This is a genomic window from Solilutibacter silvestris (assembly GCF_002895945.1).
Classification (GTDB): Bacteria; Pseudomonadota; Gammaproteobacteria; order Xanthomonadales; family Xanthomonadaceae; genus Solilutibacter; species Solilutibacter silvestris.
Genome location: NZ_NPZB01000001.1, coordinates 879,835 through 935,064 on the forward strand (window position 1 = coordinate 879,835; position 55,230 = coordinate 935,064).

At 63.0% G+C, this 55,230-nt stretch carries 58 protein-coding genes, 2 tRNA genes and 1 pseudogene (2 of these 61 cut by a window edge); 45 read left to right on the forward strand and 16 right to left on the reverse strand.

Going from position 1 to position 55,230, the window contains the following annotated elements; all coding sequences use genetic code 11:
- The 5 genes in view from Lysil_RS03940 to dusA are tightly spaced (at most 59 nt apart) and all read left to right on the forward strand, a layout consistent with a single transcriptional unit that may run on beyond the window.
- A protein-coding gene (locus tag Lysil_RS03940; protein ID WP_103074234.1) for an efflux RND transporter permease subunit crosses the window boundary here: on the forward strand, positions 1-1,398 show its 3' portion. Its footprint begins 1,815 nt before the window's first position; 1,398 of the gene's 3,213 nt are visible here — the last part of the coding sequence; the start codon falls outside the window, past its left edge; its stop codon occupies positions 1,396-1,398.
- Positions 1,398-2,816 carry an efflux transporter outer membrane subunit gene (locus tag Lysil_RS03945; RefSeq protein WP_205756853.1) on the forward strand — a complete coding sequence of 473 codons (1,419 nt, stop codon included), beginning with the start codon at positions 1,398-1,400 and terminating at the stop codon, positions 2,814-2,816. The genes Lysil_RS03940 and Lysil_RS03945 overlap by 1 nt, the downstream gene beginning before the upstream one ends.
- 33 nt (positions 2,817-2,849) lie before the next feature.
- Positions 2,850-4,463 carry a phytoene desaturase family protein gene (locus Lysil_RS03950; RefSeq protein ID WP_103074236.1) on the forward strand — a complete coding sequence of 538 codons (1,614 nt, stop codon included), beginning with the start codon at positions 2,850-2,852 and terminating at the stop codon, positions 4,461-4,463.
- Positions 4,464-4,477: 14 nt separating this feature from the next.
- Positions 4,478-5,656: a M23 family metallopeptidase gene (locus tag Lysil_RS03955; RefSeq protein WP_165782375.1), complete on the forward strand. Its 1,179-nt coding sequence runs from the start codon at positions 4,478-4,480 to the stop codon at positions 5,654-5,656.
- A 59-nt stretch (positions 5,657-5,715) separates the two neighbouring features.
- Complete coding sequence (gene dusA / locus Lysil_RS03960; RefSeq protein WP_103074238.1) at positions 5,716-6,708, forward strand: tRNA dihydrouridine(20/20a) synthase DusA; 993 nt, start codon at positions 5,716-5,718, stop codon at positions 6,706-6,708.
- Positions 6,709-6,727: 19 nt separating this feature from the next.
- Here dusA and Lysil_RS03965 read toward each other — a convergent pair whose 3' ends face one another.
- Positions 6,728-7,195, reverse strand: coding sequence for a MarR family winged helix-turn-helix transcriptional regulator (locus Lysil_RS03965; RefSeq protein WP_103074239.1), 468 nt, complete (start codon positions 7,193-7,195; stop codon positions 6,728-6,730).
- Between the two features lie 116 nt (positions 7,196-7,311).
- Here Lysil_RS03965 and Lysil_RS03970 point away from each other — a divergent pair, with 116 nt between their 5' ends.
- The 4 genes from Lysil_RS03970 to Lysil_RS03985 all read left to right on the forward strand — a co-directional run bounded on the left by Lysil_RS03970 (position 7,312) and on the right by Lysil_RS03985 (position 10,618).
- Positions 7,312-7,866 (forward strand): NAD(P)H-dependent oxidoreductase, encoded by a 555-nt coding sequence (locus tag Lysil_RS03970; RefSeq protein WP_103074240.1) that lies wholly within the window; start codon positions 7,312-7,314, stop codon positions 7,864-7,866.
- 157 nt (positions 7,867-8,023) lie between these two features.
- On the forward strand, positions 8,024-8,407 hold the full coding sequence (locus Lysil_RS03975; protein WP_129588350.1) for a hypothetical protein: 384 nt from the start codon (positions 8,024-8,026) through the stop codon (positions 8,405-8,407).
- An 81-nt stretch (positions 8,408-8,488) separates the two neighbouring features.
- The gene (locus tag Lysil_RS03980; protein WP_103074242.1) at positions 8,489-9,175 is read left to right on the forward strand and encodes a response regulator transcription factor; all 687 of its coding nucleotides are present in this window, start codon (positions 8,489-8,491) and stop codon (positions 9,173-9,175) included.
- 36 nt (positions 9,176-9,211) lie between these two features.
- On the forward strand, positions 9,212-10,618 hold the full coding sequence (locus tag Lysil_RS03985; RefSeq protein ID WP_103074243.1) for an ATP-binding protein: 1,407 nt from the start codon (positions 9,212-9,214) through the stop codon (positions 10,616-10,618).
- Position 10,619: 1 nt separating this feature from the next.
- On the opposite strand, the gene Lysil_RS03990 is transcribed toward Lysil_RS03985, so the two are convergent.
- The gene (locus tag Lysil_RS03990) at positions 10,620-10,892 is read right to left on the reverse strand and encodes a hypothetical protein (RefSeq protein ID WP_103074244.1); all 273 of its coding nucleotides are present in this window, start codon (positions 10,890-10,892) and stop codon (positions 10,620-10,622) included.
- A gap of 99 nt (positions 10,893-10,991) precedes the next feature.
- On the opposite strand from Lysil_RS03990, the gene Lysil_RS03995 reads away from it, so the two are divergent.
- From Lysil_RS03995 to Lysil_RS04010, 4 genes are all read left to right on the forward strand, one after another.
- Positions 10,992-11,987, forward strand: a complete 996-nt coding sequence (locus Lysil_RS03995; RefSeq protein WP_103074975.1) for a biotin--[acetyl-CoA-carboxylase] ligase — start codon at positions 10,992-10,994, stop codon at positions 11,985-11,987.
- The gene (locus tag Lysil_RS04000) at positions 11,984-12,727 is read left to right on the forward strand and encodes a type III pantothenate kinase (protein ID WP_103074245.1); all 744 of its coding nucleotides are present in this window, start codon (positions 11,984-11,986) and stop codon (positions 12,725-12,727) included. The genes Lysil_RS03995 and Lysil_RS04000 overlap by 4 nt, the downstream gene beginning before the upstream one ends.
- 7 nt (positions 12,728-12,734) lie before the next feature.
- Positions 12,735-13,373, forward strand: a complete 639-nt coding sequence (locus Lysil_RS04005; RefSeq protein WP_103074246.1) for an SPOR domain-containing protein — start codon at positions 12,735-12,737, stop codon at positions 13,371-13,373.
- A gap of 13 nt (positions 13,374-13,386) precedes the next feature.
- A tRNA-Thr gene (locus tag Lysil_RS04010) sits at positions 13,387-13,462 on the forward strand.
- 22 nt (positions 13,463-13,484) lie between these two features.
- Here Lysil_RS04010 and Lysil_RS04015 read toward each other — a convergent pair.
- Together Lysil_RS04015 and Lysil_RS04020 are read right to left on the reverse strand one after the other, a co-directional pair.
- Positions 13,485-14,651 carry a glutathionylspermidine synthase family protein gene (locus Lysil_RS04015; RefSeq protein ID WP_103074247.1) on the reverse strand — a complete coding sequence of 389 codons (1,167 nt, stop codon included), beginning with the start codon at positions 14,649-14,651 and terminating at the stop codon, positions 13,485-13,487.
- Between the two features lie 3 nt (positions 14,652-14,654).
- Positions 14,655-15,233: a DUF1190 domain-containing protein gene (locus Lysil_RS04020; RefSeq protein ID WP_165782376.1), complete on the reverse strand. Its 579-nt coding sequence runs from the start codon at positions 15,231-15,233 to the stop codon at positions 14,655-14,657.
- Between the two features lie 139 nt (positions 15,234-15,372).
- Here Lysil_RS04020 and rocF point away from each other — a divergent pair, with 139 nt between their 5' ends.
- Together rocF and Lysil_RS04030 are read left to right on the forward strand one after the other, a co-directional pair.
- Positions 15,373-16,296, forward strand: coding sequence for an arginase (gene rocF / locus Lysil_RS04025; RefSeq protein WP_103074248.1), 924 nt, complete (start codon positions 15,373-15,375; stop codon positions 16,294-16,296).
- A 231-nt stretch (positions 16,297-16,527) separates the two neighbouring features.
- Positions 16,528-16,728 (forward strand): CsbD family protein, encoded by a 201-nt coding sequence (locus Lysil_RS04030; RefSeq protein WP_103074249.1) that lies wholly within the window; start codon positions 16,528-16,530, stop codon positions 16,726-16,728.
- 19 nt (positions 16,729-16,747) lie between these two features.
- On the opposite strand, the gene Lysil_RS04035 is transcribed toward Lysil_RS04030, so the two are convergent.
- A complete protein-coding gene (locus Lysil_RS04035) occupies positions 16,748-17,557 on the reverse strand; it encodes a hypothetical protein (RefSeq protein ID WP_103074977.1) in 810 nt (269 codons plus the stop codon).
- A 109-nt stretch (positions 17,558-17,666) separates the two neighbouring features.
- Between Lysil_RS04035 and Lysil_RS04040 the strand changes: the two genes are divergently transcribed.
- Positions 17,667-18,983, forward strand: coding sequence for a tryptophan--tRNA ligase (locus Lysil_RS04040; RefSeq protein ID WP_103074250.1), 1,317 nt, complete (start codon positions 17,667-17,669; stop codon positions 18,981-18,983).
- A gap of 3 nt (positions 18,984-18,986) precedes the next feature.
- On the opposite strand, the gene Lysil_RS04045 is transcribed toward Lysil_RS04040, so the two are convergent.
- From Lysil_RS04045 to pdhA, 3 genes are read right to left on the reverse strand one after another with little or no spacing between them, the layout of a single operon-like run.
- Positions 18,987-20,315 carry a dihydrolipoamide acetyltransferase family protein gene (locus Lysil_RS04045; RefSeq protein ID WP_103074251.1) on the reverse strand — a complete coding sequence of 443 codons (1,329 nt, stop codon included), beginning with the start codon at positions 20,313-20,315 and terminating at the stop codon, positions 18,987-18,989.
- A gap of 9 nt (positions 20,316-20,324) precedes the next feature.
- The gene (locus tag Lysil_RS04050; RefSeq protein WP_103074252.1) at positions 20,325-21,329 is read right to left on the reverse strand and encodes an alpha-ketoacid dehydrogenase subunit beta; all 1,005 of its coding nucleotides are present in this window, start codon (positions 21,327-21,329) and stop codon (positions 20,325-20,327) included.
- Entirely contained in the window at positions 21,326-22,399 is a 1,074-nt protein-coding gene (gene pdhA, locus Lysil_RS04055; protein ID WP_103074253.1) for a pyruvate dehydrogenase (acetyl-transferring) E1 component subunit alpha, read from the reverse strand. Before pdhA ends, Lysil_RS04050 begins: the two co-directional genes overlap by 4 nt.
- A gap of 143 nt (positions 22,400-22,542) precedes the next feature.
- Between pdhA and Lysil_RS04060 the strand changes: the two genes are divergently transcribed.
- Complete coding sequence (locus Lysil_RS04060) at positions 22,543-23,409, forward strand: tryptophan 2,3-dioxygenase (protein ID WP_103074254.1); 867 nt, start codon at positions 22,543-22,545, stop codon at positions 23,407-23,409.
- A 174-nt stretch (positions 23,410-23,583) separates the two neighbouring features.
- Positions 23,584-25,077 carry a peptide MFS transporter gene (locus Lysil_RS04065; protein WP_103074255.1) on the forward strand — a complete coding sequence of 498 codons (1,494 nt, stop codon included), beginning with the start codon at positions 23,584-23,586 and terminating at the stop codon, positions 25,075-25,077.
- Positions 25,078-25,147: 70 nt separating this feature from the next.
- Here the strand turns inward: Lysil_RS04065 and Lysil_RS04070 are convergent, their stop codons facing one another.
- Positions 25,148-25,645, reverse strand: coding sequence for a MarR family winged helix-turn-helix transcriptional regulator (locus tag Lysil_RS04070; RefSeq protein WP_103074256.1), 498 nt, complete (start codon positions 25,643-25,645; stop codon positions 25,148-25,150).
- A gap of 70 nt (positions 25,646-25,715) precedes the next feature.
- Here Lysil_RS04070 and hppD point away from each other — a divergent pair, with 70 nt between their 5' ends.
- Positions 25,716-26,804, forward strand: coding sequence for a 4-hydroxyphenylpyruvate dioxygenase (gene hppD / locus Lysil_RS04075; RefSeq protein ID WP_103074257.1), 1,089 nt, complete (start codon positions 25,716-25,718; stop codon positions 26,802-26,804).
- 26 nt (positions 26,805-26,830) lie between these two features.
- Positions 26,831-28,129, forward strand: a complete 1,299-nt coding sequence (gene hmgA, locus Lysil_RS04080; RefSeq protein ID WP_103074258.1) for a homogentisate 1,2-dioxygenase — start codon at positions 26,831-26,833, stop codon at positions 28,127-28,129.
- A gap of 3 nt (positions 28,130-28,132) precedes the next feature.
- Here hmgA and Lysil_RS04085 read toward each other — a convergent pair whose 3' ends face one another.
- Positions 28,133-28,831: a hypothetical protein gene (locus Lysil_RS04085; RefSeq protein WP_129588351.1), complete on the reverse strand. Its 699-nt coding sequence runs from the start codon at positions 28,829-28,831 to the stop codon at positions 28,133-28,135.
- 106 nt (positions 28,832-28,937) lie between these two features.
- Here Lysil_RS04085 and nhaA point away from each other — a divergent pair, with 106 nt between their 5' ends.
- Positions 28,938-30,164, forward strand: coding sequence for a Na+/H+ antiporter NhaA (gene nhaA / locus Lysil_RS04090; protein WP_165782378.1), 1,227 nt, complete (start codon positions 28,938-28,940; stop codon positions 30,162-30,164).
- Here the strand turns inward: nhaA and Lysil_RS04095 are convergent.
- Both Lysil_RS04095 and Lysil_RS04100 read right to left on the reverse strand, forming a co-directional pair.
- Complete coding sequence (locus Lysil_RS04095) at positions 30,158-30,637, reverse strand: Mpo1 family 2-hydroxy fatty acid dioxygenase (RefSeq protein ID WP_103074261.1); 480 nt, start codon at positions 30,635-30,637, stop codon at positions 30,158-30,160. The genes nhaA and Lysil_RS04095 overlap by 7 nt on opposite strands.
- A complete protein-coding gene (locus Lysil_RS04100; RefSeq protein ID WP_103074978.1) occupies positions 30,634-31,527 on the reverse strand; it encodes a phosphoribosylaminoimidazolesuccinocarboxamide synthase in 894 nt (297 codons plus the stop codon). The genes Lysil_RS04095 and Lysil_RS04100 overlap by 4 nt, the downstream gene beginning before the upstream one ends.
- A 99-nt stretch (positions 31,528-31,626) precedes the next feature.
- Here Lysil_RS04100 and rpe point away from each other — a divergent pair, with 99 nt between their 5' ends.
- The 6 genes from rpe to Lysil_RS04130 all read left to right on the forward strand — a co-directional run bounded on the left by rpe (position 31,627) and on the right by Lysil_RS04130 (position 35,994).
- Positions 31,627-32,298: a ribulose-phosphate 3-epimerase gene (rpe, locus tag Lysil_RS04105; RefSeq protein WP_103074262.1), complete on the forward strand. Its 672-nt coding sequence runs from the start codon at positions 31,627-31,629 to the stop codon at positions 32,296-32,298.
- Between the two features lie 246 nt (positions 32,299-32,544).
- On the forward strand, positions 32,545-32,781 hold the full coding sequence (locus Lysil_RS04110; RefSeq protein ID WP_103074263.1) for a hypothetical protein: 237 nt from the start codon (positions 32,545-32,547) through the stop codon (positions 32,779-32,781).
- A 108-nt stretch (positions 32,782-32,889) separates the two neighbouring features.
- On the forward strand, positions 32,890-33,177 hold the full coding sequence (locus tag Lysil_RS04115) for a hypothetical protein (RefSeq protein ID WP_129588352.1): 288 nt from the start codon (positions 32,890-32,892) through the stop codon (positions 33,175-33,177).
- A gap of 33 nt (positions 33,178-33,210) precedes the next feature.
- Positions 33,211-33,885, forward strand: coding sequence for a response regulator transcription factor (locus Lysil_RS04120; protein WP_103074265.1), 675 nt, complete (start codon positions 33,211-33,213; stop codon positions 33,883-33,885).
- A 1-nt stretch (position 33,886) separates the two neighbouring features.
- Positions 33,887-35,290 (forward strand): sensor histidine kinase, encoded by a 1,404-nt coding sequence (locus tag Lysil_RS04125; protein ID WP_129588353.1) that lies wholly within the window; start codon positions 33,887-33,889, stop codon positions 35,288-35,290.
- 5 nt (positions 35,291-35,295) lie between these two features.
- A complete protein-coding gene (locus tag Lysil_RS04130) occupies positions 35,296-35,994 on the forward strand; it encodes a haloacid dehalogenase-like hydrolase (protein ID WP_425477147.1) in 699 nt (232 codons plus the stop codon).
- Here the strand turns inward: Lysil_RS04130 and Lysil_RS04135 are convergent.
- Positions 35,991-36,458: a GNAT family N-acetyltransferase gene (locus tag Lysil_RS04135; protein WP_165782379.1), complete on the reverse strand. Its 468-nt coding sequence runs from the start codon at positions 36,456-36,458 to the stop codon at positions 35,991-35,993. The genes Lysil_RS04130 and Lysil_RS04135 overlap by 4 nt on opposite strands.
- A gap of 9 nt (positions 36,459-36,467) precedes the next feature.
- A complete protein-coding gene (crp, locus tag Lysil_RS04140) occupies positions 36,468-37,157 on the reverse strand; it encodes a cAMP-activated global transcriptional regulator CRP (RefSeq protein WP_103074268.1) in 690 nt (229 codons plus the stop codon).
- Between the two features lie 198 nt (positions 37,158-37,355).
- On the opposite strand from crp, the gene speD reads away from it, so the two are divergent.
- Positions 37,356-38,147, forward strand: a complete 792-nt coding sequence (gene speD / locus Lysil_RS04145; RefSeq protein ID WP_103074269.1) for an adenosylmethionine decarboxylase — start codon at positions 37,356-37,358, stop codon at positions 38,145-38,147.
- 16 nt (positions 38,148-38,163) lie between these two features.
- Here speD and coq7 read toward each other — a convergent pair whose 3' ends face one another.
- Positions 38,164-38,802: a 2-polyprenyl-3-methyl-6-methoxy-1,4-benzoquinone monooxygenase gene (gene coq7, locus Lysil_RS04150; protein WP_103074270.1), complete on the reverse strand. Its 639-nt coding sequence runs from the start codon at positions 38,800-38,802 to the stop codon at positions 38,164-38,166.
- A gap of 134 nt (positions 38,803-38,936) precedes the next feature.
- On the opposite strand from coq7, the gene rplM reads away from it, so the two are divergent.
- The 8 genes from rplM (at position 38,937) to Lysil_RS04190 (ending at position 43,451) form a co-directional block, all read left to right on the forward strand.
- Positions 38,937-39,365, forward strand: a complete 429-nt coding sequence (gene rplM, locus Lysil_RS04155; protein ID WP_103074271.1) for a 50S ribosomal protein L13 — start codon at positions 38,937-38,939, stop codon at positions 39,363-39,365.
- Positions 39,366-39,373: 8 nt separating this feature from the next.
- Positions 39,374-39,766 carry a 30S ribosomal protein S9 gene (gene rpsI, locus Lysil_RS04160; protein ID WP_103074272.1) on the forward strand — a complete coding sequence of 131 codons (393 nt, stop codon included), beginning with the start codon at positions 39,374-39,376 and terminating at the stop codon, positions 39,764-39,766.
- A gap of 144 nt (positions 39,767-39,910) precedes the next feature.
- Positions 39,911-39,985: transfer RNA gene (locus Lysil_RS04165), tRNA-Gln, on the forward strand.
- An 87-nt stretch (positions 39,986-40,072) separates the two neighbouring features.
- Positions 40,073-40,822, forward strand: coding sequence for a 2OG-Fe dioxygenase family protein (locus Lysil_RS04170; RefSeq protein ID WP_103074273.1), 750 nt, complete (start codon positions 40,073-40,075; stop codon positions 40,820-40,822).
- Between the two features lie 40 nt (positions 40,823-40,862).
- A complete protein-coding gene (locus Lysil_RS04175; RefSeq protein ID WP_103074274.1) occupies positions 40,863-41,846 on the forward strand; it encodes a fumarylacetoacetate hydrolase family protein in 984 nt (327 codons plus the stop codon).
- 4 nt (positions 41,847-41,850) lie between these two features.
- Positions 41,851-42,519, forward strand: coding sequence for a maleylacetoacetate isomerase (gene maiA, locus Lysil_RS04180; protein WP_103074275.1), 669 nt, complete (start codon positions 41,851-41,853; stop codon positions 42,517-42,519).
- 72 nt (positions 42,520-42,591) lie between these two features.
- Positions 42,592-42,921 carry a type II toxin-antitoxin system PrlF family antitoxin gene (locus Lysil_RS04185; protein WP_103074276.1) on the forward strand — a complete coding sequence of 110 codons (330 nt, stop codon included), beginning with the start codon at positions 42,592-42,594 and terminating at the stop codon, positions 42,919-42,921.
- Complete coding sequence (locus Lysil_RS04190; protein ID WP_103074277.1) at positions 42,918-43,451, forward strand: type II toxin-antitoxin system YhaV family toxin; 534 nt, start codon at positions 42,918-42,920, stop codon at positions 43,449-43,451. The genes Lysil_RS04185 and Lysil_RS04190 overlap by 4 nt, the downstream gene beginning before the upstream one ends.
- A gap of 111 nt (positions 43,452-43,562) precedes the next feature.
- Here the strand turns inward: Lysil_RS04190 and Lysil_RS04195 are convergent.
- Positions 43,563-44,669 (reverse strand): annotated as a pseudogene (locus tag Lysil_RS04195) (PilT/PilU family type 4a pilus ATPase); the annotation flags it as partial.
- A 244-nt stretch (positions 44,670-44,913) separates the two neighbouring features.
- Here Lysil_RS04195 and Lysil_RS04200 point away from each other — a divergent pair.
- From Lysil_RS04200 to Lysil_RS04240, 9 genes are all read left to right on the forward strand, one after another.
- Entirely contained in the window at positions 44,914-45,132 is a 219-nt protein-coding gene (locus tag Lysil_RS04200) for an HP1242/YdcH family protein (protein ID WP_103074279.1), read from the forward strand.
- Positions 45,133-45,256: 124 nt separating this feature from the next.
- Positions 45,257-45,640, forward strand: coding sequence for a CBS domain-containing protein (locus Lysil_RS04205; RefSeq protein WP_103074280.1), 384 nt, complete (start codon positions 45,257-45,259; stop codon positions 45,638-45,640).
- Positions 45,627-46,961, forward strand: a complete 1,335-nt coding sequence (locus Lysil_RS04210; RefSeq protein WP_240600082.1) for a glycosyltransferase — start codon at positions 45,627-45,629, stop codon at positions 46,959-46,961. Before Lysil_RS04205 ends, Lysil_RS04210 begins: the two co-directional genes overlap by 14 nt.
- Positions 46,962-46,978: 17 nt before the next feature.
- Entirely contained in the window at positions 46,979-47,773 is a 795-nt protein-coding gene (locus Lysil_RS04215; RefSeq protein WP_103074981.1) for an ABC transporter permease, read from the forward strand.
- On the forward strand, positions 47,770-49,011 hold the full coding sequence (locus Lysil_RS04220) for an ABC transporter ATP-binding protein (protein ID WP_103074281.1): 1,242 nt from the start codon (positions 47,770-47,772) through the stop codon (positions 49,009-49,011). Before Lysil_RS04215 ends, Lysil_RS04220 begins: the two co-directional genes overlap by 4 nt.
- Positions 49,004-50,692 carry a methyltransferase domain-containing protein gene (locus Lysil_RS04225; RefSeq protein WP_103074282.1) on the forward strand — a complete coding sequence of 563 codons (1,689 nt, stop codon included), beginning with the start codon at positions 49,004-49,006 and terminating at the stop codon, positions 50,690-50,692. Before Lysil_RS04220 ends, Lysil_RS04225 begins: the two co-directional genes overlap by 8 nt.
- Complete coding sequence (locus Lysil_RS04230; protein ID WP_103074283.1) at positions 50,689-51,594, forward strand: GDP-mannose 4,6-dehydratase; 906 nt, start codon at positions 50,689-50,691, stop codon at positions 51,592-51,594. Before Lysil_RS04225 ends, Lysil_RS04230 begins: the two co-directional genes overlap by 4 nt.
- The gene (locus Lysil_RS04235; protein ID WP_103074284.1) at positions 51,591-52,559 is read left to right on the forward strand and encodes a GDP-mannose 4,6-dehydratase; all 969 of its coding nucleotides are present in this window, start codon (positions 51,591-51,593) and stop codon (positions 52,557-52,559) included. The genes Lysil_RS04230 and Lysil_RS04235 overlap by 4 nt, the downstream gene beginning before the upstream one ends.
- 15 nt (positions 52,560-52,574) lie before the next feature.
- A protein-coding gene (locus Lysil_RS04240) for a glycosyltransferase (protein ID WP_103074285.1) crosses the window boundary here: on the forward strand, positions 52,575-55,230 show its 5' portion. The gene runs 1,052 nt beyond the window's last position; only the first 2,656 of its 3,708 coding nucleotides appear in the window; the start codon lies at positions 52,575-52,577; its stop codon lies off the right edge, out of view.

Here is a 55,230-nt window from a genome sequence, read left to right on the forward strand (position 1 = left end):
ACCGGCGGTTCGCGCGCTGGCGGCGGCTTCCTCTTCGCGACCGAAAAACCGCGCGGCCAGCGTCCGCCGACCCAGGAAGTGATCCAGCGCCTGCGCCCGCAACTCGCGCGCATCACCGGTGCGACGTTGTTCCTCAACCCGGTGCAGGACATGCGCATCGGCGGGCGCAGCGCCAATTCCACCTATCAGTACACGTTGAAGGCCGATGATCCCGACGTGCTGGCCAAGGCCGCCGACACCTTGACCGCGGCACTCAAGCGCGATCCGGTGTTGACGGACGTCGATGTCGATCGCAACAACAGCGCGGTCGCGGCCTACCTCGACATCGACCATGCCGCCGCGTCACGGCTTGGCATCGGCAACAACACCATCGACTCGATCCTTTATGACGCTTTCGGGCAGCGCCAGGTGGCGACGCTCTACAGCGACGTCAACCAATATCACGTGGTGATGGGCGTGGCGCAGGATGCGCAGACGTCGCCGCAAGCGTTCAACCTGATTTGGCTGCCGACAAGTTCCGGCACCACCACTTCGACCACGTCCACGTCCACGTCTACGTCCACGACGGCGACGGCCTCGACAGCGAGCGCGGGCAACATCGGCATCGCCACGCCGGGCATGTCGCCACTGACAGCCATCGCGACCTGGCATGTGCAATCGGCCGCAGCCGAAGTGAACCACCAGGATGGCGCGCCGGCGGCGACGATCAGTTTCAACCTGCCGACCGGGGTAACGCTGGGGCAGGCCAGCAACGAAATCCGCAAGGTGCAGGCCAGCCTCAATCTGCCGCTGGGCGTGCGCGGGGAATTCGCCGGCTCCGCGCAGGTGTTCCAGCAGACCACCAACACCATTCCGATGCTGGTGCTTGCCGCCATCGTCACCATCTATCTCGTGCTCGGCATCCTCTACGAAAACCTGATCCATCCGTTGACGGTGTTGTCGACCTTGCCCGCCGCCGGCGTCGGTGCCGCAGCTGCACTGGTGTTGACGAAGACGCAGTTCGACTTGATCGGATTGATCGGCGTGATCCTGCTGATCGGCATTGTCAAGAAAAACGCGATCATGATGATCGACTTCGCGATCGAAGCCGAACGCCGCGGACTGGAGCCGTTGGCGGCGATCCGCGAAGCCGCGTTGCTGCGCTTCCGCCCGATCCTGATGACCACGCTCGCCGCCGGACTGGGCGCGTTGCCGCTGGCGATCGGTTTTGGCGATGGTTCGGAACTGCGACGCCCGCTTGGCATCACGATCATTGGTGGTTTGATCGCCAGCCAGTTCCTGACGCTGCTGACCACGCCCGTGGTGTATCTCGCGCTCAACCGTTTCCAACGCGCGCGCAAATCGCGCAAGCCCGATGCGTCTTCGTCCTCCACGCCAACCGAACCGGTGCCGGCATGATGTCCTTCCGTTCCCTACGTCCCGCATTCGCGACCGCATTGCTGTGCGCCGCCACCGGCTGCAGCCTGGTGCCTGCCTACCAGCGTCCCGCCGTGCATATCCCCGCCGAATTCAAGGAAGCGCCCGCTGGTTGGCATGCCGTCGCGCCTGCCGACGGGCAGCCGCGCGGCGAGTGGTGGCGAGCGTTCAATGATCCGCTGCTGGATGGATTGGAAGCTGATGCCACCGCGCACAACCAGACGGTGGCGGCGGCCGTCGCCGCCTACGATGGCGAACGCGCGTTGTTGCGCGAATCGCGTGCCAACCTGTGGCCGGACATTTCCGCCAGCGTCGGCGTGAGTCGCAGCGGTGGCAGCGGCAATGCCGGCACGACGACCAGTGCGGGGAAACGCGCCAATGCCAGCATCAGCGCAGCGTGGACGCCAGACCTGTTCGGCGGTTTGCGCGCGGCGGTGGCGCAGAACAATGCGTCGATGCTGGCCTCGCGCGCCAGTCTCGGCAATGCGCTACTGACCATCCATGCCCAGCTCGCCAGTGATTACCTGCAATTGCGCGGCACCGATGCGCAGCTCATGGCCTACCAGCGCACGATCACCGGTTACCAGCGCACGCTGACCATCACCCGGAACCGCTACAAGGTCGGTGTCGCCGCGCACATGGACGTGTTGCAGGCGGAAACCACGCTGCGCAATGCACAATCGCAGGTCACCGACATGCAACGCCAGCGGGCAACGCTGGAACATGCCATCGCGGTGTTGAGCGGACGTGCGCCTGCGGATCTCACCCTCGTCGCGCAGCAATGGAACAATCGCGTGCCCGCAGTGCCGTCCGCGTTGCCATCCGATCTGCTGCAACGGCGCCCCGATGTCGCCGCGGCGGAACGTTCGGTGATGGCCGCCAACGCGGCGATCGGCGTGCAGCGTGCGGCGTTGTTCCCGTCGCTCAGCGTGTCGGCGAGCTCCGGGCGCAGCGGACAGGTCCTTGGCGATCTCGCCAGCGGCGGCAGCGCGTTGTGGTCGTTGGGCCTGACCGGCGCGATGACGCTGCTCGATTGGGGCGCGCGTTCGGCGCGGGTCGACCAGGCGCGGGCATCCTACGAACAGGGCGCCGCCAATTATCGACAGACGGTGTTGTCGGCATTGCAGCAGACCGAGGACGCGCTGGTCGATCTGCGCAGCTATGCCGATGAGGCGGACAACCTCAAGGCATCGTCGCAGGCCGCCGACAAGGTCGAACAGATGACCTTGAACCAGTATCTCGCCGGCACGGCCGATTACACCGCCGTCGTCACCGCGCAGAACACCGCGCTGGCGGCGCGACGCTCGGCGATCGCTGCGGTGGTACAGCAACAACAGGCTGCAGTGGCGCTGACGCAGGCGATCGGCGGCGGCTGGGACGACAGCGTTCCGACACGCTAAGCTCGCCGTTTCCATGCGAAGCGGGCAACGCGAATGGCGGATGCGATCGATGCGCTGATTCTTGGCGGCGGCCACAACGGCCTGGTGTGCGCGGCCTATCTCGCTGGCGCCGGCCTGAAGGTGCGCGTGCTGGAACGCCGCCACATCGTCGGTGGTGCCGCGGTGACCGAGGAGTTCCATCCCGGCTTCCGCAACTCCGTCGCCAGCTATACCGTCAGCCTGCTCAACCCCAAGGTGATTGCCGACCTGCGCCTGCGCGAACATGGCCTGCGCATCGTCGAACGTGCGTATTCCAACTTCCTGCCGCTGCCGGACGGTCGCGCCTTCCGTCTCGGCGACGGTTCGAGCGCGGACGAAATCGCCAAATGGTCAACGCGTGATGCCGAACGCTGGCCCGGTTATCTCGCGATGATCGATCGCGTGGTCGCGGTGTTGAAGCAGCTGATCCATTTGACGCCGCCCAACATCAGCGATCGCATCGCCTTCGCCGACTGGCTGCGGTCGTACACGGTGGCGAAACAGCTCGCTCCGCTCGACCTGCGCGGTCGCCGTGACCTGCTCGATCTCTTCACAAAATCCGCCGGCGAAGTGCTCGATCACTGGTTCGAATCCGATCCGATCAAGGCCGTGCTCGGCTGGGATTCGGTGGTCGGCAATTTCGCCAGTCCGTACACGCCGGGGAGTGCCTATGTGCTGCTGCACCATCTGTTCGGTGAAGTGAACGGCAAGCCCGGCGCCTGGGGCCACGCCATCGGCGGCATGGGTGCAATCACCCAGGCGATGCGCAAGGAATGCGAAGCGCGCGGCGTCGAGATCATCACCGACAGCGCGGTCGAACATGTGCTGGTGGAGAACGGTCGCGCGGTTGGTGCGGTCACGGCAGATGGGCGCGAACATCGCGCGCGCATCGTCGCGTCGAATCTCAATCCGAAACTGCTCTATCGCGACATCGTGCCGCAGCAACACCTCGACGACGACCTGCGCAGTCGCGTGCAGACGTATCGCTGCGGTTCCGGCACCTTCCGCATGAACGTCGCGTTGTCGGAGCTGCCGGATTTCACCGCTGCGCCGGGCACCAACCTGCAACCGCACCACCAGAGCGGCATCCTGATCGGGCCATCGCTGCAGTATTTCGAACAAGCCTATTTCGATGCGAAATCGAAGGAATACAACGCTGGCTGGGCGCGTGCACCGATCGTCGAAGTGGTGATCTCATCCACACTCGATGACACCCTCGCGCCACAGGGACAGCACGTAGCCAGCCTGTTTTGCCAGCAGGTCAACCCGGAAGTCGATGGCGGTTGGGATGCACATCGCGACACCGTGGCGAAGCTGATGATCGCTACCGTCAACGCCTACGCGCCGAATTTCCGCAGCAGCGTGCTCGGTTACGAAGCACTGCCGCCGCTCGACCTCGAACGCCGTTTCGGCCTGATCGGTGGCGACATCTTCCACGGCGCCCTCGGCCCCGACCAGATGTTCACCACGCGACCGTTCCTTGGCCAGGCCAACTATCGCGGCGCGCTGAAGGGCCTCTACCTGTGCGGATCGGGCAGCCATCCCGGCGGCGGCGTCACCGGCTTGCCGGGTCGCAACGCCGCGCGCGAAATCCTTCGCGACCTTGGCAAGCGTCCGCGACCAACTTGACCATGGTGGATTCGATGATGCTCAAGATCGCATCGGCGCTGCTGCTCGCCTGCGCCTGTTTTCCTGCCACGGCCGGGCAGGCGTTGGCGCCCGTTGAGGCGCGCGTACCGTTCGCGCCGGCGCCTTTCGTCGGCAGCGATGGTTTCAGGCACCTGGCGTACGAATTGCACGTCACCAACTTCTATGGCGATACCGGCCCATTGCGTCCCTTGTCGTTGCAGGTTGTTGCCGATGGAGCAAACAACCCGCTTCTTGTCCGGGATGCCAAGGCGTTGATGCAGATGGTTCGACCGGCGCCGCCCGAGGATGCGGTGGTGTCGATTCCCGCTGGCAAACGCGCGGTTTTTTTCATCTGGATCACGCTGCCTGCGCACGCCGCCTTGCCGCGGATCCTGCGGCATCGTGTTGAATTCGAGACCGACAAACATGTCGTGGTCACGCTCGATGGCGCGGCGATCCGGATCGACGAGCGAAAACCAATGGTGCTGGGGTCACCATTGCGCGGTGGTCGCTGGTTGGCGCATGAAGGCCCGGGCAACATGCAGTCGCATCACTGGAGCAGTCTGGTCGCGGTCAACGGCAATCTCACCATTCCACAGCGTTATGCGTTGGACCTGGTCGGCGTGGATGCGCAAGGGCATGTCATGAAGCCGGGCACGCAGGATGGCGCGGCATCGCTACATGCAAACTGGGTGGGTTATGGCGCAGAAGTGATCGCGGTTGCGGATGGAATCGTGCGCAGTGCCCGCGATGGCGAGGAGGAGCATCGCCCGCTGTCGCCGCAGCCCGAGCCGGCAGCGCTCACCGCCGATGGCCTGTTCGGCAACTACGTCGTTCTCGAAATCGGGACTGGCGTGTTCGCTAGTTATGCGCATCTGCAGCGTGGCAGCGTCAAGATGAAAACGGGTGACCACGTGCATCGCGGCGATCTGCTCGGGCGCGTGGGGCAGTCGGGCAATTCGGCGGCGCCCCATCTGCATTTCCAGTTGTCGAACGCGGCTACCTTCGAGGGTTCCGAGGGGATTCCGTATGCCTTCGATCATTTCGATGTCTTCGGCACGGAAACCGAAGCGCAACTCTTCGGCCAGGGTGATCCCTGGAAAGCGGCTCCGGTAGTCCATGACCGCGTGCAGCTGCCTTTGAACGATGTTGTCATCCGCTTCGGCGACGAATCTCGAGAAAGCATGCGTTAGCCCTCCAGAGCGGCATGGCGCGCGGGGATCGGGATGGGCCTGTCTGCGACAATGGCGGGATGCCGTCGATTCCCGCCAACGCCATTCGCCTGTCCGTCGCCCCGATGATGGATTGGACGGACTCGCATTGCCGCGCCTTCCACCGCGTGCTGGCGCCGGATGCGCGGCTCTACACCGAGATGGTCCACGCCAACGCGGTGATCCACGGCGATCGTTCGCACCTGCTGGCCATGGATCCGTCGGAACATCCGGTTGCGATCCAGCTCGGCGGCAGCGATCCGGCCTTGCTGGCGCAGGCCGCGCGGATTTGCGTCGAACATGGTTTCGATGAGGTCAACCTCAATTGCGGTTGCCCGTCCGATCGCGTGCAGGCGGGACGCTTCGGCGCCTGCCTGATGCGCGAACCGGCACTGGTCGCCAATTGCGTGCGGGCAATGGTCGATGCCGTCGATGGCGCAATCCCGGTCACGGTGAAGTGCCGGCTCGGCGTTGATGACGACGATGACTATGGCGCATTCCGTGATTTCGTCGATGGCATGGATGCCGCCGGCTCCGCCTTCATCGTCGTGCATGCGCGCAACGCGTGGCTGAAGGGACTGTCGCCGAAGGAAAACCGCGAAGTGCCGCCGCTGCGCTACGACTGGGGCTATCGGCTCAAGCGCGAGCGTCCCGGCATGACGGTGTTGTTGAACGGCGGCATCACCGAGGTCGATGCCGCGCTCGCGCATCTCGATCATGTCGATGGCGTGATGCTCGGGCGCGCCGCGTATCACGATCCCTATACCTTGCATCGCCTGCAGGTCGCGATGTTCGGCGGCGAATTGCGTGATCGCGAAGCATTGCTGCGTGCGTATTTCCCCTATGTCGAACGGCAGCTCGAACGGGGCGTGGCCCTCAAGCACATCACCCGCCACGTGCTTGGCCTGTTCCACGGCCAGCCCGGTGGACGCCTGTTCCGCCAGATATTGAGCGAGGGCGTGGTGCGCACGAATGCAGGCATCGGACTGCTGGAAGACGCGCTGGCGGTGACGAAGCGCTCGCTCGCGGCCTGATCGCCAAATCCTGTCGGGTTCAGCCGCAGCTTTCGGGCATGTGGTCGGCGCCCAGCGTGGCCAGTGCATCACGCAGGATCGCCATGTGTTCCTTGCCGATGCGTTCGCCCCACTCGCGCTCGATGTCGGCGAACAATTGCTTCACCATCGCCTGCGCAGCGACCCCACATTCGGTGAGTTCGATCAGGCGCGCGCGCTGGTCGTCGGGATCGGGCAGGGCGCGCACGAAGCCGCTTCGCTGCAGGTGGGCGATCTGCTGGCTCACCGCCTGCTTGGTCACGCCGCACTGGCTGACGATCGCGCTGGCGCGCAGCGGCCCGTTGCCGAGGTGGCGCAACACGTTGTGGGCATGCGCCAGCGACAACGCGCTCATGTTGGTGGCTTTGATGCGGGCGTCGAATTCGGCGCCGAACGCTTCCCTGGCGGCGCCCAGCAGGGCGGCCACGGGCAGGGACTTGGCTTTGGCGAGATGGGTGGGGGAGCTCATGGAATCGAATTCTAGACCGGATTTAAGTCAAGTGCTTGACTTTCTGGATTCGCTCATTATTATTGTCAACAGCTTGACAATCAAGCGATTGACCACCCACCGAGCGAGGAACTCTCATGAACGTCGTCACCCTGATCGGCAGCCTTCGCGCCGGTTCCCACAATCGCCAGCTGGCCGATGCCGCCGTGGCCCTGCTGCCGGCTGGCAGCCATGTCTCCAACGTCGATTTCTCCACCCTGCCGTTCTATTCCGAGGAATTGGACGTCGAGGGCCAGACCCCGGCCTCGGTGCAGAAACTGCGCCAGGAGATCGCCGCGGCCGATGCCGTGATCGTCGCCACTCCCGAATACAACGGTTCGCTGCCGGGTGGCCTGAAGAACGTCATCGACTGGGCTTCGCGCCCCTACGGTCGTGGCTCGCTGGTCGGCATGCCGGTGCTGGTGCTCGGCGCGTCGATGTCGCCGCATGCGGCGAAGTGGGCCCGCGGCGACACCGCACGTGCGCTGGGCGTCGCCGGAGCGAAGCCGATCGACGACACCATCGGGCTGGGATCCAGCCATGAAGTCTTCGGCACTGGCAAGGCGCTGCCGGATGAAATCGTCGAGGCATTGCGCGCGGGAGTGACGTCCTTGGTCGCCGCGGTCGCGGAAGGCAACCGCCAGGCCGCATGAGTCCGCGATCGGGCGGTTGCACCACCGCCCGATCGCGAAACTGAACAACTGCAATCGGCGTCGCAGAAACGTTCAGATTGCGTTAAATCATTAAGGGCGAATTCACCGCGCCCCACCCATGCTGGCACGACTCCTGAATGCGTCGGTGCGCTGCATCATGTCCCGTTCCCGCTGGTTCCCGTTGTTCGTGTCGCTGACGGCCTTGGCTGTCGGCAACGCGCCAGCGTGGGCGCAGCAGCGGGTTGGCCGTGGCGGTTGGCCGCCGCCACTGCAGCAATATGGCGGGCGCATGGGCCAGCCCCTGCCGCTGCCGCCCCAAGGATCACCTCCGGGCCATGATGAGCCGCACGGCGCGCCGTCGCCAGAGACCCCCCGCCCGCACCCGAGTGCGAGCGATTGCGGTCGCGCAATGGCCCTCTCGCCCGGCGACCAGGTACTCGCCGTGCAGCCGATGGACTCCAACGGGCGTGTACAGTGCCGGGTGAAGATCATGGGTGCCGATGGCATGGTGCGCGTGATGATGGTTTCCCCCGGATACTGATCGCGCGTTTACGCCGTCGCAACATCCAGAATGAGAAAGTGAATGCGTGCGGATGCCCGGCGTCCGTTTAAGGAGTGAACGATGCGAATTCTATTGGTCGAAGACGAAGCGCCATTGCGCGAAACACTGGCCGCGCGCCTGAAGCGCGAAGGCTTCGCCGTCGACGCCGCGCAGGATGGCGAAGAAGGCCTGTACATGGGCCGCGAAGTGCCGTTCGACGTCGCGATCATCGATCTCGGCCTGCCCAAGATGTCGGGCATGGAGCTGATCCGCGCGCTTCGCGATGACGGCAAGCAGTTCCCGATCCTGATCCTGACCGCGCGTTCCAGCTGGCAGGACAAGGTCGACGGCCTGAAGCAGGGCGCCGACGATTACCTGGTCAAGCCGTTCCATGTCGAGGAATTGCTGGCGCGCCTCAATGCACTGGTGCGCCGCGCCGCCGGCTGGAGCAAGCCGTCGCTGGAATGCGGCCCGGTGATGCTCGATCTCGCCGCGCAGACGGTGGCGGTGGGCGGCCAGAACATCGACCTCACCAGCTACGAATACAAGGTGCTGGAATACCTGATGATGCACGCCGGCGAATTGGTCTCGAAGGCCGATCTCACGGAGCACATCTACCAGCAGGATTTCGATCGCGATTCCAACGTGCTGGAAGTGTTCATCGGCCGCCTGCGCAAGAAACTCGATCACGATGGTTCGCTCAAGCCGATCGAAACCGTGCGTGGGCGCGGCTACCGTTTTGCCATTCCGCGCAACGCCGACAGCTGACGTTGGCGGCGAGGCGGGCGCCGGCGTGATCCGCGCATGAGTACGCAATTCTGGAGGCCGCGATCGCTGCTGCGCCGGCAATTGCTGGTCAGCACGCTGGGACTCGCGGCGTTCCTGGCGCTGGTCGGCATCGCCCTCGATCGTGCCTTCGAACAGACCGCGCAGGAAAACCTGCGCATGCGCTTGTCGAATTACGCGCTGGCCTACGCCGCACGCACCGATTTCGACATCAACAACGCGCTGTTACCGCCGGCAATCACGCCCGACCCACGCCTCGACCGCCCGGCCAGCGGCCTCTACGCGCAGATCGTCCAGCGCAACAACGTGCGCTGGCAATCGCAATCGACGGTCTACGGGCCGCCACTGCCATCGCCGCCGCTGCTCGAGCCGAACCAGGAAACCTTCAGCGGCCCGGTGACGATCCGTGATCCCGCCGGGTTCGGCAGCGCGATCTACATCTACGGGCATGGCTTCGCGTGGTCGGAAGGCGGCAGCAAGGCGCCGGTGCCGTTCACCATCTACGTGATGGAGGACATGCGTCCGTTCAAGGCGCAAATGAACACGTTCCGCCGGGCGTTGTGGGGCAATCTCGCGCTGGCCGGACTGCTGCTGGTGCTGCTGCAGATGGCGACGTTGTGGTGGAGCCTGTCGCCGCTGAAGCGCGTGATCACGGAACTGGATCGCGTCAAGGAAGGCATGGCGACCAAGATGAGCGGATACCACCCGCGCGAACTCACGCCGCTGACCGAAAGCATCAACGCGCTGATCGACAGCGAACGTCGCCACCTCGATCGCCAACGCGACGTGATGTCCGATCTCGCCCACAGCCTGAAGACGCCGCTGGCGGTATTGCGCTCGCAGCTCGACAGCCACGGCCCGGATGCGGAATTGCGCGGCGAGCTCGACACCCAACTGCGGCGCATGAACGATATCGTCGGCTACCAGTTGGGCCGCGCGCGTTCCACCGGGCACAAACTCTACGCCGCGCCGATCGCCATCGAATCGTACGCCGAGGAAATCGTTACCGGCCTGGAAAAGATCTACGCCAGCAAGGGCGTGTTGTGCGAATTCGAGATCGCGCCGGAAGCGCGCTTCCACGGCGAACTCGGCGATCTGCAGGAACTGCTCGGCAACCTGCTGGAGAACGCCTTCAAATGGGCGCGTTCGCGCGTGCTGCTGACGGTGGTGCCGCGCCAAGTGCCGGGGCAGCGTCGCGCCGGTTTGCGCATCTCGGTCGAGGATGATGGTCCCGGCGTGCCGAAATCGCAGGTGATGGAAGTGTTGCAACGTGGCGTGCGCGGCGACGAGCGCGTGCAGGGCCACGGCATCGGGCTATCGATCGTCCAGGACATCCTCGCCAATTACGGCGGTGAGCTTGAAGTCAGTGATTCCACGGAGATGGGCGGTGCGCGTTTCGAAGCGCTGCTGCCGCCGCCGAACTGATTTACCGGAACATGCCTGGCAGATAGCTTTGAAAGCGCATGGTGCTGTTGCGCACGCCATCGGTGCGGTTGCGGCGTTGCGGCGCGGTCTTCGGCGTGGCGATGGCGGTCGGATTCGGCGGGCGCGACTGGCTCGGCGTGGCGCTGCCGCTGCTGGCGTCGCAATCCTCGTCCTGGTGCGGCACGCAGGTGGTGTCACCGGTGCGCGCCGCCGCTGCAAACGCGGTGGCGCTGCAGGACATCAAGGCGAGGGCGAGCAGGAGGCGCTTCTGCATGGAGCATCCGGCAGGGCGGAAGAATCGGGACTATACCCCGGTTCGTCGCCGGCTGCAGCCCGCCCCGGCGTCGGCGGGTTTCCCGGGATAATGGCGCAGATGGACGCCGCCTCTCCCTTCGATGACCGCAGCCTGTTGCGCTGCCTCGGCCCGCAGCCGATGTCCGGCGCGGAATTGGCGGCCCGGGCCGGGCAGACGCGCGCCGCCATCGGCAAGCGCATCCAGGCCCTGCGCAAGGCCGGACTCGCCATTGGCGCCGACCGCGGCCGCGGCTATTGGCTGGACACACCGCTCGACCTGCTGGATGCCGACGCGATCCGCGCCGGGATGACGCCCGCCGCGCGCACCCGCCTGCGTGCGCTCGACGTGGCGTGGCGGATCGATTCGACCAACACGGCATTGCTCGCGCGGCGTGCCGCCGACTCCGGCGTCGATGTGTTGTTGGCAGAACAGCAGACGGCCGGTCGCGGTCGCCGTGGCCGCCACTGGGTGTCGCCGTTGGCGGCGCATCTGTACCTATCCGTGTTGCGGCGTTTCGAGGGTGGACTGGCGCGACTGGGCGGATTGAGCCTGGTCGCCGGCATCGCGGTCGCCGAAGCGCTGCGCGATCACTGCGGACTCGTGGTCGGACTGAAGTGGCCCAACGATCTGCTGGTGGACGGGCGCAAGCTCGGCGGCATCCTGGTCGAAGGCGGTGGCGAACATGGCGGACCCGTGCAGGCGGTAATCGGCATCGGCATCAATGTACGCATGCCGGCGACGATGGCGCGGGAGATCGGCCAGCCGTGGATCGATCTTGCTTCCGTCATTGCCGCCGACAGCCTGCAACGTTCGCGAATCGCCGCGGCAGTGCTCGATGGATTGATCAACGCGCTCGATGCCTTCGATGCACACGGACTGGCGCCATTCCTTGAGCGTTATCGCGCGTTCGATGTGCTTGCCGGCGAGCATATCGACGTGCATGCCGCGGATGGCGTGCAGGTGATGCAGGCGTTGGGCTTGGCCGATGACGGCGGCTTGCGCGTGCGCCGTGGCGATGGCAGCGACACCGTGTTGCATTCCGGGGAAGTGAGCGTGCGCAGGACGATGGCATGAACGGCTGGCTGTTCGATCTCGGCAACACGCGGTTGAAATGTGCGCGACTGGACGACGCTGGCGATGCCGCCGGAACCGTCCTGGCCTTGCCGCATGAAGCGGAAGCGCTGGCGTTGCCGGACGACGTGCAGGGCGAGGTCGCGCTGGTGTCGTCGGTGGCGCCGGAGGCGGCGCGCGTGGCCTTGCTGCAGTGCTTGTCGCAACGCTTCCGCCGCATCCATCTCGCGCGAACGCTGCCGCATTGCGGTGCGCTGACGATTGCCTATCCGCTGCCCGAGCGCCTGGGCGTCGATCGCTTCCTGTCGCTGTTGGCGATCGCGGATGATCGTCGCGACACCTTGCTGGTTGGCGTCGGCACCGCGCTCACCATCGACTTGTTGCGCGCCGATGGCCAGCATCTTGGCGGGCGCATCGCGCCATCGCCGACCTTGATGCGCGAGATGCTGGCGGAACGTTCGGCGGCATTGCCGGCGGCGGGCGGTCGCTACGTCGAATTCGCCGACGACACCAGCGACGCGCTCGCCTCCGGTTGCGATGGCGCGGCGTTGGCGTTGATCGAGCGCAGCATGGGCGAAGCCGCGACGCAACTCGGCCACGCGCCGCGATTGCTGGTGCATGGTGGCGGCGTGGCTGCGTTGTTGCCGATGTTGAACACCAGTGAACCAGCGAATACCGAACCACGCACGGATCTGGTGCTGCGCGGCCTCGCGCATTGGGCGCGCTGGGCCGGCGTTGCATAATCACGCCATGATTGCCCGTCTTTTGCTCGTTGTCCTCGTCATCCTCAACCTCAGCGCCGCGGCGTGGTGGCTGTTCCATCGCGATACTGCGATGGCAACGACGGTGGGCGCCAATGCCGTTCCGGCGCTGCAGCTGGCCGATGCCGCGCATGCGCCGACTGCGACCACTACACAAGCTGCGACGATCCCGGCCGACGCGGTCTGCGCCAGTTTCGGGCCGTTCGCCGATGCCACATCGGCCGAGCAGGCGCGCCAGCAGTTGCGCGCGCAGGCGATCCGCGTCGATGCGCGCCAAGTGGCGCAGTCGGGGCGCGGCTACGACGTCATCCTTCCGCCCGAACAAGACGCGGCGGGTGCCGCGTTGCTGGACAAGCTCAAGGCCGCCGGCATCAAGGACATGTTCGTGATTCGCGATGGGGCGGATGCCAATGGCGTCGCGCTGGGCCATTTCGGATCGCCGGATGGCGCGCAGCGGCGTGTCGCCGAGTTGCAGGGCAAGGACTTCCAGCCGCATGTCCGTCCGGGCGGGCAGGCGCTGTTCTGGCTCGATGTCGCGGCGGCGGCCGGATTCGATCCGGCGCAGGTTCGCGACGCCGTGCATGCAACGCATGGCGAACGCGTGGCCTGCCCGGCCACATCGGGCTAAAATCCCCGGATTCGCCGCTTTAGCTCAGTTGGTAGAGCAACCGCCTTGTAAGCGGTAGGTCCACAGTTCGAGTCTGTGATGCGGCACCATTTCAATGCGTCCTCGGGCGATTCAGCCGAGGATCGCGTGCGGCAGGAAGCGCGCGCTGTCGGTGGTGATCAGCGAGGCGTCCTCGCGGATGCCCATGCCGACCGCCTCGTCACCCACCACCCAGCTGCCGATCACCGGATAGCGACCGTCGAACGTTGGCAACGGCTGCACGCGTTGCAGCACCGCCAGGCTGGTGTCGTAGGGGCCGGACGTGCCGATGGTCGTGCCGCCGTCCAGCGCCAAGGTGATATTGGCGCCTTCGCGTGAATGGATCGGCTTCAGTGCCCAACCCGTTGCCGGCGTCTGCCCGCGTTCGGCGAAGCGCGTTTCCAGCAGATTGGGGTGTCCGGGATGGCGTTCCCACAGCAGCGCGAGAATGCCCTTGTTGCTGAGCACGGATTTCCATGGCGGCTCGATCAGTTGCATCGTATTCGCCGCGAGTTTCGGACCGAAGGCATCGCGAAACATGTCTTCGAGCGGGTAGAGCTTGAACAAGGTGCGGATCACTCGGTCGTCGAGATCGGTGAACCAGCCATCGGCGCTGATGCCGATGTCCTCGATCGCCAGGCCAATCGTTTCGATGCCGCTCTGGTGCGCGCATTCCTGCAGATAGGCGATCGTGGTCTGGTCTTCGCGCGACGATTGCGTCGCCGCGAAATGAATGCACGATGCAACCTTGCCCTCCGCGAGCAATGCAGCGAAGCGCTCCTGCAGTGCTTCCTGGATGCGGTTGTACTGATCGGCGCCGTTCGGCAAACGGCCATCGCGGACCTGGTCTTCCAGCCAGTTCCACTGGAAGAATCCGGCTTCGAACAGGCTGGTCGGGGTGTCGTAGTTCAGTTCGTAGAGTTTCGCGGCACCGTTGCCGTCGTAGGCGAGGTCCATGCGTCCGTACAGGTGGGGATCACGACGACGCCACGATTGCGCAACCGTGTCCCAGAAGCCCGGGGCGATGCCGAGCTTCGCCATCAGTTCACCGGAATTTGCCACGTCGCCGACCAGTGCCATCGCCATCTCGTGCAGTTCCTGCGTCGGCGCTTCGATGTCGCGTTCGATTTCGTCGAGCGTGAACGTGTAGCAGGCGCTTTCGTCCCAATAGGGTTCGCCGTCGATGGTGTGGAAATCGAAGCCCTGCGCTTCGGCCTGTTCGCGCCAGTCGGCACGTTCGTCAATGCGGAGACGCTGCATCCCTCATTCGCCCGAGCCGTGGCCGGCGCCGGTCTCACCGAATCCGCCGCGGCTCATGGTCGCTGCCCGCGCGGGCACGCTGGTGCCGCTGCGTGCGCCGAAGGATTCGCCGCTGGCGGAAGTGAATTCGCTGCTCGACGTGCGTTGATATAGGGGCGTCGAGGTGAAGAACCGCCCGCCGCCCGAACCGCCGCAACCGGGCTGGTTCGGAGCGCTGGCGCAGCCGGCAGGCGCTGCCACGCCGCCATTCCGATTCAGCAGATAACCGGCGGCGAAGCCCATCATCATCGGCGCCCAGCTGGAGTGGCCACCGCCGTCCATGCGTTGCGCGCAATTGCTGAATTGCGCGTTGCAGGCATCCTGCGAGGCAAAGGCCGGCGCATTGCGATCGTGTTCGGCTTTCGCCTTGTTGTAGGCGGTTTCGCATTCGGCATGCGTCGCCCAACCCGATGCTTCGCATTGCGCCACCGATTGCATCACCGCATCGCGCGGGGTCTGTTGCGGCTGCGAGTCGGAACAGGCGACGAGTGCCATCGGCAACGCGGCCATCAGGCTGAGGGAGACTTTCCGGGAGCGCTTCATTCGCGGGCGATGGTGTGGGTGGAAGGAGCTGATGGTCGACCGATTCCGGTGACGGGCGCAAGTGGCCAGCGCCATGGCGGAGGGGCGTGATGGTCGCGGCGTTAGAATGCCCGTTGTTATCCGAGGCTCCCCACCCACCATGGCCATGCACCCCAGACCCGCTTCCGTGTACGGCCTGCCCACCGACATCGGCGCCGCGCACCGTGGTGCGTCGATGGGCCCGGAAGCGCTGCGGGTCGCGCGCCTGGTCGAAGCGATCGCCAAACGCGGCGTCGACATCCGTGACGAAGGCAACCTCGGTGGCCCGCGCAATCCGTTGTCGAAGCCGGTCGACGGCTATCGCCATCTCGACGAAGTGGTGGCATGGAACCGCGCGGCGATGTCGATGTCGGCGCGCATCCTCGGCGAAGGGCGGATGCCGATCATGCTCGGCGGCGATCACTGCCTGGCGATGGGATCGATCACCGCGGTCGCCGATCATTGCCGCGCCATCGGCAAGAAACTGCGCGTGTTGTGGCTGGATGCGCACGCCGACTTCAATACCCGCGACATCACCCCGAGCGGCAACCTGCACGGCATGCCAGTCGCCTGCCTGTGCGGACTCGGGCCGAAGGAACTGGTCGGCTTGGGCAAGCATGCGCCAGCATTGCGGCCCGACCAGATTCGCCAGATCGGCATCCGTTCGGTCGATGCCGGCGAGAAACGCCTGGTGCGCGAATACGAGATCGACATCTACGACATGCGCTACATCGACGAGATCGGCATGCGTCGGGTGATGGAAGAAGTGCTGGACGGCGTCGATGCCGACACCCATCTGCATGTCAGCTTCGATGTCGACATGCTCGATCCGGGCATCGCACCGGGCACCGGCACGCGCGTGCCCGGAGGCGTCAACTATCGCGAAGCGCAGTTGATGATGGAGATGATCGCCGATACCGGCGCTATGGGATCGCTCGACCTGGTTGAAGTGAATCCGGCGCTCGACAAGCGCAACGCCACCGCGAAACTCGCGGTCGACCTGGTGGAAAGCCTGTTCGGAAAATCGACCTTGATGCGCGATTAGCGATCAAGGAAACCAGGAACGACATGCGTGACTAACGCGTGATTGATGCGTGAATGCGCCTGACCGATTCAGGCATGAAAGCGCGCGCTGAACGGCTTCGCCTGTTCACCTAATGCAATGCGCGATGCATACGTTTTTGCAACGTGCTGCTCACCATTTGCAAATGGAATGACGCGGAGAATCATCCCTGCGATCGACGTGATCGCGCCGACGCAATGTCAGGAGCACGCAATGAACAAAGACATCATTTCCGGCAAATGGGAACAGGTCAAGGGCGCCGCACAGGCCAAGTGGGGCAAGCTCACCAACGATGATCTCGATATCGCGCAAGGCGATGCCAAGTATCTGGCCGGACGACTTCAGGAACGCTATGGCATGGAAGAGAACCAGGCCAAGCGCGAAGTCGACGAATTCCAGAAGACCATCCAGTAATCGTCAACAGCAAGCGCCATCAATCATTCCTCGGCGGATCGGGCACGAACCCGCCGGGGAACGGTTGGGGGCGGCGATTGATCGGTGCGCGCCATGTCGGAATCACGCCGATGCGGCGCAATGCGGCGATATCGTTGTAACGCACGCTCACCACCTCGGTCGGGCGATTGCTGGCGCGACGGAACGTGGTGCTGTCGACCGGCGACCATTGCGAATCGCCATGGCCAGTGCCGATGCGCTGCGGCACCGCGCTACGCGATTCCGCCATGGGTGCAGCGGCATCGGAAGAGGACATCTCGCCACGCGCTTTCGCGGCGTTGTCATATGGGCGCGGCATGGGCAAGGTAATCGGCGGCGGCAGCGGACGCACATGGCGCTCGCGGAACACCGCCGCACCAATCACGCCGATATTGTCGGGACGCCCGGTGCGCGCGGCGTAACTGTCGCCGACATCGGTGAAGACGAATTGCGCGACACGTTGCATCGACTTGCGCCAACCGTCGATCTCGGCGCTCTGGCCCGGTTCCAGCACGTAACCGGATTGCTCCGTCGTCGCGGTCTGGCCGCTGATCGCGTTGACGCCATCCACCGACAGCACCACCAGCAGGCGTTCGCCGGAGGTGTTGGTCAAGCGCACCGAATAACGATGGCCGGGCGTTCCGGGCACCCAGGTGTCGCCGCGATGGCGGTATTCCGGCAGTGTCGAGCCGCTGTCGCGATCGGTGACGGACAGGTCGATCCAGTCGCCGGCATGGGCGACGCTCGGGGTAAAAGCCAGCGGGACGAGTGCGAGCAGGCAGGCGCAGGACAACGGGACGAGGCGGGGCATGTCGATCTCCGTGCGGTGGGTGTTGTGGTTTCCAACGCGCCGCCACCGGGAATGGGGTTGGCCGCTACACTGGCGGATCACGATTTGCCATTCGATTCGCCATTCGTTCATGGACAAGCGCAAAACCCGCATCCTCACCGGCATCACCACGTCCGGCACGCCGCACCTCGGCAACTATGTCGGCGCGATCCGTCCGGCGATCGCCGCCAGTCGTGCCGACAGCGCCGAGAGTTTCTATTTCCTCGCCGACCTGCACAGCCTGATCAAGGCGCAGGATCCGGCGCGCACCCAGCGTTCGACCCTGGAGATCGCGGCGAGCTGGCTGGCCTGCGGGCTCGATCCGCAGCGCGTGTGGTTTTATCGCCAGAGCGACATTCCCGAGATCAGCGAACTCACCTGGTTCCTCACTTGCGTCGCCGGCAAGGGCATCCTCAACCGCGCACACGCCTACAAGGCCGCGGTCGACAAGAATCGCGCCGATGGCGAAGACGACGATGCTGGCATCACTGCGGGCCTCTTCATGTACCCGGTGTTGATGGCTGCCGACATCCTGATCTTCAACGCCAACCGGGTGCCGGTCGGGCGCGACCAGATCCAGCACATCGAGATGGCGCGCGATTTCGGCCAGCGCTTCAACCACATCTACGGACACGAATACTTCGCGTTGCCGGAAGCGCTGGTGGACGATGACGCCGCCACGCTCTCCGGCCTCGACGGCCGCAAGATGAGCAAGAGCTACAACAACACCATCCCGTTGTTCGCGCCGCGCGAGCAGTTGAAGAAGCTGGTGTTCTCGATGCTCACCGATTCGCGCGCGCCGGGAGAAGCCAAGGACAGGGAAGGGTCGCCGCTGTTCCAGCTCTACAAGGTGTTCGCCAGCACCGAGGAAACCGCCGCATTCGCACAGGCCTATGCCGACGGCATCGGCTGGGGCGATGCCAAACAGCGCGTATTCGAAGTGGTGGATCGCGAGATCGCGCCGTTGCGCGAATGCTACGACGACTTGATGACGCGCCCGCAGGAGATCGAGGCGATCCTGCGCGATGGCGCCAGGCGCCTGCGCGAACGCTACGCGATGCCGTTCATCGCCGAATTGCGCGAAGCGGTCGGCCTGCGTGATCTTTCCAGCGCCAATGTCGCGGTGGAAGCGAAGCCGGAAGGTGCGGCGACCGATGCACCGGTGCCGACCTTCAAGCAATACCGTGAAGCCGACGGCAAGTTCTATTTCAAGTTGATGGAAGGCGATCGCCTGCTGCTGGTCAGCATCGGCTTCGATTCACCGCGCGATGCCGGCCAGCGCGTCGCCGCGATGAAGGAAGGCGCGCTGGAAGGCGGTGAAGACTTCCGCCTCGCCGATGGCGTCAGCAGCGACGAGGTCAACGCTGCGCTGGCGAGATTCGTCGCCGCGCAGCTCGCGCAAGAGTGATCCTTACTGCGGCGACGCCATGTCGTCGAGCAGCGCCTTGAGGAAACGCGCGGCCTCGCCACCGGTGGCGGCGCGATGGTCGAAGGTCAGCGAAATCGGGATGCGACGATGCACCTCTATCCCGCCCATCACCGCGACCACGTCGTGCGAGAGCTTGCCGGCGCCGACGATCGCCACGCATGGCGGCACCACTACCGGCGTCGCGTAACGACCGGCGAACATGCCGAAGTTCGACAACGAAATCGTGTAGCCGGACAGCTCGCTCGACGGGATCGAACGATCCTCGACCTGCGCGCGCAGGCGCTTGATCGCCGCACGCACGCCGTTGCCGTCGAGCATGTCGGCGTTGCGCAGTGCCGGGACGAACAGGCCGTCGTCGGTATCGACTGCTATGCCGAGGTCGACCTGCGGGTGCATCGTGCGGGTGAGATTGGCGCCATCGAACCAGGCGTTGAGCGCCGGCACCGTCTTGCAGGCGCTGACGATCGCACGCACCAGTCGCGAGGTGATGTCCTGCTTGCCGATCCAGGCGTGGAGGTCGGCGTCATCGACCAGTGTGGTCGGCACGACCTGCGCATGCGCATCGGCCATGACGCGCGCCATGTTGCGACGCACGCCCTTCAACTGTTCCGGCTGGCCAGTGACGACGACGCCCGGCGGCTGCGTGCGCATCGGCTTGCCCGATTGCGACAACGTGCTGCGTTGCTGCACGGGCGTCGACGCCGCCATCGGCGCATCGACCGCGCGTTGCGCCGCTGCCGCGCCCGGTTTCGCGGAGCCATCGGCTGCTGCACGCTTGACGTCATCCATGCCGACCACGCCGTCGGGACCGCTGGCGCGGACGCGGGCGATATCGACGCCGAGCTTGCGCGCCATCGCACGCACCGCGGGCACTGCCTTGACGCCACCGACGCTCATCGCGGCTTCGGCATGCACGGAATCACCGACCTGCATCGCACCGACCACGGTGCCGGCGTCTTCGCTCTTTGCTGCAGCAGGCGCGGGTGCGGCGGCCGCAGCGGGAGCAGGCGCTGGTGCGCCGCCATGATGATGACCGGTGTCCTGGCCTTCTGCGCGCTGCGGTGCGTTCGGATCGATCTCGAACTCTGCGAGCATGTGGCCGGTGACGATCACGTCGCCTTCGCCGCCGGCGAGTTTCAGTATCTTGCCGCTGACCGGCGAGGGCACGTCGACCACCGCCTTCGCGGTTTCCATCGACACCAGGTTGTCGTCGAGGCGAATGCTGTCGCCTTCCTTGACGTACCACTTGACGATGGTGGCGTCGGGCAGGCCTTCGCCGAGGTCGGGGAGATTGAATGTCTTGTTGGCCATGTCGGTTCCTTACTTGTGCGCCATCGCGCGCCTGGCGGCCGCGACGATCTTGTCCACGCTCGGCAGATACTTCATTTCGAGGCGGAACAGCGGGATGTGGGTGTCGTACCCGGTGACGCGCTCGACCGGTGCCAGCAGGTCGAACAGGCATTCCTCGGCGATGCGCGCGGCGATCTCGGCGCCGAAGCCGGCGGTTTTCGCCGCTTCATGCACGATCACGCAACGTCCGGTCTTGGCGACCGATTCCGCGATCGTGGCGAAATCGAGCGGCTTGAGCGTGGCGACGTCGATCACTTCGGCGCTGATGCCGTCCTTCGCCAAGCTCTCGGCGGCTTCCAGCGTTTCCTTGACCTGCGCGCCCCATGTCACCAGGGTGATGTCGCTGCCATCGCGCAGCACGAAGCAGACATCGAGCGGCAACGCTTCGCCGTCATCCGGCACCAGTTCCTTGTACTGGCGATAGATGCGCTTCGGTTCCATGTAGATCACCGGATCGGGATCGCGGATCGCGGCCAGCAGCAGGCCGTAGGCGCGTTGCGGCGATGACGGCATCACCACGCGCAATCCGGGCACGTTGGTGAAGATCGCTTCGTTCGCTTCGGAGTGATGTTCCGGTGCACGGATGCCACCGCCCCACGGCACGCGCAGCACCATCGGGCAGTGCAGGCGTCCGCGCGTGCGATAGCGCATGCGCGCGGCGTGGCTGACGATGAAGTCGACCATCGGATACATGAAGCCGTCGAACTGCGCTTCCGCGACTGGCTTCATCCCTTGTGATGCCATGCCGACAGTCAAGCCAGCGATCGTGGTTTCATCTAGTGGGGTGTCGAGCACGCGCTGGTCGCCGAAACGTTGCTGCAGGCCGGCGGTGGCGCGGAACACGCCGCCATTGACGCCGACGTCCTCGCCGAGCACGACGACCGAATCGTCATGCTGGATTTCGTAAGCCAATGCCTGCGTGATCGCCTCGATCAGCGTGATGGGAGCCGGGGTGATGGCTGCGGTCTCGCTCATGCGCGCTTCTCCAGGGACAGCGCCATCTCGCGTTGCGCGCGCACGTCGGCGGGCATGTCGGCGTACAGATAATCGAACATCGCTTCCACCGGCTGCACCGGGGTCTCCAGATAGGCATTGATTTCGATGTCGATGTCCTTGCCGCATTGCTCGATCCACGCGGTTTCTTCCTGCTCGCTCCACACTTTGCGCTCGGTCAGGAACTTGCGCAGGCGCAGGAACGGTTCGCGCGTCCACGCATCCGTCACCTCGTCCTCGCCGCGATAGCGACGGGCATCGTCGGCGGTGGTGTGGTCGTGCAGGCGATAGGTCATGAATTCGATCACGCTGGCGCCGTCACCCTTGCGCGCGCGTTCGTTGGCGAGGCGCATCGCTTCCATCACCGCGATCAGATCGTTGCCGTCCACCTGCAGGCAGTGCAATCCGCCGGCCAGCCCCTTCTGCGCCAAAGTTTGCGCGCCGGTCTGCGCCTTGCGCGGCACCGAGATCGCCCAGCCGTTGTTGATCACGCACAACACCAGCGGCAGCGAAAACGCGCCGCCGGAATTCACCGCGGCGTAGAAATCGGTCTTCGACGAACCACCGTCGCCGCAGCAGGCCACTGCGACGCGCGGTTCCTTGCGCAGCTTGAACGCCAGCGCCGCGCCGGCCGCCATCAGGCATTGGGTGGAGATCGGCACGCACCACGGATAGTCGTTGCGCGGGCCTTCGAAATCGTTGCCACGTTCGTCGCCGCCCCAGTACAGCAGCACTTCGCGCGGTCGCACGCCGCGCATGAACTGCGCACCGTATTCGCGATAGCTGGGCGCGAACACGTCTTCCGGCGCCATCGATGCGCCGATGCCGACATGCGTCGCTTCGTGGCCAAGGCTCGCGGCGTAGGTGCCGAGCTTGCCGGTGCGCTGCAAGGCGATGGCCTTGGAATCGAAGGTGCGCACGAACAACATGCGCTTGAACAACGGCACCAGCTTGGCCGGATCGCTGAACGCCGCCGGCAACGGCGCCGCCAGCGTGCCATCAGGCTTGAGGTATTGCAGGTATTCGATCTCGAACGATGCAGCGATGGTCATCTGGGCTCCATGGGCGGACCAAGACCGCCAATGATACGGGCGGCATCGAAAACTCCCGTTGCGCGCTGCGGCATCGCAGCATTCCGCCTGCACAGGATCGGGCCGGATCGGGTCAGTCCGGTGACGCGTGCGAGAATTGCCGCATGAGCATCGAAGACAATACCCGCGCGCTGGAAAGCGGCATCCACACCGATCTGGCCGGGCGCATGACCTACGCCGGCTACCTGCAGCTGCCGACATTGCTGTCGGCACAGCAACCGCTGTCGCAACCGCCGCACCACGACGAACTGCTGTTCATCATCCAGCACCAGACCTCGGAACTGTGGCTGAAACTGCTGGTGCACGAACTCACCGCCGCGGTGGCCGAGTTACGCAACGATCGCAGCGGCCGCTTCGGCAAGATCGTCGCGCGTTGCAAGCGCATCCTCGACCAGCTCACCGCGCAGTGGTCGGTGCTGGAAACGCTGACGCCATCGGAATACCTCGAATTTCGCGACATCCTCGGTCCGTCCAGCGGCTTCCAGTCGCGCCAGTACCGCACCGTCGAATTCCTGCTCGGCAACAAGAATGCGGCGATGGTCAAGGTGTTCCAGCACGATCCGGCGGAACAGGCCGCGCTCGAGGCAGTGCTGCAGGCGCCGAGCCTGTACGACGAATTCCTGTGTTATCTCGCACGCTGGGGACACGCCATTCCCGAACGTCATCTGCAGCGAGACTGGTCGATCGCCCACGTCAACGATCCCGAACTGCTGCCGGTGTTCCGCAACATCTACGAGCACACCGACCAGTACTGGCGCGAATACCAGTTGTGCGAAGACCTGGTCGACCTGGAGACGCAATTCCAGTTGTGGCGCTTCCGCCACATGCGCACGGTGATGCGCATCATCGGGTTCCGGCGCGGCACCGGTGGCTCGTCGGGCGTCGATTTCCTCAAGCGCGCGCTCGACCTGACCTTCTACCCGGAACTGTTCGAGGTCCGCACCTCCCTCGGGAACGATGCCGCCGAGTGAGCCGCAAGCCGTGACCGCGACCTGGAAAATGCCCGGGTGAATGCGCCCCGGGTTTGACGGCGACGGGTAAAGTCCGGTAAATCTCGCCGGATTGCCCGCGTGGCGCCAGTTCACCCCAAGGAAACCTGCATGAACCCAACGATGCCCGATCGAGTCGAGCCCGCCGGGCCGGGAATGGAAGCGCCGACCACTGGCAACCCACCGGAGTTCGCCGACGTTCTCGGCCATCCGCGTCCGTTGTGGATGCTGTTCATGACCGAGTTCTGGGAGCGCTTCGCGTTCTACGGCATTCGCTGGGCGATGGTGTTGTACATCGTCGCGCAGTTCAAGGGCGGCAATCCCGCGGGTGAAAAAGATGCCAGCCATCTCTACGGCGCCTATCTGGCACTGGTGTATGCGGCGGCGATCTTCGGCGGTTACATCGCCGACAAACTGATCGGCTACCAGCGCTCGATCCTGACCGGCGCGCTGATCATGGGCGCGGGACTATTCATGCTGGCATCACCGACCGAGCCGCTGTTCAAGCTCGGCCTCGCCACCGTCATCGTCGGCAACGGCATGTTCAAGCCGATCATCTCGACCCTGGTTGGCAAGATCTACACGCAGGCCGACCAGCGCCGCGATTCCGGCTTCACCATCTTCTACATGGGCATCAACCTGGGCGCGATGATCTCGCCGATCATCACCCAGCAACTCGCGCAGAAGGTGTTCGGCACCGATGCGATGCCGGCCTACAAGATGGTGTTCATCGCTTCCGGCGTTGGCATGGTGCTGAGCTTCATGTGGTTCTGGTTCGGGCGCGCGCAATTGAAGGGCGTGGGCGCATCGGACGCGGCGCAGTCGAGCGTGGCGCGGCTGGTCGGCGTGATCGTTGCCAGTCTCGTGATCGGCATTCCGATGTACTACTTCCTGCTCAACATCGACGCCAGCATCCTCAACTGGATCCTGATCGCCTGCCTGATCGGCCCGGCCATCATGCTGGTGATCGAAGGCATCCGCGAAGGGCGCGTGCCACGCGACAAGGTAATCGCGATGCTGATCATCCTCGCCTTCAACGTGTTCTTCTGGTGCTTCTTCGAGCAGGCCGGCAGCAGCTTCACCTTCCTCGCCGACAAGATCGTCAATCGCGACCTTGGTTTCATGACCTTCCCGAACGCGTGGTTCCAGTCGGTGAACTCGGTGGCGATCATCGTGCTGGCGCCGATCATCGCCTGGATCTGGGTGAAGATGGGTCGCAACAACCCGACCATCCCGCGCAAGTTCAGCCTCGGCCTGATCTTTAACGGCCTCGCCTTCCTGTTGCTGATGTTCGCGTTGAAGTCGCTGGTATCGCCGGAGACCGGCAAGATCCCGTTCTGGACGCTGTTCGCGGTGTACTGGATCCAGTCGATCGGCGAGCTTTGCCTGTCGCCGATCGGCCTGTCGATGACCACCAAGTTGGCACCGCCAAAGCTGACCGGTTTCGCGATGGGCGCGTGGTTCCTGTCGATCGCGATCGGCAACAACCTGGCCGGCCTGTTCGCGGGCGAAGCCAGCGGCGAAGGCGGCATGACCGTGCAATCGGCGCACGCGGCCTACACCCAGGGTTTCTGGATCCTGATGGGCGCGGGCGTGTTGCTGTTCCTGGTTGCCCCGCTGGTCAATCGCCTGATGCACGGCGTGAAGTGATCGTCCATTTGATGGATGCGAAAACGGCGATCCACGGGTCGCCGTTCTTGTTTGCGGAACAATCGAGCGCTCAACCCGGCGGCGCGTCGTCGTCCTTGCCGACGTGTTCCGCGCGCAGTTCCAGTTCGTCGAGGCGGTCGAGCAGGCGGAATAGCAGGGCGCGTTCTTCCTCCTCCATCCCTTCCAGCATCTGCCGTTCGAATCCCAGCGCCATTGGCGCGATCTGGTCGTAGATCGCATAACCGGCCTCCGACAGGTGCAGCACCGAGCGGCGGCGGTCGTCATCGTCGAATTCTCGGGCGATGCGTCCGGTTTCGAGCAACTTGGCCACCGCGCGGCTCACCGCCACCTTGTCCATCGCCGTACGTTGCGCCACCTGGGTCGCCGACAGCCCGGGATAACGCCCGAGCACCGCCATCACCCGCCATTCGGTGATGCTGAGGGCGAAACTGCGCTGGTACGCGCGGGCGATCGCGCCGCTGGCCCGGTTGGACAGCACGCTGAGGCGGTAGGGCAGGAAGCGCTCGAGGTCGAGCTGGGCGTGCCTGGGGGCGGGGGATCTGGGCATCGGGACGGCACCGCTTGAGATGGTTGCAATTGAAACTATAGAATAGGGGTTCAACGAGAGGAAGCTTGCCATGAATGCGCAACCCAACGTCGGCATGACCGTGACCACCTTCGAGAACCCGCTGGGGATCAACGGCTTCGAGTTCGTCGAATTCGCCGCGCCGGCCGGCCACGGCGCCGCCATGCGCAGCTATCTCGAGAATCTCGGCTTCACTGGGGTGGCGAAGCACAAGTCGCGCGACATCACCCTGTTCCGCCAGGGCCGCATCAATTTCCTGCTCAACGAAACTGTTGATTCCTTCGCCTCGGATTTCGCGCAGGAGCACGGCCCGTCTGCCTGCGGCTTCGCGATCCGTTTCCGCAAGCCCAGTGAAGTCGTGCTGCGGCACGTGCTCGCCAGCGGTGGCGAGGAGATGACATCCCGCGCCGAGACCCGCGCGATCGATGCACCGGTGATCAAGGGCATCGGCGATTGCATGCTCTACCTGATCGACGACGACCGTCACGACGATCTCTATGCGGATTTCGTGCCGCTGCCTGGCGTCGACCAGCATCCGCAGGGCTTCGGGCTGACCTTCATCGATCATCTGACCCACAACCTGTTCATGGGCAACATGCAGAAGTGGTCGGATTACTACGAGAAGCTGTTCAACTTCCGCGAGATCCGCTATTTCGACATCAAGGGTGCCAAGACCGGCCTGCTGTCCAAGGCGATGACCGCGCCGGACGGCATCGTGCGCATCCCGCTGAATGAATCGAGCGACGAGAAATCGCAGATCAACGAATACCTGCGCGAATACAATGGCGAAGGCATCCAGCACATCGCGCTGTTCACCGACAGCATCTACGACACGGTGGAAGCGATGCGTGCCAGGGGCATCGCCTTCCTCGACACGCCGGACAGTTATTTCGACGTGATCGACAGGCGCGTGCCCAACCATGGCGAGGACGTGCCGCGGCTGGCCAGGAACAAGATCCTGATCGATGCCGATCCGGAAACGCAGCAGCGCAAGTTGCTGCAGATCTTCACCCAGAACGCGTTCGGTCCGATCTTCTTCGAGATCATCCAGCGCAAGGGCAACGAAGGCTTCGGCGAAGGCAACTTTCAGGCGCTGTTCGAATCGATCGAACGCGACCAGATGAAGCGCGGCGTGTTGTAAGGTGCGTTGACCCAACGGAGCGCGTCATGCAAGCGAATGGCTACCAGTCCGGTTTCGGCAACGAATTCGCCAGCGAGGCGGTCGCCGGCGCGCTGCCGGTCGGCCGCAACTCGCCGCAGCGCGTCGCCCACGGGCTGTACGCCGAACAGTTGAGTGGTACCGCGTTCACTGCGCCACGCCACGCCAATCGTCGCAGCTGGTTGTATCGCATCCGGCCGGCGGCGATGCACGGTGAATTCAGCCTGCTCGGCCATGCGCATTTCCACAACGACTTCGGCGACGGTCCGGTCACCCCGGATCAACTGCGCTGGAACCCGTTGCCGATCCCCACGACGGCGACGGATTTCGTCGACGGATTGTTCACCATGGGTGGCAATGGCTCGGCGGCCGCGCAGCACGGCATCGCCATCCACCTGTACGCGGCCAATCGTGACATGCAGGGCCGTTTCTTCTACGACGCCGATGGCGAATTGCTGATCGTGCCGCAGCAGGGACGATTGCACATCGAAACCGAACTGGGCGTGCTCGATGTCGAGCCGCAGGAAATCGCGGTGATCCCGCGTGGTGTGCGCTTCCGCGTCGGACTGCCCGATGGCGAATCGCGCGGCTACGTCTGCGAGAACTTCGGTGCGTTCCTGCGTATTCCCGATCTAGGTCCGATCGGCAGCAACGGTCTGGCCAATCCGCGCGATTTCCTCACTCCGAACGCCGCGTTCGAGGATATCGAGGGCAAGTTCGAACTGGTGGCGAAATTCCAGGGCCATCTGTGGCGCGCCGACATCGGCCATTCACCGCTGGATGTGGTGGCGTGGCACGGCAACCACGTGCCGTACAAATACGACCTGCGCAGGTTCAACGCCATCGGTTCGATCAGTTTCGATCATCCCGATCCGTCGATTTTCCTGGTGCTGACGTCGCCGTCGGAGTCGCCGGGCGTCGGCAACATGGATTTCGTGATCTTCCCGCCACGCGTGTTGGTGGCGCAGGACACCTTCCGCCCGCCGTGGTTCCATCGCAACATCGCCAGCGAATTCATGGGGCTGATCCACGGCGCCTACGATGCCAAGGCTGATGGTTTCGTGCCCGGTGGCGGTTCGCTGCACAACTGCATGACCGGCCATGGGCCCGACGCGGCGACGTTTGAAAAGGCCGGTGCCGCCGACACCTCGAAGCCCGATGTCATCACCGACACCATGGCCTTCATGTTCGAATCGCGCAACGTGATCCGCCCGACGCAGCAGGCGATTGACGCGCCTCATCGCCAGCGTGACTACCAGCATTGCTGGGCCGGATTGCAGAAGCATTTCAATCCGGCGGAGGCTTGACCCTCAGGCGCGGGCTTCGAATCGCAATACGTTATTGGCAGTGTCGGCGGCGGCAAGATCGTCGACGATCATCTGCTGCCACGCCGCTTCGAGTCCGGCGAGCCACGCCTCGGGGATGATTTCCTTCAGGCGTTCGGCCACCCGTTCGCATACCGATGCCTTGGTCGCGATGCGCAGCCAGGCCAGCGCATCGACCAGCGCCAGCGCGCGCTCGTCGTCGTCGCCCGCGGTCTGCAGCGCCACCGCCAGCGATGCCGCTTCCGGCGTGCGCTGCAATTGCAGCATGTCGATCATGTACATCTTGCACGCGGCCATCGAGCGCCGCGCTTGCACCGGGCGTTGTGGCGGAATCGCGGCGGTGGGCGATGGTGTCGTGGCGACGGGCGCAGGTGCGGGTTTCTGCACATTGGTGTGCGTTTCGCGCGCGGGCGTTGCGGAACGCACGCCTTCGGCGATGCGTCCGAACAGGCGTTTCCCCGACGATGTCACGGCTGCGACGGGCGTGCTGGTGCCTTGCACCAGATAGCCCGATGCGATCAACGCCTGGATCATCCCCAGCGATTCCACGCCGAGCATCGACACGATGCCATCAAGGCTGCGCTGTCCGTCGCAGAGAATCAGCACCTGGCGTTGGCGCCGACCGAGTTCGGAGCCGGTGCGGGCGAGGACGGCGCGCGCGAGTTCGGTCTTGTGCAGCAGCATGGCGGGGAGCATGCAAGTCGGGAGGACTGCGACGCTAGCGGCGGCGCATGTACATTCGATGACGCCAATGTGGCAACGGCGACCACGATTGGGCGACACTGTGGAAATGCCGGAACCCGTCACGAAACCCGCGCCGCGCCACATGCGATCACGTGCCTTGCGCGCGCTGCAGGCGTTCTTCCGGTTGGAAGCGGCCGGCGGCATGATGTTGATCGCCGCTGCGACGTTGGCGCTGGTGCTCGCCAATTCCCCGCTGCAACCCATGTATGCCGGATGGCGCGACTTGCCATTGCCGGCGGCGTTCCTCGGCTTGCATCTCCCGGCGTCGCCATTGCACTGGATCAACGATGGCTTGATGGCGGTGTTCTTCCTGCTGGTCGCGCTCGAAATCAAGCGCGAGATGGTGTCCGGCCAGTTGTCCGGTCGCAACAGCGTCTTGCTGCCGCTGGTCTGCGCATTCGGCGGGATGGCGGTCCCCGGCATCCTCTACCTGACGCTGGTTGGCAGCGATTCCGCCGCGCGCGCGGGCTGGGCGATTCCCACCGCCACCGACATCGCGTTTTCGCTCGGCGTGCTGGCATTGCTCGGCAGCCGCGTGTCGAACAGCCTGCGATTGTTGCTGTCGACGATCGCCATCGCCGATGACCTCGGTGCGATCCTGATCATCGCCTTCTTCTACGCCGGGCAGTTGTCGTGGCTGGCGTTGGCCTGCGCCGTCTGCACATGGTTGACGATGCTCGCGCTGAATCGCCTCGGCATTCGAGCTGTCGCGCCGTATCTGTTGCTGGGCGTGGTGATGTGGATTTGCATGCTGCAATCGGGTGTCCACGCCACGCTGGCCGGCGTGGTCACGGGGATGATGATTCCGCATCGCGACGATGGCGACGAAGTCGCATCCGGCACGCCGCTGGAATCGCTCGAACACGCATTGCATCCGTGGGTCGCCTACGCGATCCTGCCGCTGTTCGCGTTCGCCAACGCCGGATTGGCGATGGACGGAATGCATGCCGGCGATCTGCTGCACGGCATTCCCCTGGCGGTGATCGCCGGTCTTGCGATCGGCAAACCCGTGGGTATCTGCGCCGGTGCGTTGATCTGCCACCTTTCACGCATCGCGAAGTTGCCGGCGGGCGTTTCGCTGCGTGCCTTGCCCGGGCTCGGCATGCTCTGCGGCATCGGTTTCACGATGAGCCTGTTCATCGCGTCACTGGCATTCGGCGCGGACCACGCGCGCTTCGATGGTGCGGTGCTCGGCGTGTTGTGCGGATCGTTGCTGTCGGCGTTGCTCGGTTTGGCGTGGCTGCGCCTGGTTGCGAAACCGGCGGATCAATAAGCGATGCCGAGCTTGCGATAGAGCTTGGCCAGCACCCACAGGGGGCCGATCAGCAGATAGGTGAGATCGGTGAGGAAGCTGGGCTTGCGCCCTTCGATCTTGTGGCCGATGAACTGGCCGATCCACGCCACCACGAACACCGCCAGCGCCAGCCACGCCAGTTGCGCGCTGCCGATCGTTCCATGCAGCCAGCGCATGCTCCACGAGATGACGATGAACACCAGCAACATGCCGAGGCCGAGCGCACGCGACAACCGGAAGTAGTACGACCATGCGGCGAACATCGCGAATGCGGCCCACATGCCCGGGCGGAACCATGTGCCCGGCACCGGCACGCACCACAGCAATGCAATCACCGACCACAGGATGGCCGGCACGCAGAACACGTGGATCAACTGATTGACCGGATTCACGTGGTCGGCGGAGTAGCTGGAAAACCAGCGATCGACCGCGCGTTCGGTGGTGGCGTTCATGCCTCGATCCCGGCAAGGCGCTGCAGCGCTTCGGCGTATTTTGCCCGCGTTTTGGCGATGACGTCAGCCGGCACGTGCGGCCCCGGCGCGCGCTTGTTCCAGTCCAGCGTTTCCAGGTAATCGCGCACGAACTGCTTGTCGTAGCTCGGCGGGCTGGTCCCGACCTGATAGCTGTCGGCCGGCCAGTAGCGCGACGAATCCGGCGTCAGCATTTCGTCCATCACGTACAGCGTGCCGTGTTCGTCGGTACCGAACTCGAACTTGGTATCGGCGAGGATGATGCCGCGTTCGGCGGCGTAATCGCGCGCCCAGGCGTACAGCGCCAACGTGGCATCGCGCACCTGCGTCGCCAGTGATTCGCCGACCAGCGCGACCGCGGTGGCGAAATCGATGTTTTCGTCGTGATCGCCCACCGCGGCCTTGGTCGATGGTGTGAAGATCGCTTCCGGCAACTGTTGCGCCTGCTGCAATCCCGCGGGCAACGCGATGCCGCTGACCTTGCCCGTCGCCTGGTAATCCTTCCAGCCGCTGCCGATCAGGTAGCCGCGCGCGATGCATTCCACCGGCACCGGCCTCAGTTTCTTGGTCACCACGCTGCGCTTGGCGTACAGCGCGTGATCGACGCCGGCCGGCAACACGCTGGCGACGTCGTCGCCGGTCAGATGGTTGGGGAGGAGGTGCGCGGTCTTCGCGAACCAGAAATTGCTGATCTGGGTCAGCATTTCGCCCTTGCCGGGGATCGGATCGGGCAGCACCACGTCGAACGCCGACAGGCGATCACTCGCGACCATCAGCAGGCGGCCATCGTGCAGGTCGTAGACGTCACGCACCTTGCCGCGATGGATCAGGTCCAAGCCGGGCAGGTCGGATTGCGAGAGGGTGGTGGCCACGCGGGACTCCGGCAAAAAACCATTGTATCGGGCCGCGACCGGCGGGCGGGTATCATGCGAATCAGGGTAGGCCATCGGATTGAACAGGAGTCTCGCGCCATGCAATCCACCGTCATCGCACCGTCCATCCTTTCCGCCGATTTCGCCCGCCTCGGCGAAGAGGTCGACAACGTCCTCGCCGCCGGCGCCGACTGGGTGCATTTCGACGTGATGGACAACCATTACGTGCCCAACCTCACCATCGGCCCGATGGTGTGCGAGGCGTTGCGCAAGCACGGCGTGACCGCGCCGATCGACGTGCACCTGATGGTCGAACCGGTCGATGCGCTGGTGCCGATGTTCGCCCAGGCCGGCGCGACCCACATCAGCTTCCATCCCGAAGCCTCGCTGCATCCGCATCGCACCGTGCAGTTGATCCGCGCCAGTGGCTGCCGGCCCGGCGTGGTGCTGAATCCGGGAACGCCGGTCGATGTGCTCGACTACCTGCTGGAAGATCTCGAATACGTGCTGCTGATGTCGGTCAATCCCGGCTTCGGTGGCCAGGCCTTCATTCCCTCGACATTGCGCAAGACGCGCGAGGTGCGCGCGCGCATCGATGCCCTCGGCAAGCCGATCCGCCTGGAGATCGACGGTGGGGTGAAGCCGGACAATATCGGCGAGATCGCCGCCGCCGGCGCCGACACCTTCGTCGCCGGATCGGCCATCTTCGGCCAGTCCGACTATCGCGACGTCATCGCGCGGATGAAGGCCGCGGTCGCTGCGGTGCGCTGAGCACGAAAAAACCGACGCCCGAAGGCGCCGGCCGGAAAGGGTTGGAGGTTCCATCCCCCGCGTTTCCTCCCTGCTATGGCCTTCCATGCTGCAGATGCGGCATGACCGCGTCGTGACACCTCGTGCGGCGACATGACCAAATGTTCATGTTGGGGCAAGCCTGTGGGCACTCCGGCCGGCGCATCGTGGCTACACGGTGGATCTCCCACCGGTTGTCGCAACCCACACAGTCATGAGGAAGTCCAAATGAAGCTTTCCGCCCTGCTGTTCGCCGGCCTGTTGGCCTTCGGCGCCAATGTTGCCTTCGCCCAGGACGCCCCGGCGCCGGCTGCTGCTGCACCGGCCGATGCCAAGCCGATGGCCAAGCATCACCACAAGAAGCACCACAAGCATCACCGCCACCATCGCCATCACCACATGGCTGCGGCTGCCAAGACCGACGCCGGCATGGATGCACCCAAGGACGCGACCCCGGCCAAGTAAGGGACGCGTGCGTGATGCGGGGCCGCTGGGTCTCCGCATGGCGTCAGGACCGACGAACCGCCCGCCCTGCGCGGGCGGTTTCGTCTTGAAGGGTTGGAGGAACGGATGATGTGGCGGGCATTGAGCATCGCGATGCTGTTCGGATTGCCGGGACTGCTGGCCGCGTCCGCGCAAGCGGTGCCGATGGCCGTCGTGCAGACGAGCGGCGCGGAACCCGCAACGGCGGCGGTCGATCCGGGCAATGCGCGCGATGGCGTCGGCCAGCCGCACGGGAAGGTCATGCGCCGTTGCGCGCGCCGCAGCAAGCTGGGCATCTGCGAACGCTGGAACATGCCCAAGTCGACAGCGCCGGCGAAGCCGCGCCCCGATTCACGAAATCCACCGCTCAAGCATTAAGCTTGCGGTTTCGAGTCGAAGCGGAGTTGGTGCATGCGCATCCTGGTCATCGAGGACGATACGCAGACGGCGGATTTTGTCCTCAAGGGCCTGCGGGAAGACGGCCACACCGCCGATGGCGCCAGTGATGGTCGCGAGGGCCTGTTCCTCGCCACCACCGAGCAGTACGACGCCATCGTCATGGATCGCATGTTGCCGGCGCTCGATGGCCTCACGGTGCTGCGCACCTTGCGCGGGGCCGGCAACCGCACGCCGGTGCTGCTGCTGACCGCACTCGGCGATGTCGAGCATCGCGTCGAGGGATTGCGCGCCGGTGCCGACGATTACCTCGCAAAGCCGTTCGCCTATGCCGAACTGAGCGCGCGCCTCGACAGCATAGCGCGCCGCGGCAATTCCGGCGGCTCCGAGCCAGTGAAGCTGAAGGTCGCCGACCTCGAGCTCGACCTGCTCAAGCGCGAAGCAATCCGCGCCGGCAAGCGCATCGAATTGCAGCCGCGCGAATTCCGCCTGCTCGAATACCTGATGCGCCACGCCGGCCGCGTCGTCACCCGCACCATGCTGCTGGAATCGGTGTGGGACTACCACTTCGATCCGCAGACCAACGTCATCGACGTCCACATCAGCCGCCTGCGCCAGAAGATCGACCACGGCTTCGATCACCCGCTGTTGCAGACCGTGCGCGGCGCCGGCTACCGACTGGACGGCTGAGGTGACGCTGCATTGGCGCTCCACCAGCCGGCGCCTGGCGCTGATGGTGTCGGCCGCCTTCCTGCTGGCGTTCATGCTGCTCGGTGCCGGCGTCTATTTCGCGGTGTCGCATTTGCTCGGGAAGGACGGCCAGGACGTGCTGCGTTTGCAGACTGCCGGCCTGCTCGATGTCGCGCGCTCCGGCGGCTTGCCAGCCTTGCGCGAAGAGGTGGAGTCGCGCACCGAACAACCGGACGATCCCGACAGCGCCTTCGCGTTGTGGGATGCCAATGGCCGCCTGCTGGCCGGCGCGGAACTGCCATTGCCGTTGCCGCTGGCGTCGCCGCCCGTCAAGGGCACGAGCCGTCGCTACGAATTCGTGGATGAAAACACCGACGACGATGCCCACACCATGGCCCAGGCGACCCAGCTCGGCGATGGCAGCACGCTGGTGGTGGCGCTGCGCACGCGCGCGCAGGATGGTTTCCGGCGACTGATGTTGCAGGCATCGATCGCCGCGCTGGTCGCCGCCGTCGCGCTCGGTGCGCTGCTCGGCAGCCTGATCGCGCGCTGGGTGACCGAGCGCTTGCGCGCACTGGACGCGACTGCGCAGCGCATCACTGCCGGCGACATGACGCAACGCGTGCCCGGCGATGGCAGCGGTGATGCCTTCGATCGCCTCGCCCAGCGCGTCAACAGCATGCTCGATCGCATCGGCGGATTGATGGAAGGCGTGCGCGCCGCCACCGACCACATCGCCCACGACCTGCGCACGCCGCTGACGCGCCTGCGCAACCGCCTCGATGACCTGCGCGAGGACACGCCGCCGGGATCGTCGCAGCGCACATCGCTCGAGACCGCCGTCAACGACACCGACCAGTTGCTCGGCACCTTCGCCGGCTTGTTGCGGCTGTCGCGCATCGAGGCGCAAACGTTGGGGCCGGATGCGCCGCGGGTGCCGCTGTGGCGTTTGCTGGAGGATGCGCAGGAGATGTACGCGCCGATCGCCGCCGACCGCGGCATCCGCATCGAACTGGCAGGCGCGGACGCCGACACGCCGGGCGATGCCGACCAGTTGTTCCAGATGGTGCTGAACCTGCTCGACAACGCGGTCAAATATGCACCCGATGCCAGCGTGGTCCGGCTCGCGCTGCATTCGCGCGAGCATGTCGTCATCATTGATGTCGCCGACCAGGGCGCCGGCATCCCGGAACAGGATCGTCTGCGTGTGTTCGACCGTTTCGAGCGCCTCGAAGCGCACCGCGGTTCGCCCGGCAGCGGGCTCGGCCTCAGCCTGGTGCGCGCGATCGCCACGCGCCACGGTGGCCACATCGAATTGCGCGACCACGGCATGTCGGATGCCAGTCGGCCGGATTCCAGCCGCGGCCTGCTGGTGCGGGTTACTCTTCCGCGCGCCGCCGCTTGATCCTCATCGTCGATTCCATGCCCGATCCACGCCATTTCGTCGTCTTCGATTTCGACCACACGCTCTATCGCGGCGATTCCGGCAGCCATCTGTTCGCGTGGCTGATCCGTCGTGCATGGTGGCGACGCCTGCTGGCGTTGTTGATCGCGCCGGTGGCGCTGCCGATGGTCGCGTACCTGCCGACGCGCCGTCGCGGCATCTCCGCCTTTGTCTGGGCGGGAACGGTGGGCATGCAGCGCGATCTCGACAGCGTGATCGACCAATACGTCGCCAGCCATGCCGACGAGATCCGCCGGCGCCTGCTGCCGGATGCATTCAAGGTGCTGCACATGCATCGCGAGCGTGGCGACCTGGTGATCGTCGCGACCGGCGCGCCACCGGAACTGGCGCGGGCGATCCTCGATTTCGTCGCCCATGACGATCTGCCGGTGATCGGCACCGAGCTCGGGCCGCGTTTCGGCGGAATGATGGCGACCCGTCATTGCCACCACGACATGAAGATGACGATGATCCGCGATGCCGGTTTCACCGCACCGATCGATGTCGCCTACAGCGACAGCACCGCTGACCTGCCGCTGCTGCTGGCGGCGCGGCGTCCGGTGGTGGTGAACCCGAAGCCGGGCGCGGTCGAACTGTTCCGGCGCCTGCTGCGACCGGACACGCCGATCCTCAATTGGGGATGCCCGGGGCGGGGCGGCGACTAGGCGGAGCCGAGATATTTGACGAAACGGACGGTGCCGTCGCTGTAGTTGTTGTCGCGATAGAACTTGTGCGCGTCGGTGCGCTGCGAGCCGCTGGTCAGCTCGATGCGGGCCGCCCCAGTGCTACGGGCGCGACGCTCGGCTTCGCGCAGCAACTGGCGGCCGATGCCGCGGCCCTGCGCTTCCGACGTGACCACCAGCGCGGTGATGCGGCAGGTGGTGGTGTCCAGCGGCAAGTAGTACATGAAGTCGAGGGCGATCAGGCCCGAAACCGCGCCATCCGAGCCGCGCGCCAGGATCAGTGTCTGGCGGTCGTTCTCGATGATGGTGAGGATGCGGTTGGCGGCGTCCTGGCGATCGCAGGGATAGCCCAACGTGGTCAGCAGGGATGCCACGTCATCGGCATCCATCATCGTGGCCAGCCGCAGGTCGGCTTCGGGCAGAGCGTGCCTGTCCGAGCCCGACATGGTCATGCCTCAGCGGCTGCCGTAGAGGACGATGGTCTTGCCGCGGGCGTGGAGCAAGCCGTCGGCCTGCAGCTTCTTCAGCACGCGGCCGGCCATTTCGCGCGAACAGCCGACAAGTCGGGCGATTTCCTGGCGGGAAATGCGCAACTGGGTGCCCTGCGGATGGGTCATCGCTTCCGGTTCCTGGGACAGATCGTGCAGGGTGCGGACGATGCGGTCGGTGACGTCGAGGAAGGCCAGGCGCCCGGCCTTGCGCCCGGTATCGCGCAGGCGGCGGGTCAGCTGGGCACCGATCGCGAACAGGATCCTGGGCGAATCCGCGGCCAGTTCACCGGTCAGCAGCTGGGTCAGGTGCTCGTAGCTGATTTCCGCCAGTTCGGTCTGGACGCGGGTGCGCAGGGTGACTTCGCGGCGTTCGGACTGGATGTACAGGCCCATTTCACCGACGAATTCGCCCTTGCCGTAGTAGCCGAGGATCAGTTCGTGGCCGTCTTCTTCCTCGGTCAGGATGCTGACCGAGCCGTCAAGAACGTAATAGAGGGTGCTGGCCGGATCGCCGGGGCGGAACACGTCGACCCGCGATGGATAGCGGTGGCGCTGACAGCGTGACAGGAAGCGGTCGACTGTCGCTGCATCGAGGGACAACGGGCTCGCGGGAGGGCGTTGGGCACCGAACTGTGACAGGGCGTGATAGTTCATTCTGACCCGCTAGGCATGAAATCCCTCCAAGGGTATGGCGAAGAATTGTCCACGGCAACTCACGGCCGTCAGCGGCGGGTCGGCGGGGTTCTGTGGCGGGCTTCGGTTCAGGTTCGCGACGACCGTCATGAACCCGCTGTTTCGGGGGCGGGGGCTATGCCGCATAATCGCCGCCTTGCCGGACCCCGAGGCCCCCTGGTGATCAAGCCGCTGCCCCGTTTGAAGCTGCAAGGCTTCAACAATCTCACCAAGTCGCTCAGCTTCAATATCTACGATGTCTGCTATGCGGCGTCCGAGGACGAGCGCAAGCGTTACATCGAGTACATCGACGAGCAGTACGACGCCGATCGCCTGACCCAGATCCTCACGGATGTGGCGGAGATCATTGGCGCGAATATCCTCAACATCGCGCGCCAGGACTACGAGCCGCAGGGCGCGTCGGTGACGATCCTGATCTCCGAAGAGCCGGTGATCGACAAGGCCGATGCCAAGGGCGTGATCTCCGATGCGGTGGTCGCGCACCTCGACAAGTCGCACATCACCGTGCACACCTATCCGGAGACGCATCCGGACAACGGCATCGCGACGTTCCGCGCCGACATCGATGTCTCCACCTGCGGTGTGATTTCGCCGCTGAAGGCGTTGAACTACCTGATCGAAAGCTTCGAGTCGGACATCGTGATCGCCGACTACCGCGTGCGCGGCTTCACCCGCGACATCAAGGGCAAGAAGCACTACATCGACCACAAGATCAATTCGATCCAGGATTACCTGGCGAAGAACATCAAGTCGCGCTACGAGATGCTCGACGTCAACGTGTACCAGGAAAACCTGTTCCACACCAAGATGCATCTCAAGGATTTCGACCTCGATACGTATCTGTTCGAGGAGAAGGCGAAGAACCTCTCGTTCAAGGACCGGATGAAGATCGAGGCGCGCCTGAAGCGCGAGATCGAAGAGTTGTATCAAGGACGCAACCTGCAGGAGTGATGCGCGCTTCCGCGCGTTACATCCGGTACGCGACCGTCTTCATCAGCCAGCTCGCCGCGGTCATCACCGCGGGAATGGGGAACGGCAATTTGCGCGCGCCGGCGGCTTGCGCAGCATCGGCGTGGCGCGATTCATCGGCCTTCATCGTCTGCAGGATCGCGCGGCTGCGCGCATCGGCCACCGGCAATTCCTGCAAATGTTCATCGAGATGGGCTTCGACCTGGCGTTCGGTCTCGACCACGAAGCCGAGGTTCCAGCCATCGCCACGCAACCCGGCCAGTGCGCCGATGGCGTAGCTGCCGGCGTACCACAGCGGGTTGAACAGGCTGGGCCCGCTGTCGAGCTCGCGCAGGCGGTCCGCGCACCAGGCCAGGTGATCGGTTTCTTCCTGCGCGGCGTGCAGCAGGTGACTGCGGGTCGCGGCGTCGCGGGCGACGGCGGCCTGGCCGAGGTAGAGCGCCTGGGCGCAGACCTCGCCGACGTGGTTGATGCGCATCAGCCCGGCGGCGTGGCGGCGCTCGGGCGCGTCCAGCACCAGGTCGGCCTCGCCATTGCCGGGGTTGGGGCGCTCGGCCTGGGGCCGCCCGGCCACCGTCTGCACGGCGTTCTGGGCGTCGGCGAGCAGGGCGTCGAGGCGGGAGGGCTGGCGAAACATCCGGCATTGTTGCGCAAGCGCCGGATTCCCGCTATCATTCCGCCTCTTTTGTTCCACACATCGCACATCGCGTGGTGAAGTTCCGGTCCCCGGAACCAGCCCGACCATGTACCGATCACACAGAGTCAAAGCTCATGAAGACCTTTTCTGCCAAAGCAGACAACGTGCAGCAAGATTGGTACGTGGTGGATGCCGAAGGGCAAACCCTCGGCCGTCTCTGCGTCGAACTGGCCACGCGCCTGCGCGGCAAGCACAAGCCTACCTACACCCCGCACATGGATACCGGCGACTACCTCGTCGTGATCAATGCCGAGAAGATCGTGGTCACCGGCAAGAAATTGACGGACAAGAAGTACCACCGCTTCACCGGCTACATCGGCAACCTCAAGACCGAATCCCTGGGCCAGGCGCTTGAGCGCCACCCGGAGCGCGTCATCGAGATCGGCGTCAAGGGCATGTTGCCGAAGAATCCGCTCGGCCGCGCCATGTACCGCAAGCTCAAGGTCTACGCTGGCCCCGAGCATCCGCATGCCGCCCAGCAGCCCAAGCCGTTGTCCTTCTGAGAACTCACATGGCTATCCAGCAGAATTACGGCACCGGCCGTCGCAAGTCCTCCACCGCCCGCGTGTTCCTGCGCAAGGGTGAAGGCAACATCACCATCAACGGTCGCACCATCGAGGAATTCTTCGGTCGCGAAACCGCGCGCATGATCGTGCGCCAGCCGCTCCAACTGACCCAGTCGACCGACAAGTTCGACGTGGTCGTCACCGCCACCGGCGGCGGCACCACCGGCCAGGCCGGCGCCATTCGCCTCGGCATCGCCCGTGCGCTGGTCGAGTACGACGAAACGCTGAAGGGCGAGCTGCGCAAGGCCGGCTTCATGACCCGTGACGCCCGCGAAGTCGAGCGCAAGAAGGTCGGCCTGCACAAGGCACGCCGCGCAACGCAGTACTCGAAGCGCTAAGCTCTTCGCCTTCTGGCGTTGGCGCGTCGGCTCGCCGTACAGTTTGTACTGTCTTTGCCGACGCGCCTTAGCCAGAAGACGAATATCTACGCGCTTGCATTCAAATCTGCATGCAAGCGCGTTTGGTTTTACAATCGGATTTATAGCCCCGTCGCCAAGCGGTAAGGCACCTGACTCTGACTCAGGCATTCGGAGGTTCGAATCCTTCCGGGGCTGCCATACCAAGCCGGTGCGCCGGCACAGAAAGCCCGCCACCGTGCGGGCTTTCGTGTTTCAGGATACTGGGATCACGCACGCAGGACGGTCATGAGCGATATCAGCTTCCCTCCGCCGTATACGCCGCTGGAACGCTTCCACGAAGCGCTGCGCACGCGCGGGTCCGCAGTGCTGTCGTCGGCCGATGTCATGGCGCTCGCGAACGTCGATGCGGGTGCGTTCGCTGCCTTGCTGCCATCCTGGGATCACCTGCAACCGGACGGATATCTGCGCGATGGCGGGCGTTATCGCCGTCGCCGACATTCCAGTTTCATTGCCGAACACGGCGCGCTGTCGTTGCAGCCGCACCGCGCGCATTGGCAGCCGGTGGAATACAACGCGCTCCACGGCGGCATGCAGCGCTGGTTCGAGCCGGTGGAAACGCCGACGCTCGATCAGCCGGCATGGTCGCGATTGCTGCTGGCGCTGGCATCGACCTGCGATGCCTTGCAGCCGAACACGCCGCGCTGGCATGTCGAGGCGCATCAGTTCCGCATCGATACCGCCGACGGCATTGGCCGGCCAACGCCGGAAGGCGCGCATCGCGATGGCGTCGATTTCGTCGCCGTGCTGCTGGTCGCGCGCGAGGGCATCATCGGTGGTGAAACGCGGGTGTTCGATGTCGCCGGCCCCGATGGCCAGCGCTTCACCCTGGATGCGCCGTGGAGCCTGTTGTTCATGGAGGATGCGCGTGTCATCCATGAATCGACACCGATCCGCCCGCGGCCGGACACGACATCCGGTCATCGCGACACGCTGGTGGTGACGTTCCGCGCAGCCGGCTTTCTTGGCGACGCCTGACAGTTACAATTGAAACCGATATCAATACTTCGAGGCCACGATGAAACTGGGTTCACTGAAGGAAGGCGGGCGTGACGGCAGCTTGATCGTGGTCTCGCGCGATCTGGCGAAGGCCGTGCGCGCGACCGGCATCGCACCGACATTGCAGCGTGCGCTGGAAGATTGGACGAACATCGCGCCGCGCCTCAATGCACTGTCGGAAGCGTTGAACGCTGGCAATGCCGAAGGCGCGTTTGATCTGGAGATCGGCGATCTCGCCGCGCCGATGCCGCGCGCCTACGAATTCGTCGATGGCAGCGCCTACCTGCCGCATGTCGAACGCGTGCGTCGCGCCCGTGGCGCCGAGGTGCCGGAAAGTTTCTACACCGATCCGCTGATGTACCAAGCGGTGAGCGCCGGTTTCTACGGCCCTCGCGATGCCGTGAAAGTGGTGAGCGAGGACTACGGCATCGATCTCGAAGCCGAAGTGGTGATCGTCACCGACGACGTGCCGATGGCGGTGACACCGGAACAGGCGGCCGCACATATCCAGCTGGTCGGACTGGTGAACGACGTCAGCCTGCGCAACCTGATCCCACCGGAACTCGCCAAGGGCTTCGGCTTCGTGCAATCGAAGCCGCGTTCGGCGCTGTCACCGGTGTTCGTCACGCCCGACGAATTGGGCGATGCGTGGCAGGGCAACAAGCTGCATCGCGCGATGCTCACCCACATCAACGGCCAGTGGTTCGGTGCGCCGGAAGCCGGTGTCGACATGCAGTTCGATTTCGCGCAACTGGTGGCGCACGCGGCGAAGACGCGTCCGCTGAGCGCCGGCACCATTGTCGGTTCCGGCACGGTGGCGAACGAGGACACGTCGCTGGGTGCGTCGTGTTTCGCCGAGCAACGCACGGTCGAAACCCTGCGCGATGGCAAGCCGTCGACGCCCTTCATGAAGTTCGGCGACACAGTACGCATTGAAATGCTGGATGCAGACGGCAAGTCGATCTTCGGTGCGATCGAACAGAAGATCGAGCGCGCGGGTTGACCTCATGACCAATCCGTCACTGCGGTTGTTTGCCTATTGGCGCTCCAGCGCGTCGTATCGCGCGCGCATCGGCCTCGCGTTGAAGGAACTGCAGTACGAACTGGTGCCAGTCCACCTGGTGGAGGGTGGCGGCCAGCAGCATTCGCCCGAACACCATGCACGCAATCCGCAGGAACTGGTGCCGGCGCTGGAACATGATGGCCGCTTGCTCACGCAGTCACTGTCCATACTCGAATATCTCGATGAAGTCTGGCCGGATCGCGGCGTGCGCCTGGTTCGCGGTGATGCCGCGGATCGCCAGCGCATTCGCGCATTGGCGCAATCGATCGCCTGCGAGATCCAGCCGCTTGGCAATCTGCGCGTGTTGAAGGCGCTGGGCGCACTCGGCGCCAGTGAGGAACAGCGCCAGGCATGGGTACGGCACTGGACGAGCCTCGGCCTGCAGGCGTTCGAGGAGATGTTGGCGAGCTCGCCGCAGGGGCGCTACTGCTTTGGCGACACGCCGACGCTCGCCGATTGCCTGCTGATCCCCCAGCTTTACAACGCGCGCCGTTTCGACATGGATGTTGCTGCGTTCCCACGCATCGCCGCGATCGACGCCGTCTGCGCCGCGCACCCTGCCTTCATCGCCGCGCACCCCGACAACCAGCCGGATGCGCCGAAGAATAGTTGACAATGCATTTGCATTGACTTGGCAAGCCAAATGCATTACCATTGGCGCGGTCCAGGCCAAAATCGCACTGCTATGTCCACGACGCTCGAAGCCGAGTCCACCCTGACCGACCGCTACCAGACCACGGTGCCGGAGACGATCCGACGCGCCCTCAGGCTCGGGAAGCGCGACAAGATCCATTACGTAATTCGCTCAAGTGGTGAAGTCGTACTCACGCGCGCCGAATCCGCAGATGGAGACGACCCTGTCATCGAGCGCTTCCTGGAGTTTCTGGCGGACGATCTCGCACATCATCCCGAACGACTCCAGACGGTGGACACACGATTCGTGCACCGGCTCCGTGCATTGACGGAAGGTGTCGATATCAATTTCGATGCGGCCCTGTCTCCGGATGACGAATGAGCGCGGGGATACATGCGCCATTGGTCATTCACGGCTGGACGATTTTTGCGCACCCCTTGTTCCTCGGGCAACTTGATGCTCTGGCCCAACAGGTCGAATCCCTGAAGCAAAAAGATCCTGTCGGATACGTGGGGAAAAATGCCAGCAAAAGGCTGGCAGCCATTGTCAGGCTGGCGTTTGATGTCGTGCCGCGAGACCCTGCACGGCCGGAATACCGGCAAGGGCGCACGCTGGGCAACAGTCGCAAACACTGGTTCCGGGCGAAATTCTTCCAGCAATATCGACTGTTTTTTCGTTTTCATACCGAAAGCAAAGTCATCGTGTTCGCTTGGGTGAACGATGAAGGGACCAAGCGCGCATACGAAAGCAGTGACGATGCTTACCGGATCTTCGGCAAGATGCTGGATAGCGGGCGACCACCCGATGATTGGAATCAGTTGCTGGCCGAAGCGCGCGCCGAAACGATGAATTTGCAACAGCGTTTGTCATATCTCGATCCCGGACGCCATGGCGGCGAGTTCGGGACATGAAGATCAATACATATTCTCGAAGCCCTGACTCAGATTGGGCATCGTCGGCGGAGTGATCGCGCTGTCCTTCTCCGCAGCTTCTGGCGCAGCAGGCTTCGACGCCTCGGCCGCCGCCTGCGCTGCGAAAATTTCCGCATAGGGATCGTGGTCGGCATCGGCGCCTTCGGAGAGGCGGAACTTCACCGCCAGCCCGTCGCGCGAATCGGCCGCGTTCAACGCTTCTTCCTGAGTGATGCGACCCGCCTTCGCCAGCTGGAACAGCGACTGGTCGAAGGTGTGCATGCCTTCCTCCAGTGACTCCTCCATCGCCTGTTTGATCGCGTGGATCTGGCCACGACGCATCAGGTCGCGGATATGCGGCGTGTTGATCAGCAGCTCGGTCGCGGGCAGGCGCTTGCCGTCGACGCCCTTCACCAAGCGCTGCGAAATCACCGCATGCAGGTTGAGTGACAGGTTCATCAGCACGTTCTTGTGCGAGGCTTCCGGGAAGAAGTTGAGGATGCGTTCCAGCGCCTGGTCGGCGTTGTTGGAATGCAGCGTCGCCAGGCACAGATGTCCGGTTTCGGCGAAGGCGATCGCCGCTTCCATGATCTCGGCGTCGAGGATCTCGCCGATCAGGATGACGTCGGGCGCCTCGCGCATGGCGTTGCGCAGCGCGCTGTGGAAGCCCCTGGTGTCGATGCCGACTTCGCGCTGGTTCACCAGCGAACGCTTGTGGCGATGCAGGAACTCGATCGGGTCCTCGATGGTGAGGATGTGGCCGGTCATCGTGTTGTTGCGATGGTCGATCATCGACGCCAGCGTGGTCGATTTGCCGGAGCCGGTCGAACCGACCACCAAGACCAGGCCGCGCGGCGTATTGATGATGTCGCGGAACAGCGGCGGCAGCTGCAGCTCTTCGATGCTCGGGATCTGCGTGCGGATGGCGCGGATCACCATGCCGACCTCACCGCGCTGGCGGAACACGTTGACGCGATAGCGCCCGGTGTCCTGCAGCATCAGGCCCATGTTGAGCTCCATCTCGCGCTCGAACGTGGCCTGCTGTTCCTCGTTCATCAACGAATAGGCGATGCGCTTGACCAGCCCCGGTGGCAGCGGCGAGGTGCCCAGCGGGTGGATCTTGCCTTCCACCTTGATATGGATCGGCGCGCCGGTGGTGAGGAACATGTCCGACCCGTTCTTCTGGGTCATCAGCTGCAGGAAATTGGTGATGTCCATGGCGGGGGAACCCGGAACCTGAATTCGATTTGTCCATGGCATCACGCCGGGGGCGATTCTGCAAGCGCAGACACGGCAGGGCCTCAACCATTCGTGGCCGTATGGAGGGCATTTATCCGTTCCCTTCACCTGAATCCGGGCACGGGGCTTGCGGGTCGGGAAGGCAGGGGAGTAGGGTCGAATCGAGGCCAGCAACCTCTCTCCCCCACGGTGCCGATGGCGCCCCAACCCAGGAGGTTTTGCAATGTTCGAAGGGCAGCCCCAGGAATCGATCGAATCATTGATGAAAGCCAACCCCGAGTTCCGTCAGCTCTATTACCGACACCAGGAACTCGACAAGAAGACCGCCGAAGCCGGCTTGGGCGTCCTGCCCATCGATGACGCGACCCTGGGCAACATCAAGCGCGAAAAGCTCCAGCTCAAACAACAACTCAACCGGATCTACGCCGACCTCAGCCACTGAGGCGGGGCGGACAGGCAGCCGGCGCGGACGCATGGGCGTCTTCGCCGGCGTTTTTGTGTTCACGGTTGTGACGCTCGATCGGCGATAATGGTTCGTCGTCACAGTCCTTGTGTCTGGTAGCCCAATGAGCCGATCGAATACCGTCCGCGAGCTGATCAAGCGCGCACCGATCACCACCAATCCCACTGACCCGCTATCCGAGGCCTACCGCCTGATGCGCGAGCACGATGTCTCGCAGCTGCCAGTCCTCGATGGCGGCCACATCGCCGGCATCGTCGACGAATCCGACATCCTGCTGCACGTCTACGGCGACCCGAAGCGCTTTGCCGATCCGGTGTCGATCGCGATGGTCACGCGTCTGGAGTTGACTCCGGCGGGTGCATCGCTTGAAACCCTGTTGCCGATCTTCGAGCGCGGCCATGTCGCCATGATTGCGGAGAACGGGAAGTTGACGGGGTTGATTACTCGGGTGGATTTGCTGGATTGGTTGGGTAGTGCTGTTGCTTGACGTGACCCGCGTGGATCCAATCAGTGCTCGTGCAAAACGCAAGTGGCTGGCAACGTTCAGTCAGCTGCGGACGATTGCGCCGTTACGCGCGCTGTATCAGACCTTGCCAGTAGGTCTGCGCGCACGTGTTTCTCATCGCAATCTCGACAACGCAATCGCGGCGAGCAGTGCGACGCATTTCCCGAGAACACCTGGCTGGGACCGGCAGATTCCGAAGGATCTGCCAGTGTTCGGGTCTCGCGCGCAGCTCGGTGGCGAAGGAATCAACGTGTTCGGGTTCTTCAAGGGACAATTCGGACTTGCGGAAAGCGCGAGGCTGTATACGCGCGCGCTGATTGAGTGCGGTGTGCCGGTTGCCGTCAACAACATCGAGATCGATCAGCCTCACCAGGATGGCGATACGGATTTTGATGAGTTTCTCATTGACGATGCCCCTTATCCGACAACGATCGTCTTTGCGAATCCGGACCATTTTCTCGATCCTTCTTTCAAAAAAGTACTGAAAAAAATTCAGGGTACGCGAGTCATCGGCAGCTGGTTCTGGGAGCTTGAAGACGTGCCACAAGCGTGGTTGCCCGCGTTGGACATGGTCGACGGGCTACTGGTGGCGTCCCGATTCATCGAGGCCGCGTTCCGCAAGGTTACAGACAAGCCCATCACACGAGTGCCGATTCCGTTGCCGGTCGGACGGCCAGACAGCGGTCTCCAGCGCAATGATTTTGGTCTCCCCAAAGACAAATACATTTTCCTGACGACGTTCGATTTCAGTTCGTCGCTGGAACGTAAGAACCCCTTCGGGACGATCGCGGCGTTCAAGCAAGCCTTCCCTGAGCGGAATGACGTCCGGCTGCTCATCAAGTCCAGCAACGGTTTCCGGCATCCGCTGGAATTGCAGGAATTGATCAACATCGCCGCCGAAGACCACCGCATTATTTTTGTCGACCAAGTGGTCGACTCCGCGCATCTGAGATCGTTGCAGCGGTGCTGCGACGTTTATGTTTCATTGCATCGATCCGAAGGCTTCGGACTCGGTATTGCAGAGTGCATGCTCTTAGGCAAACCGGTCATCGCGACAGGTTGGTCGGGCAATACTGATTTGACGACCAATGGAGCATCAAACGTGGATTACGTGCTCGTACCGGTAGGAGGAAGATATCAGGGCGGCAATTCTGACCGCTGGGCGGAGCCATGCCTGAAGGACGCAAGTCGAAAAATGTGCATGGCGGTTCGTGGCCAATTGCCCCCGGCTGCCTTGCATATGCCGCAGGATGAAGTGATCGAGCGAATTTTGAGTGCAGCTGCCGTAGTTGGCACGCCATGAGGAGCGTTGGAGTCAACATGGCGCAGCGTGCCGGCGCAGCGTGGAAATATCGAGGCTTTATCCAGAGCTCCGTGTTGAACGAATTCCGGGTGCGTTTTTCGAGGAGTCGATTTGGCGCGTTGTGGATGATCCTGCAGCCGCTGGCCCAAGTAGGCGTCATGGCATTGGTTCTCTCGCGGGTGCTGGGTGCCAAGTTGCCCGGGGTCGGAGGACGCTACAGCTATGCGATTTACCTGATGGCAGGAATATTGTGTTGGAATCTTTTTTCCGAGGTGGTCATGCGCTGCCTTACGGTATTCATCGACAATGCCGCATTGTTGAGAAAAATCCAGTTCCCGCGCATTACTTTGCCGTTGATAGTTGGGGGATCCGCAATACTCAACAATTTGGCGTTGTTTTTGGCGGTGTTCATTTTGTTGGTTGCTTTCGGAGCGCCCTTGGCGTGGTCCATGTGTTGGCTGCCGATACTCATGATGATCACGGTCGCTCTCGCGCTGGGCGTTGGCCTGTTGTTCGGAGTATTGAATGTTTTCATGCGCGACATCGGCCAGGTTGTACCGGTGGTGCTTCAGTTCCTGATGTGGCTTACACCCATCATGTACCCGGTCAATATAGTTCCGCCTGGGCTCGTAAGGTTCCAGGAGATGAGTCCTCTGGTGCTTCTGGTAGAGGCCTATCACGACGTCCTCCTCTATGGACGTGCGCCGGAAATTGGCCCACTTCTCTATGTAGCCATCATCGCCACCCTCGTGTTGGGGATTGCTCTGGTCATGTTTCGGCGTGCGTCATCAGAACTGGTTGACGTCCTATGAACAGCACCATCTTGTGTGCAGAAAACATTGGCAAAGCCTATGCGAGCTATCGCAGCGAACTGCAGCGCATGGCGGGCTGGTTCGGAATACGGATAGGAGATCCCCATCTCAAATGGGTCATCAGGAACATCAGTTTTCGCCTGCATCGCGGTGAGGCCCTCGGCATCGTCGGGCAGAATGGTGCAGGGAAGAGTACGTTGCTCAAAGTGCTAACCGGAACAACCATCGCAACAGAGGGCGATGTGCGTTGTCATGGCCATATTGCCGCTCTGCTTGAACTGGGCCTGGGGTTCAATCAGGAGCTGACCGGCCGTGCAAATGCAATGCATTCTGCGGGGTTAATGGGAATCCCGATGGACCAGCTTGATCGGATCGTGTCGGAAGTGGAAGAGTTCGCCGAGATCGGAGAGTATTTTGATGAGCCTCTGCGCACCTATTCCAGCGGCATGCAGATGCGACTGGCCTTCTCCGTCGCCACGGCTCGACGTCCGGAATTGTTGATTGTCGATGAGGCGTTGGCGGTCGGCGACACATACTTTGTACACAAGAGCCTCCAGAGGATCCGAGGGTTCCGTGAGCAGGGCACGGCACTTCTGTTTGTCTCTCACGATCCTACGGCGGTGAAGACGCTCTGCGACCGAGCGATACTCATTGATGGCGGCCGAATGGTGCTTGATGGCGAACCGGCGGAAGTGCTGGATCTTTACAACGCCATGATTGCGGAAAAGGAAAACCGCACGATCAAGACCGAGCGCCGCCAAGCGATTGTTGCGACGGAGTCCGGAACGGGGGAAGCAACAATCGAGAGTGTGGCATTGCTCGATTCCAATGGGAGTCCAGTGGAGTTCATTGCTGTCGGAGACGAGGTCGCCATCCAGGTTAAGGTCCGGATTACGTCCCGGATTCCGACGCTGACGCTGGGGTATATGATTCGCGACCGCCTCGGACAGCCTGTTTACGGGACTAACACGGCCTATACCGATCAGTCCTTGGAAAGCCTTGAAGCCGGGGACATAGTCGAGTACATGATCCGCTTTCCAGTTGTGTTTGGGGTTGGAAGTTATTCGGTTTCCATAGCATTGCACAGCGCTGAGACGCATTTGGCAAACAACTACCAATGGCGCGATTACGCAATCATGTTCAATGTGGCGAACGTCAAATTCCCGTCATTCGTCGGTTTGGCTTATGCGCCGGCGTTGATTTCGATCGAACACAAAAGGGCTGTTTGCGATGCGTGAAAAAAATGCATCCGAGATTGTTTCCGAAGTCAGGAGGCGGCTGTCGCCTGCGGGCTTGAGTGAAGATAGGCCTGACGGCGGCTCGATAGGATGGTGGTCCGGGGTAAATCCCACGATCGAATATAAGGAGAGTTATGCGGTCGGAGATTTTTTGCGGTACTCCGATAGCGTCCTGGTTGAGGCAGCTTACCGCTGCATCCTGAAGCGTCCTCCAGATCCAGATGGCTTGGCTCATCATGTAGGCAAGCTCAGGGCCGGAGAAATCGATGTTGTCGACCTGCTCGCCGGGTTTCGGTGGTCGCCAGAGGGCGAGGTGCACAGAGTTCACATTGATGGCTTGCTCCTGCCTACCAAATTGAGGCAATGGAGCAAACTGCCTCTGATCGGCCGTGTCATTCGGTGGGGGCATGGTTTATATCGAGTGGGTAGCGTCGATCGACGAGTAAATGCGCGTGCTGCCCGGCAGGCGTATGAATTCAAGGAGCTAGGCGATCACTTGAACAGGTTGGCGGCTGGTGTTTTAAGCCAGTTTGCAGCAATCACCGAGAGGGCCGAACTTCGCGAAGGCCGTGCGAATCAGGCATTGCATGATATTGAAGAGGCAGTGGCTGGAGGACTTCGTGCAGCCGAGCAGCGAATTCAAGGTACGAATGACGAGGCAATTGGTCTGAAATCAAGGATGATGGATTTCGAACAGGGTCTCGCACGTGAACGCAAGGCTGCCGGTGTTTTGGCTGATGGCCTGAAATCAAGGATGATGGATTTCGAACAGGGTCTAGCACGTGAACACAACGCCACCGGTGTTTTGGCAGATGAATTACGCAAGCTTGAAGGTCGTGCATTGCAACTGGACAGTGGGATCACAGCCCTATCGAGCCATCATCATGTCTTCGAGCAGGAACTTGCACGGTTCAATCAGCTTGCCGTAGAGGCCCAAAGGGCGCGAGCGATCATCGAGAGCCACGAGCGTGAGCTTGAGATCGCGCGGGAAGCAGAAAGGCGCCTTGACTCCCTGTATGTCAATTTCGAAAGCCAGTTCAGAGGTGACAGCGCATTGTTGCGCGTACGGATGCTGCCATACATCGACATCCTGAGGGAGGCGGGGATCCTGGAATCAGGGTTGCCTGTTCTGGATGTGGCGTGTGGCAACGGTGAATGGCTGGAAATCCTCAGGGAGAACGGAATTGCTGCGTGTGGAGTGGACTCGAACAAGACGTTCGTTGAGCTCTGCAATGCAAAGGGGCTTGATGTTCATGCAATGGACGCCTTGGGATTTCTCAGAGGCCAGCCTGAATCGGTTTATTCCGCCGTGACCTCGATGCATTTGGTCGAGCATCTGGCGCTGATTGATCTGGTGGCGCTGTTGGATGAGGCGCACCGCACTTTGCAGCCAGGTGGACTGCTGATCCTCGAGACTCCCAATCCGGAGAATTTCGCGGTGAGCAGCATCGATTTTTATAATGATCCGACGCATCGGAATCCGATTCCCCCCAACACCTTGAAATGGATGGTTGAAGCCAGAGGGTTCACGCAGGCGAGAATTGAGCGATTGACCGCTGGGCGTGATTGGGGGGCACCGGATTTGCTCGATCCGGCACTGCCTGGAGCAAACTCGATCAATCAGCTCCTGAATCGGGCTCGTGCTGCACCGGATTACGCGGTGATCGGAGTCAAAGTGTGAAACAAAGGCTTCTGTTGACCGGCGCAACCGGATTCGTGGGGCGATTGATTCAGGCAGCGGGCATGCCTGGCTCCGAGTGGGAGTTATTCCCGCTCGACGGAGTCGATCTCCGCGAACGCCAAGTACTTGAAAGCGTGATCGCAAGCAAGGGAAAGCTGGATGGAGTCCTGCATCTGGCGGCACAAAGCTTTGTCCCGAAATCGTTCGACGATCCCCAAGAGACGTTTTCCACAAACATCATCGGAACGCTCAATCTGATCGAGGCACTGCGGCACACTGGATTTCAGGGTCGTTTTCTCTACGTCAGCAGCGGCGATGTGTACGGCAGGGTGGAAGAGGCGGATCTGCCTGTGCGGGAGTCGAGACTGCCCGCCCCCGGGAACCCTTATGCAGTCAGCAAGGTTGCTGCCGAGCAATGCTGCCTTGCTTGGCAGCGCGCCTACGGATTTGACGTCGTGGTCGCCAGACCTTTCAACCACATCGGTCCTGGCCAGGACGCACGATTCGTGATCCCGTCATTGGCCAGGCAAGTCGTGGCAATCAAGGAAGGGCGCCAGGAGCCATTGATTACGGTCGGAGATATTGATGTCACCCGTGATTTCACGGACGTGCGTGACATCGTGGCAGCATATTCCGCATTGCTGCACAAAGGGCACACCGGACGTATTTACAATGTCGGATCTGGGCGGGATCGCTCTGTGCGGGAAATGCTGTCCACCATGCTGGAGATCGAACAGGTGGAGGCCGAAATCAAGGTCGACGCATCGAGGTTGCGGCCTGGTGAGCAACGACGGGTTGTTGCGGATTGCACTCTGATACATGAAGACACCGCGTGGCGTCCAAAGATCGACATCCGCCGGACTCTTGAAGATATTCTGAATAATTCCAAGGAGAATCAATGAGCAACAAGAATGCGCTGATTACAGGAGTGACGGGTCAGGATGGTGCGTACCTTTCGAAGCTGCTGCTGGAAAAAGGTTATGGAGTGCACGGTATTCTCGCGCGTCGAAGCACTGATACGCTCTGGCGTTTGCGAGAGCTTGGGATCGAACGAGATGTCCATCTGATTGATGGAGATATCACGGATCTTTCGTCTCTCATTCGGGCAATGGAGGCCAGCAAAGCAGACGAGGTATACAACCTCGGCGCGCAAAGCTTTGTGGGAAGCTCTTGGCAGCAACCGCTGGTGACAGCGCAAGTCGATGGCGTGGGAGTAATCAACGTCCTCGAAGCACTGCGGGTAGTGAACAAGGACGCCCGGTTTTACCAGGCTTCGACCAGCGAGATGTTTGGACTGATCCAGGCCGAACACCAGAGCGAAACGACACCTTTCTACCCACGTAGTCCATACGGAGTCGCAAAGTTGATGGGGCACTGGGCAACCGTCAACTACCGGGAAAGCTTCGGGATCCATGCATCCAGTGGGATTCTCTTCAACCATGAATCGCCCCTCAGGGGGATCGAGTTCGTGACGCGCAAGGTGACTGATGGCGTTGCCCGCATCAAGCTTGGGCTTGCGAAGGAGCTGCGCCTGGGAAACATCGATGCGAGGCGGGACTGGGGGTTTGCAGGGGATTATGTCGAAGCAATGTGGCTGATGACCCAACAGCCGACAGGTGGCGACTATGTCGTGGCTACCGGAACGACAACAACGGTGCGCGAAATGTGCAGGCTCGCGTTTGAGCATGTGGGGCTGACAACAGAAGACCATGTTGTCATTGATCCGAAATTCTATCGCCCGGCTGAAGTCGACGTGTTGCTTGGTGATCCTTCAAAAGCAAAGCAGGTGCTGGGTTGGGAGCCGAAGACGGATCTCAAGACGCTGGTGGCGATGATGGTCGATGCCGACCTGCGTCGCCTGGCCTGATCCACGGAGCCGATCATGATCCGGATCGCCCTCGACCTGCAGGCGGGACAAACCGAGTCCCGACATCGCGGGATTGGTCGTTACAGCCTGGATCTGATGGAGCATGTAACTCGTGAAACACTCTCTTCAAGAAACCACGAGTTGGCATTCGGCATTGATGGCACCTACGGCGACACTGCGCAGGCAATGGAATCGTTCGTTCGCGCCAATGCTGGTGACAGGGCACAAACGAGTCGGTATTTTTATGCGGGCGCACGCTACCAACATGGGCACCAGGAAGACAGATTACGTCCCTTGGCGTGCGAGATCGTTCGCGATCACTACCAGCGACTGGGGGCGAATGTCGTCCACGTCAACAGCCTATTCGAAGGATTCGTCGAACATGCTTCGGGCGTAGCCGGTGTAGCGGACGTCGAATCTGCCGTTACTTCGGTCACGATGTACGACCTCATTCCACTCGTGTTCGCGGATCATTATCTGCGCAACGAGGAATATGCGGCGTGGTACCGACGCGCGCTTGCTGATCTGCAGCGCTTCGATCTCCTGTTGTGCATCTCGGAAGCTACCCGGCGTGACGCGGTAAACCTTCTTGGCATCCCGCATTTCCGCACTGCCGTCATCCATGCGGGTGTTTCCGGGATATTCCAACCGGACCCGGACGCTTCGATGCGGCACCGAGAATTTTTGCGCGGATGCGGGATCCAGGGACGATTCGTGCTCTATACGGGGAATGGTGACTTTCGCAAGAATCTTCCATTCGCGATCAGGGCGTTCTCAAGGATCGACCCCCGCGATCGGCGAGGGGTGCAATTGGTCTTCAACCAAGTGGAGCGCGAGGATGAGTTGCGTGCGTTGGCAGCCAAGGAAGGGCTGACCCGGAACGACTTCGTGATCACCGGCAAGATCCCCGATGCGGATCTCGTCAAGTTATTGCAATCATGCGATGTATTCTTTTTCCCGTCCCTCTATGAGGGTTTCGGCCTTCCGGTCGTTGAGGCCATGGCCTGTGGCGCTCCTGTACTTTCGGCAGCGAACTCGAGCCTGGAAGAAATCGTGCAGCGTGAGGATGCACTGTTCGACGCGACGAATGTCGAAGAAGCCGCCGCAAGGTTGACGAAGGTTTTGCAAGAGCGGGACTTTCGTCATTCATTGTCCGAATGGGGCAAGAGCCATGCTCGCCAATTCACTTGGGAAAACTCCGCGAAGCTGGCTTTGGACGCATGGCAGGAAGCGGCAGAGCGCAAGCATGCACAGCGCGACATGCGGCAACACCATAAGCGGCGACAGCGCATCGCAGTAGTCACACCGTTGCCACCGGAAGCAACTGGAATTGCAGGTTATGCAGCGCTCGTACTGCCGTCGCTTGCATCCCGCTTCGACATTGAAATATTCACGACAGCAGAGATTGCGAAGGTTCCCGAATACCTGAAAGCGTATCCGACCCATAGTTGGCACGGGCTCGATGAACGCGCGGGCGAGTTCGATGCCATTGTCTACCAGTTCGGAAACTCGCCTTTTCATATGCACATGTTCGAGTTGCTGGAAAAGCATCCGGGCGTGGTCGTCATGCACGACGCCTACCTGAGCTCAATACTCGCCTATATGGATTCCGCGCATCCAGGCTTGTTCACCAAAGAGCTTGGGTATTCGCATGGCCGTCCTGCCCTTGCCTGCCTCGAAAATACTGGCATGGCGGATGCCAAGCTGAAGTTCCCAGCTTCGCGGCGCGTCATCGAACAGGCGGACGCACTGATCGTGCATAGCAGTCACTCCGTGGACGTACTTTCCGAGTTTTTCCCACTTGCGGCCCGGCCTAATATTTTCCACGCTCCCATGCCGCTGCATACCCTCAGTCAGGAGGGTGCAGCGCGCCGATGGCAGTCGGCACGGGAATTGTTCGGAATTTCAGAGCACGAGTTTCTCGTTGTTTCCTTCGGCTTTCTTGCAGACACGAAGCTCAATGACCTCCTTATGGAGGCCGCGGAGATGCTTCCTGACAAGCTACGCCCGCTCGTCCGGATCGTATTCGTCGGCGAAAACGAAGGATCGGACTACGGCGCGCGCATGCGCACCTTGATTGCCGACAGTTCGATCCGTACGCAGATCACCGGTTTTGTTGACGATGCGACATACTCCGCTTGGCTTGATGCTGCCGATTGCGCGGTCCAGCTACGCGCCAGCAGTCGTGGCGAAACCTCCAAGGCCGTCTATGACTGTATGGCTTCGGGAATTCCCACCATCGTGAACGATTACGCAAGCTTTTCCGAGATTGATCCGGCCGCAGTAATCAAGATCGGAGCGCGGCCAACCGCCATCGAGCTGGCGCGATCGATTGAAACGCTGCTGGCCGACCCTGGTGAGCGATCTCGTGTTTCGGAAGCTGCCAGGCATTGCATTGAACACCAGCACGATCCGGATCTCACGGCCGCCGTTTACGGGGCTGCCATTGATGCAGCTGCTGCGGTGAGGGGTGCGCGGAGCGCGTCGAACCTGATTTCATCGATGGAGCAGCGGTTCCGCGGCCGCGATCAGGACGCGGCCATCGAGCTTCCTGCGATCGGGCACGCGTTGGCCCGCGAGGATGCAGCGAATGGGGTTCCGCAAGTCGTACTCGATCTCAGCGAAGTCATCGATCAGGACTACGGAACGGGGATCCATCGTGTTGTGCGCA

Excerpts from the sequence above, each read along its gene's own strand:
- rplM (WP_103074271.1), top strand. The coding sequence starts at position 38,937 with ATGAAGACCTTTTCTGCCAAAGCAGACAACGTGCAGCAAGATTGGTAC.
- Lysil_RS04040 (WP_103074250.1), top strand. The coding sequence starts at position 17,667 with ATGGACAAGCGCAAAACCCGCATCCTCACCGGCATCACCACGTCCGGC.
- Lysil_RS04060 (WP_103074254.1), top strand. The coding sequence starts at position 22,543 with ATGAGCATCGAAGACAATACCCGCGCGCTGGAAAGCGGCATCCACACC.
- Lysil_RS04115 (WP_129588352.1), top strand. The coding sequence starts at position 32,890 with ATGTGGCGGGCATTGAGCATCGCGATGCTGTTCGGATTGCCGGGACTG.
- Lysil_RS03985 (WP_103074243.1), top strand. The coding sequence starts at position 9,212 with ATGAGTACGCAATTCTGGAGGCCGCGATCGCTGCTGCGCCGGCAATTG.
- Lysil_RS04085 (WP_129588351.1), bottom strand. The coding sequence starts at position 28,831 with ATGCTGCTGCACAAGACCGAACTCGCGCGCGCCGTCCTCGCCCGCACC.
- Lysil_RS04000 (WP_103074245.1), top strand. The coding sequence starts at position 11,984 with ATGAACGGCTGGCTGTTCGATCTCGGCAACACGCGGTTGAAATGTGCG.
- Lysil_RS04235 (WP_103074284.1), top strand. The coding sequence starts at position 51,591 with ATGAGCAACAAGAATGCGCTGATTACAGGAGTGACGGGTCAGGATGGT.
- Lysil_RS04095 (WP_103074261.1), bottom strand. The coding sequence starts at position 30,637 with ATGAACGCCACCACCGAACGCGCGGTCGATCGCTGGTTTTCCAGCTAC.
- Lysil_RS04205 (WP_103074280.1), top strand. The coding sequence starts at position 45,257 with ATGAGCCGATCGAATACCGTCCGCGAGCTGATCAAGCGCGCACCGATC.
- rpe (WP_103074262.1), top strand. The coding sequence starts at position 31,627 with ATGCAATCCACCGTCATCGCACCGTCCATCCTTTCCGCCGATTTCGCC.
- Lysil_RS04045 (WP_103074251.1), bottom strand. The coding sequence starts at position 20,315 with ATGGCCAACAAGACATTCAATCTCCCCGACCTCGGCGAAGGCCTGCCC.
- nhaA (WP_165782378.1), top strand. The coding sequence starts at position 28,938 with ATGCCGGAACCCGTCACGAAACCCGCGCCGCGCCACATGCGATCACGT.
- Lysil_RS04020 (WP_165782376.1), bottom strand. The coding sequence starts at position 15,233 with ATGAAGCGCTCCCGGAAAGTCTCCCTCAGCCTGATGGCCGCGTTGCCG.
- rocF (WP_103074248.1), top strand. The coding sequence starts at position 15,373 with ATGGCCATGCACCCCAGACCCGCTTCCGTGTACGGCCTGCCCACCGAC.
- Lysil_RS04050 (WP_103074252.1), bottom strand. The coding sequence starts at position 21,329 with ATGAGCGAGACCGCAGCCATCACCCCGGCTCCCATCACGCTGATCGAG.
- Lysil_RS04185 (WP_103074276.1), top strand. The coding sequence starts at position 42,592 with ATGTCCACGACGCTCGAAGCCGAGTCCACCCTGACCGACCGCTACCAG.
- pdhA (WP_103074253.1), bottom strand. The coding sequence starts at position 22,399 with ATGACCATCGCTGCATCGTTCGAGATCGAATACCTGCAATACCTCAAG.
- Lysil_RS04135 (WP_165782379.1), bottom strand. The coding sequence starts at position 36,458 with ATGTCGGGCTCGGACAGGCACGCTCTGCCCGAAGCCGACCTGCGGCTG.
- Lysil_RS04175 (WP_103074274.1), top strand. The coding sequence starts at position 40,863 with ATGAAACTGGGTTCACTGAAGGAAGGCGGGCGTGACGGCAGCTTGATC.
- Lysil_RS04110 (WP_103074263.1), top strand. The coding sequence starts at position 32,545 with ATGAAGCTTTCCGCCCTGCTGTTCGCCGGCCTGTTGGCCTTCGGCGCC.
- Lysil_RS04215 (WP_103074981.1), top strand. The coding sequence starts at position 46,979 with ATGGCGCAGCGTGCCGGCGCAGCGTGGAAATATCGAGGCTTTATCCAG.
- crp (WP_103074268.1), bottom strand. The coding sequence starts at position 37,157 with ATGAACTATCACGCCCTGTCACAGTTCGGTGCCCAACGCCCTCCCGCG.
- Lysil_RS04190 (WP_103074277.1), top strand. The coding sequence starts at position 42,918 with ATGAGCGCGGGGATACATGCGCCATTGGTCATTCACGGCTGGACGATT.
- coq7 (WP_103074270.1), bottom strand. The coding sequence starts at position 38,802 with ATGTTTCGCCAGCCCTCCCGCCTCGACGCCCTGCTCGCCGACGCCCAG.
- Lysil_RS03945 (WP_205756853.1), top strand. The coding sequence starts at position 1,398 with ATGTCCTTCCGTTCCCTACGTCCCGCATTCGCGACCGCATTGCTGTGC.
- Lysil_RS04015 (WP_103074247.1), bottom strand. The coding sequence starts at position 14,651 with ATGCAGCGTCTCCGCATTGACGAACGTGCCGACTGGCGCGAACAGGCC.
- Lysil_RS04120 (WP_103074265.1), top strand. The coding sequence starts at position 33,211 with ATGCGCATCCTGGTCATCGAGGACGATACGCAGACGGCGGATTTTGTC.
- Lysil_RS04225 (WP_103074282.1), top strand. The coding sequence starts at position 49,004 with ATGCGTGAAAAAAATGCATCCGAGATTGTTTCCGAAGTCAGGAGGCGG.
- Lysil_RS03950 (WP_103074236.1), top strand. The coding sequence starts at position 2,850 with ATGGCGGATGCGATCGATGCGCTGATTCTTGGCGGCGGCCACAACGGC.
- Lysil_RS04200 (WP_103074279.1), top strand. The coding sequence starts at position 44,914 with ATGTTCGAAGGGCAGCCCCAGGAATCGATCGAATCATTGATGAAAGCC.
- Lysil_RS04070 (WP_103074256.1), bottom strand. The coding sequence starts at position 25,645 with ATGCCCAGATCCCCCGCCCCCAGGCACGCCCAGCTCGACCTCGAGCGC.
- hmgA (WP_103074258.1), top strand. The coding sequence starts at position 26,831 with ATGCAAGCGAATGGCTACCAGTCCGGTTTCGGCAACGAATTCGCCAGC.
- Lysil_RS03975 (WP_129588350.1), top strand. The coding sequence starts at position 8,024 with ATGTCCCGTTCCCGCTGGTTCCCGTTGTTCGTGTCGCTGACGGCCTTG.
- Lysil_RS04030 (WP_103074249.1), top strand. The coding sequence starts at position 16,528 with ATGAACAAAGACATCATTTCCGGCAAATGGGAACAGGTCAAGGGCGCC.
- maiA (WP_103074275.1), top strand. The coding sequence starts at position 41,851 with ATGACCAATCCGTCACTGCGGTTGTTTGCCTATTGGCGCTCCAGCGCG.
- rpsI (WP_103074272.1), top strand. The coding sequence starts at position 39,374 with ATGGCTATCCAGCAGAATTACGGCACCGGCCGTCGCAAGTCCTCCACC.
- Lysil_RS04035 (WP_103074977.1), bottom strand. The coding sequence starts at position 17,557 with ATGCCCCGCCTCGTCCCGTTGTCCTGCGCCTGCCTGCTCGCACTCGTC.
- Lysil_RS04005 (WP_103074246.1), top strand. The coding sequence starts at position 12,735 with ATGATTGCCCGTCTTTTGCTCGTTGTCCTCGTCATCCTCAACCTCAGC.
- Lysil_RS04220 (WP_103074281.1), top strand. The coding sequence starts at position 47,770 with ATGAACAGCACCATCTTGTGTGCAGAAAACATTGGCAAAGCCTATGCG.
- Lysil_RS03980 (WP_103074242.1), top strand. The coding sequence starts at position 8,489 with ATGCGAATTCTATTGGTCGAAGACGAAGCGCCATTGCGCGAAACACTG.
- Lysil_RS03970 (WP_103074240.1), top strand. The coding sequence starts at position 7,312 with ATGAACGTCGTCACCCTGATCGGCAGCCTTCGCGCCGGTTCCCACAAT.
- Lysil_RS04170 (WP_103074273.1), top strand. The coding sequence starts at position 40,073 with ATGAGCGATATCAGCTTCCCTCCGCCGTATACGCCGCTGGAACGCTTC.
- Lysil_RS03990 (WP_103074244.1), bottom strand. The coding sequence starts at position 10,892 with ATGCAGAAGCGCCTCCTGCTCGCCCTCGCCTTGATGTCCTGCAGCGCC.
- Lysil_RS04065 (WP_103074255.1), top strand. The coding sequence starts at position 23,584 with ATGGAAGCGCCGACCACTGGCAACCCACCGGAGTTCGCCGACGTTCTC.
- Lysil_RS03955 (WP_165782375.1), top strand. The coding sequence starts at position 4,478 with ATGATGCTCAAGATCGCATCGGCGCTGCTGCTCGCCTGCGCCTGTTTT.
- dusA (WP_103074238.1), top strand. The coding sequence starts at position 5,716 with ATGCCGTCGATTCCCGCCAACGCCATTCGCCTGTCCGTCGCCCCGATG.
- Lysil_RS03965 (WP_103074239.1), bottom strand. The coding sequence starts at position 7,195 with ATGAGCTCCCCCACCCATCTCGCCAAAGCCAAGTCCCTGCCCGTGGCC.
- hppD (WP_103074257.1), top strand. The coding sequence starts at position 25,716 with ATGAATGCGCAACCCAACGTCGGCATGACCGTGACCACCTTCGAGAAC.
- Lysil_RS03995 (WP_103074975.1), top strand. The coding sequence starts at position 10,992 with ATGGACGCCGCCTCTCCCTTCGATGACCGCAGCCTGTTGCGCTGCCTC.